At 49.5% G+C, this 55,417-nt stretch carries 62 protein-coding genes (2 of these 62 cut by a window edge); 36 read left to right on the top strand and 26 right to left on the bottom strand.

All coding sequences use genetic code 11. The features are described from left to right. On the top strand, window positions 1-290 hold the 3' portion of the coding sequence (locus tag CRO57_RS08585; RefSeq protein WP_141401207.1) for a hypothetical protein. Its footprint begins 106 nt before the window's first position; the window shows 290 of its 396 coding nt (coding positions 107-396); its start codon lies off the left edge, out of view; the stop codon is at window positions 288-290. Between the two features lie 95 nt (window positions 291-385). Here CRO57_RS08585 and CRO57_RS08580 read toward each other — a convergent pair whose 3' ends face one another. Then, window positions 386-670 (bottom strand): hypothetical protein, encoded by a 285-nt coding sequence (locus CRO57_RS08580; RefSeq protein ID WP_097152847.1) that lies wholly within the window; start codon window positions 668-670, stop codon window positions 386-388. A gap of 27 nt (window positions 671-697) precedes the next feature. After that, entirely contained in the window at window positions 698-1,174 is a 477-nt protein-coding gene (locus tag CRO57_RS08575; RefSeq protein ID WP_244580037.1) for a MarR family winged helix-turn-helix transcriptional regulator, read from the bottom strand. Window positions 1,175-1,420: 246 nt separating this feature from the next. Between CRO57_RS08575 and CRO57_RS08570 the strand changes: the two genes are divergently transcribed. From CRO57_RS08570 to CRO57_RS08560, 3 genes are all read left to right on the top strand, one after another. Then, the gene (locus CRO57_RS08570) at window positions 1,421-1,966 is read left to right on the top strand and encodes a VOC family protein (protein ID WP_097153297.1); all 546 of its coding nucleotides are present in this window, start codon (window positions 1,421-1,423) and stop codon (window positions 1,964-1,966) included. Window positions 1,967-2,077: 111 nt separating this feature from the next. Beyond that, window positions 2,078-3,688, top strand: coding sequence for an FAD-dependent oxidoreductase (locus CRO57_RS08565; RefSeq protein ID WP_097152846.1), 1,611 nt, complete (start codon window positions 2,078-2,080; stop codon window positions 3,686-3,688). A gap of 11 nt (window positions 3,689-3,699) precedes the next feature. After that, entirely contained in the window at window positions 3,700-3,891 is a 192-nt protein-coding gene (locus CRO57_RS08560; RefSeq protein WP_097152845.1) for a DUF2783 domain-containing protein, read from the top strand. 112 nt (window positions 3,892-4,003) lie between these two features. Here the strand turns inward: CRO57_RS08560 and CRO57_RS08555 are convergent, their stop codons facing one another. Beyond that, entirely contained in the window at window positions 4,004-4,429 is a 426-nt protein-coding gene (locus tag CRO57_RS08555) for a BA14K family protein (protein ID WP_097152844.1), read from the bottom strand. Between the two features lie 184 nt (window positions 4,430-4,613). Next, on the bottom strand, window positions 4,614-4,970 hold the full coding sequence (locus CRO57_RS25115; RefSeq protein ID WP_244580036.1) for a BA14K family protein: 357 nt from the start codon (window positions 4,968-4,970) through the stop codon (window positions 4,614-4,616). A gap of 501 nt (window positions 4,971-5,471) precedes the next feature. On the opposite strand from CRO57_RS25115, the gene CRO57_RS08545 reads away from it, so the two are divergent. The 5 genes from CRO57_RS08545 to CRO57_RS08525 all read left to right on the top strand — a co-directional run bounded on the left by CRO57_RS08545 (window position 5,472) and on the right by CRO57_RS08525 (window position 9,744). Then, window positions 5,472-6,041 carry a sigma-70 family RNA polymerase sigma factor gene (locus CRO57_RS08545; protein ID WP_097152843.1) on the top strand — a complete coding sequence of 190 codons (570 nt, stop codon included), beginning with the start codon at window positions 5,472-5,474 and terminating at the stop codon, window positions 6,039-6,041. Between the two features lies 1 nt (window position 6,042). After that, entirely contained in the window at window positions 6,043-6,819 is a 777-nt protein-coding gene (locus CRO57_RS08540) for a hypothetical protein (protein WP_141401206.1), read from the top strand. Between the two features lie 80 nt (window positions 6,820-6,899). Further along, complete coding sequence (locus CRO57_RS08535) at window positions 6,900-8,501, top strand: S8 family peptidase (RefSeq protein WP_170955997.1); 1,602 nt, start codon at window positions 6,900-6,902, stop codon at window positions 8,499-8,501. 146 nt (window positions 8,502-8,647) lie between these two features. Continuing rightward, entirely contained in the window at window positions 8,648-9,037 is a 390-nt protein-coding gene (locus CRO57_RS08530; RefSeq protein WP_170955996.1) for a VOC family protein, read from the top strand. A gap of 17 nt (window positions 9,038-9,054) precedes the next feature. Next, on the top strand, window positions 9,055-9,744 hold the full coding sequence (locus CRO57_RS08525; RefSeq protein ID WP_097152839.1) for a helix-turn-helix transcriptional regulator: 690 nt from the start codon (window positions 9,055-9,057) through the stop codon (window positions 9,742-9,744). Between the two features lie 13 nt (window positions 9,745-9,757). Here CRO57_RS08525 and CRO57_RS08520 read toward each other — a convergent pair whose 3' ends face one another. Further along, on the bottom strand, window positions 9,758-10,273 hold the full coding sequence (locus CRO57_RS08520; protein WP_097152838.1) for a MarR family winged helix-turn-helix transcriptional regulator: 516 nt from the start codon (window positions 10,271-10,273) through the stop codon (window positions 9,758-9,760). 171 nt (window positions 10,274-10,444) lie between these two features. Here CRO57_RS08520 and CRO57_RS08515 point away from each other — a divergent pair, with 171 nt between their 5' ends. Beyond that, window positions 10,445-10,888: a PACE efflux transporter gene (locus CRO57_RS08515; protein WP_097152837.1), complete on the top strand. Its 444-nt coding sequence runs from the start codon at window positions 10,445-10,447 to the stop codon at window positions 10,886-10,888. A gap of 354 nt (window positions 10,889-11,242) precedes the next feature. Here CRO57_RS08515 and CRO57_RS08510 read toward each other — a convergent pair whose 3' ends face one another. Beyond that, window positions 11,243-12,457: an FAD-dependent monooxygenase gene (locus tag CRO57_RS08510; RefSeq protein ID WP_097152836.1), complete on the bottom strand. Its 1,215-nt coding sequence runs from the start codon at window positions 12,455-12,457 to the stop codon at window positions 11,243-11,245. Between the two features lie 258 nt (window positions 12,458-12,715). Beyond that, window positions 12,716-12,949 carry a zinc-finger domain-containing protein gene (locus tag CRO57_RS08505; protein ID WP_097152835.1) on the bottom strand — a complete coding sequence of 78 codons (234 nt, stop codon included), beginning with the start codon at window positions 12,947-12,949 and terminating at the stop codon, window positions 12,716-12,718. 272 nt (window positions 12,950-13,221) lie between these two features. Between CRO57_RS08505 and CRO57_RS08500 the strand changes: the two genes are divergently transcribed. Both CRO57_RS08500 and CRO57_RS08495 read left to right on the top strand, forming a co-directional pair. After that, the gene (locus tag CRO57_RS08500) at window positions 13,222-13,974 is read left to right on the top strand and encodes an alpha/beta fold hydrolase (RefSeq protein WP_097152834.1); all 753 of its coding nucleotides are present in this window, start codon (window positions 13,222-13,224) and stop codon (window positions 13,972-13,974) included. A 42-nt stretch (window positions 13,975-14,016) separates the two neighbouring features. Next, window positions 14,017-14,883 carry an alpha/beta fold hydrolase gene (locus CRO57_RS08495; protein ID WP_342068274.1) on the top strand — a complete coding sequence of 289 codons (867 nt, stop codon included), beginning with the start codon at window positions 14,017-14,019 and terminating at the stop codon, window positions 14,881-14,883. 39 nt (window positions 14,884-14,922) lie between these two features. Here CRO57_RS08495 and CRO57_RS08490 read toward each other — a convergent pair whose 3' ends face one another. Further along, complete coding sequence (locus CRO57_RS08490; RefSeq protein WP_097152832.1) at window positions 14,923-15,735, bottom strand: enoyl-CoA hydratase; 813 nt, start codon at window positions 15,733-15,735, stop codon at window positions 14,923-14,925. 162 nt (window positions 15,736-15,897) lie between these two features. Here CRO57_RS08490 and cysE point away from each other — a divergent pair, with 162 nt between their 5' ends. Together cysE and CRO57_RS08480 are read left to right on the top strand one after the other, a co-directional pair. Beyond that, window positions 15,898-16,725 (top strand): serine O-acetyltransferase, encoded by an 828-nt coding sequence (gene cysE / locus CRO57_RS08485; protein WP_097152831.1) that lies wholly within the window; start codon window positions 15,898-15,900, stop codon window positions 16,723-16,725. Between the two features lie 205 nt (window positions 16,726-16,930). Then, window positions 16,931-17,146 (top strand): DUF3126 family protein, encoded by a 216-nt coding sequence (locus CRO57_RS08480; protein WP_097153296.1) that lies wholly within the window; start codon window positions 16,931-16,933, stop codon window positions 17,144-17,146. Between the two features lie 101 nt (window positions 17,147-17,247). Here the strand turns inward: CRO57_RS08480 and CRO57_RS08475 are convergent, their stop codons facing one another. After that, window positions 17,248-17,949, bottom strand: coding sequence for a hypothetical protein (locus CRO57_RS08475; protein WP_097152830.1), 702 nt, complete (start codon window positions 17,947-17,949; stop codon window positions 17,248-17,250). A gap of 171 nt (window positions 17,950-18,120) precedes the next feature. Here CRO57_RS08475 and CRO57_RS08470 point away from each other — a divergent pair, with 171 nt between their 5' ends. After that, window positions 18,121-18,450, top strand: coding sequence for a DUF6949 family protein (locus tag CRO57_RS08470; protein WP_097152829.1), 330 nt, complete (start codon window positions 18,121-18,123; stop codon window positions 18,448-18,450). A 38-nt stretch (window positions 18,451-18,488) separates the two neighbouring features. After that, the gene (locus CRO57_RS08465; protein ID WP_097152828.1) at window positions 18,489-19,028 is read left to right on the top strand and encodes a gamma carbonic anhydrase family protein; all 540 of its coding nucleotides are present in this window, start codon (window positions 18,489-18,491) and stop codon (window positions 19,026-19,028) included. A gap of 128 nt (window positions 19,029-19,156) precedes the next feature. On the opposite strand, the gene CRO57_RS08460 is transcribed toward CRO57_RS08465, so the two are convergent. The 3 genes from CRO57_RS08460 to CRO57_RS08450 form a co-directional block, all read right to left on the bottom strand. Further along, a complete protein-coding gene (locus CRO57_RS08460) occupies window positions 19,157-19,765 on the bottom strand; it encodes a transglutaminase-like cysteine peptidase (RefSeq protein ID WP_097152827.1) in 609 nt (202 codons plus the stop codon). A gap of 635 nt (window positions 19,766-20,400) precedes the next feature. Then, complete coding sequence (locus CRO57_RS08455; RefSeq protein ID WP_244580035.1) at window positions 20,401-20,982, bottom strand: PilZ domain-containing protein; 582 nt, start codon at window positions 20,980-20,982, stop codon at window positions 20,401-20,403. A gap of 163 nt (window positions 20,983-21,145) precedes the next feature. Next, the gene (locus CRO57_RS08450; protein ID WP_097152825.1) at window positions 21,146-21,784 is read right to left on the bottom strand and encodes a PAS domain-containing protein; all 639 of its coding nucleotides are present in this window, start codon (window positions 21,782-21,784) and stop codon (window positions 21,146-21,148) included. A 561-nt stretch (window positions 21,785-22,345) separates the two neighbouring features. Between CRO57_RS08450 and CRO57_RS08445 the strand changes: the two genes are divergently transcribed. From CRO57_RS08445 to CRO57_RS25110, 3 genes are all read left to right on the top strand, one after another. After that, complete coding sequence (locus CRO57_RS08445) at window positions 22,346-23,164, top strand: rhomboid family intramembrane serine protease (RefSeq protein WP_244580034.1); 819 nt, start codon at window positions 22,346-22,348, stop codon at window positions 23,162-23,164. A gap of 282 nt (window positions 23,165-23,446) precedes the next feature. Then, complete coding sequence (locus tag CRO57_RS08440) at window positions 23,447-23,875, top strand: CBS domain-containing protein (protein ID WP_097152824.1); 429 nt, start codon at window positions 23,447-23,449, stop codon at window positions 23,873-23,875. Between the two features lie 30 nt (window positions 23,876-23,905). Beyond that, window positions 23,906-24,271, top strand: a complete 366-nt coding sequence (locus CRO57_RS25110) for a hypothetical protein (RefSeq protein WP_244580033.1) — start codon at window positions 23,906-23,908, stop codon at window positions 24,269-24,271. Between the two features lie 114 nt (window positions 24,272-24,385). On the opposite strand, the gene CRO57_RS08430 is transcribed toward CRO57_RS25110, so the two are convergent. From CRO57_RS08430 to folE, 3 genes are all read right to left on the bottom strand, one after another. Then, entirely contained in the window at window positions 24,386-25,390 is a 1,005-nt protein-coding gene (locus CRO57_RS08430; RefSeq protein WP_097152822.1) for a patatin-like phospholipase family protein, read from the bottom strand. Window positions 25,391-25,514: 124 nt separating this feature from the next. Next, a complete protein-coding gene (hisI, locus tag CRO57_RS08425; protein ID WP_097152821.1) occupies window positions 25,515-25,967 on the bottom strand; it encodes a phosphoribosyl-AMP cyclohydrolase in 453 nt (150 codons plus the stop codon). Window positions 25,968-26,037: 70 nt separating this feature from the next. After that, window positions 26,038-26,673 (bottom strand): GTP cyclohydrolase I FolE, encoded by a 636-nt coding sequence (gene folE, locus CRO57_RS08420; protein WP_097152820.1) that lies wholly within the window; start codon window positions 26,671-26,673, stop codon window positions 26,038-26,040. Between the two features lie 336 nt (window positions 26,674-27,009). Here folE and CRO57_RS08415 point away from each other — a divergent pair, with 336 nt between their 5' ends. The 3 genes from CRO57_RS08415 (at window position 27,010) to thrS (ending at window position 29,837) form a co-directional block, all read left to right on the top strand. Then, on the top strand, window positions 27,010-27,447 hold the full coding sequence (locus CRO57_RS08415) for an iron-sulfur cluster assembly scaffold protein (RefSeq protein WP_097152819.1): 438 nt from the start codon (window positions 27,010-27,012) through the stop codon (window positions 27,445-27,447). Window positions 27,448-27,450: 3 nt separating this feature from the next. Further along, window positions 27,451-27,801, top strand: a complete 351-nt coding sequence (gene yidD / locus CRO57_RS08410; RefSeq protein WP_097152818.1) for a membrane protein insertion efficiency factor YidD — start codon at window positions 27,451-27,453, stop codon at window positions 27,799-27,801. 74 nt (window positions 27,802-27,875) lie between these two features. Further along, window positions 27,876-29,837 carry a threonine--tRNA ligase gene (gene thrS, locus CRO57_RS08405; RefSeq protein ID WP_097152817.1) on the top strand — a complete coding sequence of 654 codons (1,962 nt, stop codon included), beginning with the start codon at window positions 27,876-27,878 and terminating at the stop codon, window positions 29,835-29,837. Window positions 29,838-29,967: 130 nt separating this feature from the next. Here the strand turns inward: thrS and CRO57_RS08400 are convergent, their stop codons facing one another. Next, window positions 29,968-31,044, bottom strand: a complete 1,077-nt coding sequence (locus tag CRO57_RS08400; protein ID WP_141401204.1) for a hypothetical protein — start codon at window positions 31,042-31,044, stop codon at window positions 29,968-29,970. 431 nt (window positions 31,045-31,475) lie between these two features. On the opposite strand from CRO57_RS08400, the gene CRO57_RS08395 reads away from it, so the two are divergent. Together CRO57_RS08395 and CRO57_RS08390 are read left to right on the top strand one after the other, a co-directional pair. Further along, window positions 31,476-32,045, top strand: coding sequence for a nitroreductase family protein (locus CRO57_RS08395; RefSeq protein WP_097152815.1), 570 nt, complete (start codon window positions 31,476-31,478; stop codon window positions 32,043-32,045). Then, complete coding sequence (locus tag CRO57_RS08390) at window positions 32,045-32,641, top strand: flavin reductase family protein (protein WP_097152814.1); 597 nt, start codon at window positions 32,045-32,047, stop codon at window positions 32,639-32,641. Before CRO57_RS08395 ends, CRO57_RS08390 begins: the two co-directional genes overlap by 1 nt. Before the next feature lie 171 nt (window positions 32,642-32,812). Here the strand turns inward: CRO57_RS08390 and CRO57_RS08385 are convergent, their stop codons facing one another. After that, window positions 32,813-33,700, bottom strand: coding sequence for an HpcH/HpaI aldolase/citrate lyase family protein (locus CRO57_RS08385; RefSeq protein WP_097153294.1), 888 nt, complete (start codon window positions 33,698-33,700; stop codon window positions 32,813-32,815). A gap of 1 nt (window position 33,701) precedes the next feature. Continuing rightward, a complete protein-coding gene (locus tag CRO57_RS08380) occupies window positions 33,702-34,157 on the bottom strand; it encodes a MaoC family dehydratase (protein ID WP_097152813.1) in 456 nt (151 codons plus the stop codon). A 237-nt stretch (window positions 34,158-34,394) separates the two neighbouring features. Here CRO57_RS08380 and CRO57_RS08375 point away from each other — a divergent pair, with 237 nt between their 5' ends. Next, window positions 34,395-35,546: a lytic transglycosylase domain-containing protein gene (locus CRO57_RS08375; RefSeq protein WP_097152812.1), complete on the top strand. Its 1,152-nt coding sequence runs from the start codon at window positions 34,395-34,397 to the stop codon at window positions 35,544-35,546. Window positions 35,547-35,701: 155 nt separating this feature from the next. Beyond that, complete coding sequence (locus CRO57_RS08370) at window positions 35,702-36,856, top strand: DUF2336 domain-containing protein (RefSeq protein ID WP_097152811.1); 1,155 nt, start codon at window positions 35,702-35,704, stop codon at window positions 36,854-36,856. 84 nt (window positions 36,857-36,940) lie between these two features. Here CRO57_RS08370 and CRO57_RS08365 read toward each other — a convergent pair whose 3' ends face one another. The 3 genes from CRO57_RS08365 to CRO57_RS08355 form a co-directional block, all read right to left on the bottom strand. Beyond that, window positions 36,941-37,444: an Hpt domain-containing protein gene (locus CRO57_RS08365; RefSeq protein ID WP_097152810.1), complete on the bottom strand. Its 504-nt coding sequence runs from the start codon at window positions 37,442-37,444 to the stop codon at window positions 36,941-36,943. Between the two features lie 92 nt (window positions 37,445-37,536). Beyond that, window positions 37,537-38,064: a response regulator gene (locus tag CRO57_RS08360; RefSeq protein ID WP_097152809.1), complete on the bottom strand. Its 528-nt coding sequence runs from the start codon at window positions 38,062-38,064 to the stop codon at window positions 37,537-37,539. Window positions 38,065-38,196: 132 nt separating this feature from the next. Continuing rightward, entirely contained in the window at window positions 38,197-38,979 is a 783-nt protein-coding gene (locus CRO57_RS08355; RefSeq protein WP_097152808.1) for an NAD kinase, read from the bottom strand. Window positions 38,980-39,067: 88 nt separating this feature from the next. On the opposite strand from CRO57_RS08355, the gene cutA reads away from it, so the two are divergent. The 3 genes from cutA (at window position 39,068) to CRO57_RS08340 (ending at window position 41,761) form a co-directional block, all read left to right on the top strand. Then, window positions 39,068-39,394: a divalent-cation tolerance protein CutA gene (gene cutA, locus CRO57_RS08350; protein ID WP_097152807.1), complete on the top strand. Its 327-nt coding sequence runs from the start codon at window positions 39,068-39,070 to the stop codon at window positions 39,392-39,394. 69 nt (window positions 39,395-39,463) lie between these two features. Continuing rightward, window positions 39,464-40,033 (top strand): NUDIX domain-containing protein, encoded by a 570-nt coding sequence (locus CRO57_RS08345; RefSeq protein WP_097152806.1) that lies wholly within the window; start codon window positions 39,464-39,466, stop codon window positions 40,031-40,033. A gap of 150 nt (window positions 40,034-40,183) precedes the next feature. Next, on the top strand, window positions 40,184-41,761 hold the full coding sequence (locus tag CRO57_RS08340) for an HD-GYP domain-containing protein (RefSeq protein WP_097152805.1): 1,578 nt from the start codon (window positions 40,184-40,186) through the stop codon (window positions 41,759-41,761). Between the two features lie 99 nt (window positions 41,762-41,860). On the opposite strand, the gene CRO57_RS08335 is transcribed toward CRO57_RS08340, so the two are convergent. Continuing rightward, window positions 41,861-42,997 carry a Gfo/Idh/MocA family protein gene (locus tag CRO57_RS08335; RefSeq protein ID WP_097152804.1) on the bottom strand — a complete coding sequence of 379 codons (1,137 nt, stop codon included), beginning with the start codon at window positions 42,995-42,997 and terminating at the stop codon, window positions 41,861-41,863. 138 nt (window positions 42,998-43,135) lie between these two features. Here CRO57_RS08335 and CRO57_RS08330 point away from each other — a divergent pair, with 138 nt between their 5' ends. From CRO57_RS08330 to iolG, 5 genes are all read left to right on the top strand, one after another. Then, window positions 43,136-43,954, top strand: coding sequence for a MurR/RpiR family transcriptional regulator (locus CRO57_RS08330; protein ID WP_097152803.1), 819 nt, complete (start codon window positions 43,136-43,138; stop codon window positions 43,952-43,954). Window positions 43,955-44,145: 191 nt separating this feature from the next. After that, window positions 44,146-46,038 (top strand): bifunctional 5-dehydro-2-deoxygluconokinase/5-dehydro-2-deoxyphosphogluconate aldolase, encoded by a 1,893-nt coding sequence (locus CRO57_RS08325; RefSeq protein ID WP_097152802.1) that lies wholly within the window; start codon window positions 44,146-44,148, stop codon window positions 46,036-46,038. A gap of 92 nt (window positions 46,039-46,130) precedes the next feature. Further along, the gene (iolE, locus tag CRO57_RS08320) at window positions 46,131-47,030 is read left to right on the top strand and encodes a myo-inosose-2 dehydratase (protein ID WP_097152801.1); all 900 of its coding nucleotides are present in this window, start codon (window positions 46,131-46,133) and stop codon (window positions 47,028-47,030) included. A 14-nt stretch (window positions 47,031-47,044) separates the two neighbouring features. Then, window positions 47,045-47,857: a 5-deoxy-glucuronate isomerase gene (gene iolB / locus CRO57_RS08315; RefSeq protein WP_097152800.1), complete on the top strand. Its 813-nt coding sequence runs from the start codon at window positions 47,045-47,047 to the stop codon at window positions 47,855-47,857. A 57-nt stretch (window positions 47,858-47,914) separates the two neighbouring features. Further along, on the top strand, window positions 47,915-48,904 hold the full coding sequence (iolG, locus tag CRO57_RS08310) for an inositol 2-dehydrogenase (protein WP_097152799.1): 990 nt from the start codon (window positions 47,915-47,917) through the stop codon (window positions 48,902-48,904). A 121-nt stretch (window positions 48,905-49,025) separates the two neighbouring features. On the opposite strand, the gene CRO57_RS08305 is transcribed toward iolG, so the two are convergent. After that, window positions 49,026-49,613 carry a cupin domain-containing protein gene (locus tag CRO57_RS08305; protein WP_097152798.1) on the bottom strand — a complete coding sequence of 196 codons (588 nt, stop codon included), beginning with the start codon at window positions 49,611-49,613 and terminating at the stop codon, window positions 49,026-49,028. A gap of 183 nt (window positions 49,614-49,796) precedes the next feature. On the opposite strand from CRO57_RS08305, the gene gabT reads away from it, so the two are divergent. Both gabT and CRO57_RS08295 read left to right on the top strand, forming a co-directional pair. Further along, window positions 49,797-51,095, top strand: coding sequence for a 4-aminobutyrate--2-oxoglutarate transaminase (gene gabT, locus CRO57_RS08300; protein ID WP_097152797.1), 1,299 nt, complete (start codon window positions 49,797-49,799; stop codon window positions 51,093-51,095). A gap of 140 nt (window positions 51,096-51,235) precedes the next feature. After that, on the top strand, window positions 51,236-52,678 hold the full coding sequence (locus CRO57_RS08295) for an aldehyde dehydrogenase family protein (RefSeq protein ID WP_097152796.1): 1,443 nt from the start codon (window positions 51,236-51,238) through the stop codon (window positions 52,676-52,678). 169 nt (window positions 52,679-52,847) lie between these two features. On the opposite strand, the gene CRO57_RS08290 is transcribed toward CRO57_RS08295, so the two are convergent. The 3 genes in view from CRO57_RS08290 to CRO57_RS08280 are tightly spaced (at most 13 nt apart) and all read right to left on the bottom strand, a layout consistent with a single transcriptional unit that may run on beyond the window. Beyond that, window positions 52,848-53,939 carry an ABC transporter ATP-binding protein gene (locus tag CRO57_RS08290; RefSeq protein ID WP_210200787.1) on the bottom strand — a complete coding sequence of 364 codons (1,092 nt, stop codon included), beginning with the start codon at window positions 53,937-53,939 and terminating at the stop codon, window positions 52,848-52,850. A gap of 13 nt (window positions 53,940-53,952) precedes the next feature. Continuing rightward, window positions 53,953-54,780: an ABC transporter permease gene (locus CRO57_RS08285; protein ID WP_097152795.1), complete on the bottom strand. Its 828-nt coding sequence runs from the start codon at window positions 54,778-54,780 to the stop codon at window positions 53,953-53,955. Between the two features lie 3 nt (window positions 54,781-54,783). Next, on the bottom strand, window positions 54,784-55,417 hold the final stretch of the coding sequence (locus tag CRO57_RS08280; protein WP_097152794.1) for an ABC transporter permease. It continues 650 nt past the right edge of the window; the window shows 634 of its 1,284 coding nt (coding positions 651-1,284); the start codon falls outside the window, past its right edge; its stop codon occupies window positions 54,784-54,786.

The raw sequence follows: 55,417 nt of genomic DNA, 5'->3' as shown, positions 1-55,417 counted from the left end.
CGGGTATCAGTCTTTTTAACTCGATGAACTGCAATCATGGGCCAATTCCAAAAGTTAAGCTCAAATCGCCTCCCAAACATGGGAAAGTTACCTTTAAAAAAAAGGTGATCAAGATTTCTTCAGGACGTTGCAAAGGCAAGACGATGACAGGAACATTGGTCATCTATACGCCAAAGCGCGGTTATCGCGGTCAGGATGCTTTCAAATCAGAATTTTCCTATGACAAGTATGTCACCGGGTCCACCGCTCGTGCCTATAATAGTGATACCTTCAAGCTCACAGTGAAATAACGCTGATGCTCTAGAGTGCCTTCATACAATGCAAAAGCCGCAGAGTTTTATGCTCAGCGGTTTGTTTCGTTTGGGAGGGTCATCTGACGCAGAACTTAAGATCCATTCTTGGATTTCTTTTGAAAATGCTGCTTGATTGTGAAGCTCAAATGCGCAGCGATCATCATGCCGATCATGGTGCCGACGATGACGGTGGTAAAGCGACCAACGGGTAGGGAGGTTATGTCGGGTGTGGAGATGAAGGCGATGGTCGCAAAGATGGCTGCAGATAGTGTGGCATGCCAACGCACCTTGATCAGCATGCCAGAAATGAAGGCTGCGATACCGAGTGGGCTGAAGAGCGCTGCGAAAATGACGGCAGCGAGCAATGCGAAATCCATCGTGTAGCCTTTCCTTGAAACTTGAATTTATTCGCCCTGATCTGACGTCAGGAGCTTTTGAGCCTGATGATAAATCTTTTGGTTCATTTGGGAATAGGCCTTTTGTTCGTCTTCACTCAAAGCGCTTAACAGAAAAGCCTCTCTCTCTTTGGCAAGCGGGATAATTTGTGCCAACAGAGCCTCTCCGGCTTCAGAAAGCCGCAGGATCTTGTTACGCCGGTCCTTGCTGTTTTCCTTGCGACTGACATGACCGTTTGCCTCAAGACGGGCAACAGCACGGCTGACCTGCATCTTGTCGAGGGTGGTATAGGAACTGAGTTCTTTGCCAGTCATATCGGGCTTGTCGCCAAGACCGGCAAGAATTCGCCATTCTGCTCGAGTCAGATCGAAACGATCCCGGTATAGATCGGCGACTGATTGACTGACGGCATCGGTTACAACAGCCAGCCGATAGGGCAGGAAGGCTTGCAGTTCAAACATTTTATCGTCGTCAGAGTGATCCATATCTACCGATTTGCTCTATGGGATTCGCAGTTTGCTTATCCCGGTTTTAGCTCTCACTTGTGATGAGTTCAAGTTTCTCAATTATGCCATTTTGCATGCCTGACAAGAATTTTCCAGTTATTTCAGGTGCTTATCATCGTGCAAAAAAAGGCTTGCAGTAAATAGTAACAAATGATACCAATATAGTAACAGGTGAAACTAATTTGATCCGGCACTATTCTGGGAGGACAGATGATGAGCGCTGCATTGAAAATTGAACAGATCCATCACGTTGCCTATCGCTGTAAGGATGCGAAGGAAACCGTTGAGTGGTACACCAAGAACCTCAATATGGATTTTGTCTTGGCTATCGCAGAGGACTTCGTGCCTTCTACCCATGAGCCAGACCCTTATATGCATCTGTTTCTGGATGCAGGCAATGGCAACGTGCTGGCATTTTTCGAGTTGCCAACCAAGCCGGAAATGGGCCGTGATGAAAATACTCCGGTTTGGGTTCAACATATTGCTTTCAAAGTGAAAGATCGTGAAACATTGATAGCTTTCAAAGATCAGTTGGAAGCCAATGGTATTGATGTGCTGGGTGTGACTGATCACTCCATTTTCCATTCCATCTATTTCTTTGATCCAAATGGTCACCGCATTGAGCTGGCTTGCCCGGATCCTGCGGAAGAAGCCAAGCTGAAGCGCCTGGATGACGTGAAATGGGAAATGCTGGAAGAATGGTCCAAGACCAAACGTGCTCCAAAACATGCAGAATGGTTGCATGCCAAAGAGCTTGAAGGCGTCGAATAAGCCTTAATTTCCATATTTAATTCTGGATGAGAGCTGGCTGATGTAAACTTAGGCTCTCATCTCTTCCCGTCTGCTTTGCTCTGGCGGCGAGATTGAGTGGAAGAAGGACCAATGCTCAATACTTATACTTTTCCTGAATATGAATATGTTTGTTCGGATGAACAGAAAAACGGCACGATCAAGCGGCATCCTGTCGTGGTGGTTGGTGCTGGACCAATCGGCTTGACCGCCGCACTGGATTTTGCCCAGCAGGGCATTGAAGTTGTTGTGCTGGATGACAATAACACGGTGAGTTTTGGCTCCCGCGCTGTATGTTATGCAAAACGTCCGCTGGAGATCTGGGATCGTCTTGGCTGTGGCGAACGTATGGTTGAAAAAGGCGTCAACTGGAAGCTTGGCAAGGTCTATTTCAAGGACAAGCTGGCTTACCAGTTTGATCTGCTGGCCGAAGATGACCACAAAATGCCAGCAATGATCAATCTGCAGCAATATTATCTCGAAGAATATATGGTTGATGAGTGTCTGAAAGATGACAAGATCAATCTGTGCTGGAAACATAAGCTGATTTCGATCAAGCAGATGGATGATCATGCGGTGCTGACAATTGAAACTCCGGATGGGGTCTTCAAGATGGAAGCAGACTGGGTGATTGGTTGTGATGGTGCCAATTCCGATCTGCGCAAAATGGTCGGTGCTGATTTTACCGGTCAGTTCTTCATGGACCGCTTCCTGATTGCTGATATCGAGATGAAAGCGGACTTTCCGCCAGAGCGTTGGTTCTGGTTTGATCCTCCATTCCATCGCAATCAGTCAGCATTGTTGCATATGCAGCCGGATAATGTCTGGCGTCTGGACTTCCAGCTCGGTTGGGAAACCGATCCGGAAGAAGAGAAAAAACCGGAAAATATCATCCCGCGCGTAAAAGCCATGTTGGGCGATGATGTTGATTTTGAATTGGAATGGGCCTCTGTTTATCAGTTTGCTTGCCGTCGGATCGATCAGTTCCGTCATGGACGCGTGATCTTTGCTGGTGATGCCGCCCATCAGGTTTCTCCATTTGGTGCGCGTGGTGCCAATACCGGTGTGCAGGATATCGATAATCTGGGCTGGAAAATGAAGCTGGTTCTGGAGGGAAAGGCACCGATCGGTCTGATTGACACCTATCATGAAGAGCGGGCTTTTGCTGCAGATGATAATCTGCTCAATTCTACCCGTGCGACAGATTTCATCACACCAAAATCCAAAGGTAGTCGCTTCTACCGCGATGCGGTGCTCGAGCTAGCGGAGTTGACAGATTTTGCCAAGCCTTTGGTGAATTCCGGTCGTCTTTCCGTCCCTACGCCTTATGTTAATTCGTCTCTTAACACTGCTGATGAAGATGAGTTTGCTGGTTTGATGGTGCCGGGTACCAATTGTGCTGATGCTCCGATCAAGAAAGATGGCGCTGATAGCTGGTTGCTGAATCAGATCGGTGGCGAGTTCATGATTCTGGTTGTTGGTGACAAGCCTCAGGATAGTGTGGATGCTGGTGTTGCCTCTGCCAAGGTTGTTTCCATCGGCTCTGACCTGAACGATGTCAAAGGCGTTTTCGCTGATCGTTATGATGCCAGGGAAGGAACCACTTATCTTGTTCGTCCTGATCAACATGTTGCTGCACGTTGGCGTGGGTTTGATGAAGCCAAGATTATTGCGGCAATCGCGCGTGCGACCTGTACGAATTAAGGAGATCCATCATGGCTTTGAAAAATGAAATGAATATCCCGGATCATGATGACTTCTATAAGGAGTTGATCGATTCTCAGCGGGATATGAGCGATGACGAGCAACAGCTGATGAACGCCAAGTTGGTGCTTATACTGGCCAATGAGGTTGGTGATCGCGAAAAGCTCAGTGCTGCGATCAAGCTGGCCGCAACACGTCCCTGATAGACAATCTGGTGCAAGATAAAAAGAAGCCGCCTTTCCTGAACAGGAAGGCGGCTTTTTGCTTGTGGGATGCCCAATCAATGGATGGGTGGAATTTCTTGTGAGCCCTGCTTTAACGGCAGAAACGTTTCCGGCCACTATAAGTCGTGAAATAACCTGTGCGTGGATTGAAGGAACGGTAGCGTTCATGGCAATAGCGATACCAGGCACCGGTCCATGGCTTTGGACGACCATAATATTTCTTCACGCGTACCGGGCGGTAGTATCTCGGTGAAATATGCCGATGTCGTACACCGTTGTGACGATGCCAACCACGTTTGAAATTGCGATGGTAATGGTTGCGCGGCGTGTTCCAATATCCTCTATGATACTGATTGCTATGGACAAATGCAGCTCCACCGAGCGCACCAATTGCCAAGCCGGCAACAAAGGCAGCATTTCGTCCGTTTTTGGCTTGTGCCTCGTTAGATGGCAAGGCAATGCTCAAAGCCGGAATTAGGGCAACGAGCAGGGCCAATGAAGTCAGTTTCTTGATCATCCTGGCGGTCTCCTGTTGTTCGCTTTTTCTTACGTATGTTGCACCCATGCAGCGTGGTTGCTAATATATCATAGCATAGTGGCGGAAATTTGATGATGTTATCCATGATAAGAGAATCAAAAATGCGTCAGCAAGAAAGCCGGTGTTAGACCGGCTTCTTTTTGACTAAGTTCTCTGTGTGGGCTTAACGGCAGAAACGACGGTGGCCACTATAGGTTACAAAATACCCAGTGCGTGGGTTGAAAGAACGATAGCGTGCTGAACAATAGTCATACCATGCGCCTGTCCAAGGTGCAGGGCGGGCATAACCATGAGAGTGACCGTGGCTATGTCCATCATAGCGGCTGTGATAATGACCATTGTGACGGTGAGCAGATGCATGTGTTGCCATCGCGCCGACTGCCAGACCTGTGATCGCGCCTACTGCAAAGGCTGCGTTACGGCCACTTGCGGCCTGTGCTTCCTGTTGTGGAATGGCAAAAGTGGTGACGGTTGCCAGGGCTGCGATAAGAGAAAGGGTTTTCAAAGACTTGCTAAACATGATCGGCTCCTGCTTGTTTTGTTGAGTGCGGTTGATTGCTTGCTCTTGTCCTTGAGACGCAGTGCCGGGAGAAATGGTTCAGAAAAAAGACAGGAAATTTTTATTTTTATTATAAGATATTGATTTATATGAATTTTTATTTTCTTTTTTTCTTTGAGATCGTCTGAGGCCTAACTTCCATATAGATAGGTTCCGCGCTTTTTTTGAGGATGACTGGTTTGTGTAGGGTAGGCTTGTTCCTAAGCCTGTTAGGGATCTATCAGCAGAATTCGGGTGGCATTCATTTCCCTTAGGTTGGACTTGGTGAGATCCTGTGCCAATAATATAGCAATAAATTGGCGATAAAGATGAGATGCCGATGGCACGCTATTGCTTGTGTGTCCTGTATGGGCTGGATGGGTTATAGATGGTGCGATTGAGCACAAAGAAAAAATAATAAAAAAGATTGAACCGCAAAACTGTATGCCGCGTCCTACAGGTGACAGTAGAGATGGAACGTGAATGTCTGGATCTGAGAGTGCTCGGGATCTTGAGCTACTAAGAAAAGTTGCCGACAATGATCGCAATGCCATTGCGCTCTTATATCAAAGGCATCACCTTCGACTTTATCGTTATCTGTTGCGCTTCGTGAAAAGTGATGCCGTGGCAGAGGAGTTGGTCAATGAGACTTTCCTGGAAGTCTGGCGTGCAGCTGGACGGTTTGAAGGGCGATCGAAGGTTTCCTCCTGGATTATATCCATCGGGCGAAACAAGGCGATCAGCATCTTGCGGAAACGATCAGATGCCGAACTGGATGAAGATTATGCCTCCGGTTTGGAAGATGAGAGCGATACGCCTGAAGTTGCAACCCTAAAACAGGACAAAGCTGCTGCCTTGCGCGATTGTATCAATCGGTTGGGACAGCAACACAGGGAAGTGATCGACCTGGTCTATTATCAGGAGAAGCCAATCAAGGAGATTGCGGCGATCCTGGAAGTGCCAGAAAATACGGTAAAGACACGCGTTTTTCATGCTCGCAAAAAGCTGTCGGAACTAATGAGCAAAGCCGGTATTGACCGGGGATGGCCATGATGTGGGACATGATCCTGCTGATGTCGAGGACGAGACCATGAAATATGATCAGGATATTGAGCAAATGCTTCCTTGGTATGCGAAGGATTTGCTGAGTGACGAAGAAAAGTCTCAGGTCGATCGCTATCTGGACGATTATCCCGATATGCGTGCTCAGCTTCAGCTGATTGAAGAGGAAAATATAGCCTCCCAGCAAGTGCATGATGCCTTGGGTGGTCCGCTCCCCGGCGGATTGGATCGTCTGATGGCTCGCATTGATGTTGAGGAAAGCGCAAAGGATCCAGTAGGTCAGATCAGTCAAGCTGGTAATGGCTTGCTTGCCAAAGTTGCTGGCCTCTTTGATGGTTTCTCTCGTCCCGCTCTGCAAATAGCTGGGATGGCTGCGGCAGTTGTTATTGTTGTACAAGCACTGGTTATTGGTGGAATGCTGCGACAGGATACTTCAGGACCGGTTGAAGGTGGTCAGGTGGCATCTGTTCCGACCATCGAGCCTAGCGGAGCATTCAAAACGGCATCGGGCAAAAAAAATGCTATGATGGCTGCATCTGCGCAGGTTGGGGCCAAGCTGCTCATTGCTTTTAAAAGTGATGCGAAAGTTTCTGATATCAGCGCACTGCTGAAAATCAGCTCAGCCACCATTGTTGCAGGTCCAAAGGCTGGCGGTATCTATGAGATTTTTGTCGCTGAAGATAAATTGCCAGAAGGTGGGGCCAAGATGTTGTCAAAGGATTTGGCACAACAAAAAACTCTGGTGAAGTTCGTGTCTGTTACCAAATAGACCTGCATATGAACAGAACCTGCTGGATGTGCTTTCGAATAATAATGGTGCAAGTGTAAGATGTGAGGATGGAGAGCGAAATGGTTCAAGATCGAAACTATGGAAAGCTCCTTGCAAAGGTCGCTTTGCGATCTTCCCTTTGCCTCGCTTTGGCAGGTTCGTTGGTTATGGGTAGCCTTGGCGAAACCTGGGCACAATATCCCGGTGCCACGCCCCCGCCTCCGTCCAACGATATTCATCGACCCAAAGGCAACCGGGGTAGCAATGCCGCTGGAGCAGCGATTGGCCTTGGTGTCGGGATCATTCTTGGCATCGCTGCTGAAAAAGCCCGTCAAAGAGCACGTGCGCGCAAAGATCCTCCCGTTTATGGCTCCCCGCCACCATCTGCAGGTAGAAATGGTCCCAAATATAAAAAGCCGAAAAAGCCTAGACGTGTTCGCAAGACCAAGCGGCCTCGGAAGGCCAGGATTGTCCGTGTAGCCCTGCCAGAAATGATACGGTTGGGACGTCCAAAGCCTGGTACTTATCGTATCGGTTTCAAACCGTTGATGAGCAAAAAGCACTTTGTAGTGGCTCTGAAACCTGGCATCAGTCAGAAAGAAGTTTCGGAATTTCTCCAACAGTATGACCTGAGGCGGCTGGCACAGATACGCCTTGGTTTGCTGGATCAGATTTATTTGAAGCTGGCTTACCCAAAGGGGATGAAGCCTGCTGAGTTAGCAAAATTAGGATCTGATCCACGTTTGCAAAAAGCCCAACCTTCTTATCTCTACTATCCTGCTCAAACCTCAGCCGCGAGCAAGGGGGTGGCTGAGGAAGAATTGCCAGATGGACTGCAATATGCCTTTGATAAGCTGAACCTTACGGCGCAGACCATTGCACAGCGAGGTAAGGGGGTGACACTGGCGGTGATCGATAGCGGTATTTCGAGTTCGCATCCTGCTTTGGTAGACAAGGTCTCTGGCCGCTTCACGGCTTTTGCCAAAAAAAGTGCCAAGCTTGATACGCATCACGGTACTGCGGTTGCCTCAATCATTGCTGCTCGTCAGGGTATGCGAGGCGTTGCCAGTGAAGTAAAGTTGCTATCCGCACAAGTCTTTGCGACGAGTGAAGAAGGATATGTCACTGCCGATAGTTATGATATTGCTCGTGGTATTGACTGGGCTATTGCCAATGGGGCGAATATTCTCAATCTGTCATTTGCTGGTGACCAGGACCCGCTGATCAAAGCGGTTCTTGAGAAAGCGTCGGAGCGTGGTGTGATTGCTATTGCTGCGGCCGGCAATGAAGGGGTAGGGGCACCGGCTGCTTATCCTGCTGCTTATGACAATGTGATCGCTGTGACCGCGACAGACGCAGATGATGGCCTTTATGACTTTGCCAATCGTGGCGGACATGTCGAGATTGCAGCGCCTGGTGTGGATGTTCTGGTTGCAAGCGGCGAAGAAGGCTATGCGTTGGAAAGCGGTACTTCCATGGCTGCTGCTTATATTTCCGGTTCCGTGGCATTGATGCTGGAACGTGTGCAGGGATTGTCCCCTGACAAGATCAAGGAATATCTGGCGATTGCTGCCCGTGATCTTGGTGACGCCGGACGTGACCCGGACTTTGGGCATGGCTTGCTGGATGCAGGCAAGGCGGTTTCAGATCTTGCATCCTCATCTAACGGGGATAGTAGCTGAGCAGGCATATAGGAGCCTGAATTTCTAACTGTGAGAAATCACACAGATCGCGAAGACTGCTGACACTATGCTGTCAGCAGGGCATTGTTATGGTCCATTTCATGTTGGATTTGTGGCTTGGCCACGTAACTGAAATGGAGCTAAAGATGACCCAAGATCCAAAGAATGCAGTAACATGGTTTTCTATTCCGGCGACTGACTTTGAAAAGAGCATTGCCTTCTATCAAGGCTTGCTTGGTATCAAGCTGAGCCGGGAAACAATGGGGGAGGGTGACATGCAGATGCCATTTGCCATGTTCCCCAAGCAGAATGAAGATGGGGTAACGGGTGCAGTGACGCCTGCCAATAACGTTCAACCAGCGAGCGGCGGTGTGGTGATTTATCTCGCATGTAGTGATCTTGATGGTGCGCTTGGTCGGGTCGAAGGACTGGGCGGCAGTGTTGTCATGCCCAAGATGGCTCTTCCTAATGAAGTTGGTGACATTGCCATCATTTCTGATATCGATGGCACACCGGTTGGTTTGCATCAGGGGTAAGTTGAAGGGAACAGGCCATGCGGCGCGCTGATCGTTTGTTCGAGATTGTGCAGCATCTGCGCGGTGGGCGTTTGCTGACCGCGCAAGGCCTTGCCGAGCGTCTTGAGGTCTCAAAGCGCACGATCTATCGTGACTTGGCTGATCTTCAGGCCAATGGTGTTCCCATTGAAGGTGAGGCAGGCGTTGGATATGTGCTGTCCAGTGATTATCATTTGCCTCCTCTTTCCTTCAAAGCTGATGAAATTGCCGCATTGGTGATAGGAGCTCGAATGGCAGAGGCCTGGGCCGGGCAGGAAATAGCGCAAGCGGCTCGAGAGGCCTTGGTCAAGATCGAGACGGTATTGCCAGAGGGCATGCGTTCTCAGCTTCAAGACGCCAACATGTTCGCTCCTGATTTCATGATGCCGCTAGAGATCAAACTCAAATTGGATGAATTACGGCAGGCGACCGATTTGCGATCCTATATTCGGATCGATTATGAAAGTCTGGAAGGTAAGCTGACAGTACGCAAAGTTCGGCCATTGGGGTTGTTTTTCTGGGGCAAGGTCTGGACTGTGTTGGGTTGGTGCGAGACTCGTGAGGATTTTCGCTCCTTTCGTGTCGATAAAATTCGCCATTTGCAAGTCTTGCAGGAGGCCTTTCTGAAAGAGACCGGGCGAGAATTGCATGATTTTTTGCGAACAGTTCAACGATGTGGTCGTGACTGAGCTTATTGTTCCTTCACGGTAATATCGGACTGGGGGAATTTTTCTCAATCTTGTCGACTATGTCCTTCAGTGTATTGGCAAGAGCCGTCAGTTCTTTCTGGTTAAGGGCTCGACTGGTAAGCTCGTCGTCACTTTTCATAACATCCCTCATGGCAATTTCTGCCAGATCCATACCTTTCCTGGTCAGTTGGACAAGGGAAGAGCGACCGTCTTTTTCATTGGCCATCCGTTCAATATAGCCCCTGGATTCCAGGGTTTTCAGGATCTTGGTCATGCCGCCTGATGTCACCATGATATTCTGGCGGATCTCGGTCGGGGATAAAGGACCAGCCTCAGAACTTACTCTCAATCGCACCAATGTATCGAAAGAGGCATTGGTAAGACCGTGGCGGGCAAGAGCCAAACCTGCGTGATAATCCATCAGATGCTTCAGACGATCCAGGCTCAAGTAAAGATCGGAATTTACATCGGTTGCTTGGGGCCAGTTTTGCTTCATTTCATGTAGAAGTGATGAGAGAGATTGTATCATGGTGAGCTCTTTCCGTCCTGCTACCAGTTGGCTCAGATTATGGGAAGTATGTCTTTGACATTATCACTTGGCAAGAAAATATCTTGCCAGAAAGGTAAACGGTCCTATATGTTATGTTGTCTTTATACCTTTCTGGAAAGGTATCCGGCATACTGGCTATGGGGTAATATCATGAGAAGTTTACCTGATCGTATTCGGCATATGGTCTTGTTCGAGTTCATAGCCATTGGAATTGCCGCAGTGGTAGGCAGTTTTCTGCTTGGTTACTCCTTGAAGGATTTTGGTATTCTTAGCGTTATGCTGAGTGCGTTGGCAATGAGCTGGAATCTGGTTTTCAATTGGGTCTTTGACCATTGGTATCATCGAAAATTTGGCTATGCCAAACGAACGGTCAAACTACGGATTGCGCATTCCCTCTTGTTTGAAGCCGGTATGCTGTTTCTGGGTGTCTGGATTGTTATGTGGTGGTTGGGGATTGGATTCTGGACAGCAATGCTGCTGGATATCGGGTTTGCGGTCTTTTTTCTGGTTTACGCGTTCGTATTCAACTGGGTATATGACGTGGTTTTTCCGGTTCAGAAGAAAGCTGTAGAACCCGCCATATCGGAAGTCTGATCAGTTTGCGGATTTAGGCCGTATACTCATAAATGAGCTGTATTTGGCGTCAAAATGGTCTGATATGGCTAGAAAAAGAGTGAAGGATGGGCTGGTTGCCCATTCAAGCTCTTTGCCGACGTCAGAACTTGACCATTTTGACGTCCAAAGGATAGGGCGATTCTTTCTGCTCACAACGTCGTAAGAGTTTGAAAATGAGCCACATTGTCTTCACTCTTTCTCCTTGGAAGCAGAAAGACTTGCCTCTACCAAATTCACCGCATTTATGAGTCTACGGCCTAGAACAAAGAAAAAGCGCCTTGTAGAGACTATGTCTGCAAGGCGCTTTTGTAATATTGGGCTTGGTGAATGGTGCTAGAAGCTCACATCTTCTGGTTTCCAGCGGTAAATCCAATCAAATTGGCCGAGAAGCTTGCTCTTGGGCATCATGCGCATGGTCATATTGCGCGCAAATGCCATCGCACCGCTCATGTGGTAGATTTCACCATTCTTCTGAGCACGGGCTACGACCTTACAGGCTCTTGGCTTGCGGGCTTTCTCGTAGGCTGCCAGCGCGTTTTCTGGCGGACCGGAGACTTCTGTCAGGGCACGGGCAAGAATCTCTGCGTCCTCAATGGCCATGACAGCACCTTGTGCCATGAAAGGCAGCATGGCATGAGCTGCATCGCCTAGCAGTGCGACCTTACCTTTGGTCCATGCTTCAGAAGGATCGACACCGCAAAGAGCCCATTTCAGCCAATTGTCACGCTCAACGAGCAGGTGCCGGATTTCCTTTGGCCAGCGGGCGAAGCGTTGATTCAACCAAACTGGGTCGCCCTGAGCATTCCAGCCTTCTTCTTCCCAGTCCTCTTGAACGATGGCAACAATATTCATCATATGACCGCCAATGAGGGGGTAGTGAACCAGATGGGCGTTTGGAGCGATCCAGAGATTGACGTTATGACGGCTGATATGTTCAGGCACCATTTGCATGGGCATGGTCGTACGCCAAGCTGTTTTGCCGCTATAGGCAGCAGAGTTGTTACCCATATAGTTGGTACGGATTTTGGACCAAACGCCATCAGCTGCGATTAGGGCGTCAGCTTTGAAAACCAATTCTTGGGGATTCGAACCATCAGGATTGGTTTTACGGCAAATGATTGAGACGCCGTCATCAGACTGGTCAACGGTCTGGACCTGATGATAGTCCAAAATGGTGATTTTCTTCATTTCCCGCGCACGATCATATAGTGCGCGCTGAATGTCAGCGCGATGTATGACCATGTAGGGAGAACCATATCGTTTGGTAATGTCCTGAACATTCAATTCGGAGAGGAGGGCGGCAGATGTGCCGCTCCTGATCTGGATTTTGGGAGGGATGACCGCTTGATCATCCATTTTCTCCCAGACATTCCAGCTTTTGAGAATGCCGGTTGCATTGGGGGAGATCTGAATTCCAGCTCCAACCTCGCAAAGGGCCTTTCCGCGTTCAAGCAATGTTACATCAATATTTCTATGGGCAAGCGCAATGGCGGTAGACAGGCCGCCTACACCACCACCTGCAATGATTATGGAATGTGCTTTGCTCATTTTGTAAGTTCCGCTTGCTGCCCGTCACCTGTTGGGCATTTGTAAGAGGATAACAGGTTGCAAATCAACTGGTACTGATCGGGGATGTCACAGCCAACTTGAATATCTGCCTCTGGAATCTGGCGGAGCTTATCGTGCGGGTAGACTATTCGTCTTGATGAAACACAAGATTGTGCGAGTTTTCGAGATTGCCGATAGCCGAAATGCCGCAGGAATGTGTTTCTGCGGCATCAAAAATCTTGATGCTTGAAGCTCATTTTACTCGTGAAAGCAGCCATCTGGCTTGCTCTGAGTTTCTTCCAGATCGGCATTGTATTTGTAGAGTGTAGAGCAATATGGGCAGAGCACTTCAGTCTCGGCGCCCATGTCCAGGAAGATATGAGGGTGATCTTGTGGTGGAGTGGCCCCCATGCACTGAAATTCCTTCACACCGATTTCAATGATGGAAACGCCTTCATCATTCTTGAAGTGCGGAATCGCATGTCCGGCCATCTGATCACACTTTCTTTTTGTGTCTCGAAAGGCTGTAACCTCAGGGGTTTGCTCCGCCTTTGGACAATTTGGTCCGTGGATGGTTAGCCCATCCGAATTTGCAGCGACAATATAGTTTGTCGATTAGGAATCCTAGTCTCAATGGTGTAATTCCTACAAATTGATGGCGTTTTCCCCTTGATGGGGACGAGGGTGGGTCGGGTCTTTTCCTTATTCGTGCAACCCTCTATGCTGAATAGACTTCCAACTGACACTTACGTTAGCGTAATAGTATGGCATATTTTACTTCAGACGGTCATGAGATCTCTTATATTGACCGAGGACAGGGCAAACCTGTTCTGTTGATTCACGGCTTTGCATCCAGCAAGGATGTGAACTGGGTGCATCCAGGCTGGGTTAAAACCCTGACCGAAGCTGGATATCGCGTGATTGCGATAGATAACCGTGGCCACGGGCGCAGTGCAAAGCTGTATGATCCAGCCCTCTATTCTTCGCCAATCATGGCTGAAGATGCCAAGCATCTGCTTGATCATCTTGAAATTGATCAAGCCTATGTCATGGGCTATTCCATGGGTGCCCGGATTTCTGCTTTTTTGAGTCTGAAATATCCTGAGCGGGTCAAGCGTGTTGTCTTTGGTGGCCTGGGTAGTGGCATGATTCATGGTACTGGTGATCCTGCTCCAATCATTTCTGCATTGGAAGCGGAAGATCCTGCCAGTATCAATCATGTGACTGGTAAGGCGTTCCGTACCTTTGCTGATCAAACGGGAAGCGACCGTCTGGCTTTGGCCGCCTGCATGAAATCGGCTCGACAAAAAATTACGGTTGAGGAGCTTGCAGAGCTATCCGTTCCGGCTTTGGTTGCCGTTGGTACACGAGATGTGATTTCAGGCAAAGCTTCGGAATTGGCGGATATTCTTCCCTCTGGTGAAGCTGTTGATATTCCAGATCGTGATCACATGCTTGCGGTGGGTGACAAGGTCTATAAAGAAGCTGTTTTGGAGTTTTTTGGTCGGGATCAATAACCCTTGATGTTGGCCAGAAAAGATGAATGAGGGGAGGCTATCTTGGCTGAAGCACTTGAATTTGAGGGCACTGAAGGCAATCGATTGGCTGCAGATCTACGAGGATCAGAGGGGCAACCCGTCATTCTTTTGCATGGTGGTGGTCAGACCCGCCATTCCTGGAAAGGGTCTGCCCAGCAATTGTCGGAGCGTGGGATGCGGGCCATTACCATTGATCTGCGCGGACATGGGCAAAGTGACTGGCTAAACAGCGGTTATTATCGCTTTAGAGATTATGCCGCTGATGCAAAGGTTGTGTTTGAACAGATTGAAGTGCAATTTGGTGTGAAACCGATAGCGGTCGGGGCTTCTCTTGGCGGAATTTCTTCGCTTCTTGCAGAAGGGGAAGCTGCAGATGCTCTTTTGAATGGTTTGGTGTTGGTCGATATCACCCCGCGTATGGATCCTGGTGGTGTCAGTAAAATTCTATCTTTCATGGGCGATCGGATCCATGATGGTTTTGCGACAATTGAAGAAGCTGGTGAAGCGATTGCACGCTACCTACCTCACCGGGTCAAGCCAACATCTCTGGATGGATTACGCAAAAATCTTCGCCTGGGTGAGGATGGTCGCTATCGCTGGCACTGGGATCCAAGGTTCCTGAACGGACCAAATTCTGTTCATTCTGATCATGAAGAGAGTGAACGACGGCTTGTTGCTGCGGCCAGGAATTTACGTATTCCTGTCCAACTGGTGCGTGGGGGCAAGTCTGAACTGGTCAGCAAGGAGCATGCCGATGAGTTTATGCAGATGGTGCCTCATGCGCTCTATTATGACGTCAGTGAAGCCGGGCATATGGTGGCAGGGGACAAGAATGATGTCTTCTGCCAGGCCGTCCTGTCCTTTGTTGAGCATATCAAGGCGGCCTGATCATCTTTGCTATCTCTCATTTCCTTGGAAATAACTTCATCATGTGCCAGAAAAGATTGGTTTTCGTTTTTCCATGAATGCTTTGCGGCCTTCTGCATAGTCGTGACTATCGAAACAAGTGGCTGCCATGGTGCGAAGCTGATGGATATCGATGCTGTCGCGTTGTCCGACTGCTCGATTGATACCTGCCTTGTGGTATTGGGCGCTCAATGGGGCAAGTTTGGCGATGGTTTGGCAATATTTGTTTGCTTCATGCTCAAATGCTTCATCTGTAAAGATTTCATTGAGAAATCCGATATGTCTGGCTTGTTCAGCATCATACACCTTGGCAGTTAGATAGATCTCCTTGGCATTGGCAGGGCCAACAAGATGAACGATATCCTCAATGGCATCAGTCGGGTAACCAACACCGAGCTTGCCAGCCGGGATGCCAAATTTGCCAGATATATTTGATAGACGAAGATCACAAGCTGCGGCCAAACCAAATCCTCCTCCCATGCAGAAACCCTGTATGAGAGCAAGTGTCGGCTTTTTGACATTGCGTATGGCACGATATGCTTCGGCATTCATATCGTCATAAAAGGTTGCACTTTTGGTATCGCCGCGGACTTCTTCAAATTCGGAAATGTCAGCACCCGAGACAAAAGCGATATTGCCAGAGCCGGTCACCACGATCAGATGGATTTGTGGATCTTTATCCAGTTCCTCTATTGCATCTGGGATGGCACGCCACATATCAAGTGACATGGCATTTCGCTTTGAAGGATTGTTGATGACAAGACGACCGATCGGTCCGTCGCGCTCAATCAAGATTTTGTCATTGATGCTGTTGGTATTTTGGGTGTCTGGCATGGTTATGATATCGTGTTAGGCTGAAAGAGAGAATTGCACGTCTGTGCTTTGACTTTTGCGCTATTGTTGGGCAAAAGATCGATAATGAGAAGTCGGGATATAGGCTAACAGGTTCTCTTGAATATGTGCATGGCTTATCCATGATGAAAAGGTGAGGCAAATATGAGTAACAGATCATTACAGCACGCTCGTGAGGACGAGATCCAGGTTGTGGACCCTGTCTGGCACCGTATTCGTCAGGAAGCGGAAGATGTCGTGAAAGCGGAACCCGCCCTCAGCTCATTCATTTTCTCTACCATTCTGAGCCATCGCCGTCTGGAAAATGCCGTCATTCACCGGATTGTGGATCGTCTGCATAATCCGGCACTGGATTCGGAAGTTATTCGTCAGGCTTATCGTGAAGCATTGGAGAGCGATCCATTTATTGCGACCGCGTTGCGCGCCGATATCATCGCCGTGGCTGATCGAGATCCGGCATGTGATCGCTATATTGATCCGATCTTGTATTTCAAAGGCTTTCAGGCCATTCAGACGCATCGGTTGGCCCATTGGCTCTGGATGAATGGTCGAGAGGACTTTGCGCTTTATCTCCAGTCTGTCATATCGGAAGTCTTTCAGGTTGATATCCACCCGAAGGTGCGGGTCGGAAAGGGCATCTTCCTTGATCATGCCACAGGCGTGGTCATTGGCGGAACTGCGGTTCTGGAAGATGATGTCTCCATCCTGCAAGGTGTGACCTTGGGTGGTACCGGCAAGGAAGGTGGGGACCGCCATCCAAAGATTCGTCGCGGTGTCCTGATCGGGGCTGGAGCGAAAGTGCTTGGCAATATCGAGATTGGTCATTGCTCTCGAGTGGCGTCTGGTTCTGTCGTTCTGAAAGATGTTCCAGCCAACAGTACAGTTGCCGGTGTGCCTGCCAAGATCGTCGGTCAGGCTGGGTGTGCAGAGCCTTCGCGCAGCATGAACCAGATGCTCGGAGATGGTATTTAAGGAGTGTAAATGCCTTTCAACAGGCCAGAGCTGTTGCCAGAATTGCAATCCATACTTGTCAAACAGGGACGAGTATGGTGCTGTGATGAGGAAATGGTGGGTCAGCAAAAAAGGTGCTTTACTCTCATCTATCGCTGTGCCAATCAGCACTCCACTGATGAGCTGACTAATCGGTCGGACTGTTGTGATTTTGCAGGAGGCAAATTTGGATAAGAACGAGCTGGATAAATTGCAGACCTATATGCGTCGTGCTTTGCAGTCCCCAAATCTTGAAGTACGCGCTCGTCCGCGTAAAACCGATAGTGCCGAGGTTTATGTTGCCGATGAGTTTGTGGGCGTCCTGTTCAAGGATGATGAAGATGATGATCTGTCCTACAACTTCTCCATGGCTATTCTGGACTATGATCTGGAAGAAACTTGAGGAACATCACGAGATTTCGTTGAAGAATCAGCCCCTGATGCCTTTGGTGTCGGGGGCTTTTGTATATCTTCTCTCTCTATTGCAGATCAAAGCTCCGGCTATTATTGAACAACAAAGGAATTGAGCAATTGACCGGTTGCCAGATCCAGCTCTCGCCAGTTTTTCAACATGCCAAGGCGAAAGCGGTAGCTGGCTTGGAGACCGTTCTTGAGCAGGATTTCACGCAAGCAAATGGTTGGAACCTTGGGTTGGGGTTGAAAACAACGCACCACATATGGCGGGTTTTCATCGGGCTTGAAATAGACGGTTTCGCCCGCATAGCTCGATTTTTCATTCATCTTGAAGCCAATCAATTTGCCCGGCCCCTTGCTTGGGGTGCCGATGAAATGCTGGCTATAGACTGAATAGAGGCGTTCGGATGATGAGATATGTTTCTTTGGGCTGGAAAGATGGATGAAAACCAGTTTGGACTCTTCTGATATTTCGGTGAATGCCAGTTGATTGTCCAGATTATACCCTTCCAAGTCGGGCCAGCGAAAGAACAGGTCCAGACTGGCTTGGGGTTCACTTGTTCGTTGCGCTTCCTGACGTATCATATTTTGGGGAAGCTGCAGACTGCTATTCGCGATGTTGATGATGATGGGCGTAGGATCGCTTGTATATGAGCTGTGGCTGAACAGGCCTTCCGAGTGACGAAAAAAGCGACTGGTGATGAACAGAACCGTTATTCCAATGAGTCCGAAAACCAGAATGAAGAAAATCCATCGGTGAGGTGGGGTAGGTTCTTGCAACCCGTTGCTCATCTGGTTCCGGTCCTTTCCATTGTTTGGTCGATGGTCAATTGCATATGATCTTTCCCAGTCTTAACAGAAAATGAATGAAACGGCATAGCCCTTGCAATGAAGAAAGGCACAGAAATGCTTGTGCCAATCTGGCACAGACGTCTGGCTTGTATTGCGTAAAGGACAGGCAAAATGGGACAGGAAATGTTTGCTTTGGTGTATGCCAGCTGTATCGGCTTTGTATGTGCTGGTATTTTGGGAAGTTTGTATCAGTTGATTTCAGCCCGACCGGTGCGCTTTGTTGTATCTGTCGAGAGTTGGTTCAGTGCATTTGCATCTATTTTGCTCTGTGTCTTTGCTGGACCGTTTATCATCATGCGGAATGCTCTACGCGGGCGTCGCATTGAGCATCGTCCGATTGGTTGGCTATTTGGATCATCTGCAATTGCTGGCGTTTGGAGCGCCTGTTCCGGTATCTTGGTTTTGAATATGATTCTGGCTGCTCAAACTGTTGTCGGATGAACCTTAAGATCTTGTGATACAAAAGAGGGGGGCGCACGGTGCCTTTGTTTCAACTTGATGATGAAAAGCCAAAACTGGCGGGAGATGGACGATGCTGGGTGGCTCCTAATGCGAGCCTGATTGGCAAGGTGGTGTTGGAAGAAGATGCCAGTGTCTGGTTTGGAGCTGTGTTACGCGGTGACAATGAAGTTCTACATGTAGGAAAACGCAGCAATATTCAGGAAGGTAGTACCCTGCATACCGATATGGGGTTTCCGCTCACAATCGGGCAAGATTGCACGATAGGGCACAATGTCATCCTGCATGGTTGCGAGATTGGTGATAACAGCCTTATCGGTATGGGTGCGGTTATTTTGAATGGTGCGAAAATCGGCAAAAATTGCTTGATTGGAGCGAAAGCCTTGATACCGGAAGGAAAGGTTATTCCTGATAACTCGCTGGTTATGGGAATGCCTGGCAAAGTGGTGCGGGAATTGGACAATGATGCCATCAAAGGGTTGACGGCATCCGCTGTACACTATGTCGAAAATTGGCAACGTTATGCCAAAGGTCTTGTTGAAATTTCAAGTGGGGACTGATTCTCCCTAAAGGGAAAGGGAGCGGGCCAGTCGTGGGGACGACTGGCCCTATGACCTGACAATAACGGACGGGTTGTGGGACATGTCAGGCCAATTCCTTAAAGCGAGCTGTGCTTTAGGAGAGAGGTTTAACGTAGGGCTATGGTGGTGCGGTTATCCTTGATGCTTGTCCAACTGGAAGGATTGAGAGATGCCTGACGTTTGATGTAGCGATACGGGGTTTTGTTCCACGGCAAGATTCGAGGATCCTGGTTATCCAGGATCAGATCACCACGATCTGTGCGAACAGTCAGGACAGCGTGACCTCCGCCATTGGTTTGTTTTACCACGGTCAACAATAGTGCGGTTTCAGGCCAGCCAGCATTGATCAAAATGCGGCGCTTCAGAAGTGCGTAATCTTCACAATCACCTGCAGATCCTGGATAGGTCCAATATTCTTCCGTGCGATATTGTTCCTGATCTGTGACAGGACGAATGGTCTGATTCACATGGCCATTGATGTTGATCAGCTGAGACCAATTGTCTTTGGTTAGCTTGATGGCACGGTCCTGACTATAAGTGGTGCCGCATTCAGCTGGATTATTCCGGCAAAAATTTACATGACCAATTGGTGCTGATGTTTTCTGTCCGATCTGCATGAATTCGGCGTAACCCCGTGCCGTCGCAGTTCCGGAAAAGCTCGTTGCACTTATGATAATGCTTAAAGCCAGTGTAATCTTTTTTATTGTGGTTTTCATGTCCGTCTCCCGTGTTGTAGGGAGATTTATAGAAGTATTCGATTGAGTTTATTCAAATATCGGCAGGTTGTTTTTAGTTGAATTGAATGATAAATATCAGAAATATTTGATATTATTTATCTTTTATTTTATTTATATTTAAATAAAAACATATTATACTTATATTCAAATTTTCTTTTCATTGGATATTGATTTGAATCGAATGAGAGTCAAATTTCGTTAAAGTTTGAGCAAATGTGAGAGAGTGGCTGATTTCTGCCAGAGTTTGGCTGCTCGGATGATATGAAATAGAATGAGAGGCCTGCTCCTATTGCTCAAGTAACGACGCAAAAGGCCTGGTGAAGTGAGTAAAAAACTTGCAGAAACTTCGGCGAGCAGACGCTTGAAATTGGCTTGCTGGTGGCATCTTCCAGAAAATTATGAAGAATGATGGCTGAAAATGCTGCGGAAAAAAGATGAAAAAAATTGATTTTTTCTTGTTTTAGTTTGGGGATTTGCTCGTCAAGCTATGGGGGAAAACAGTTTTTCTGATCTCATCGTAATGTTTCAGGTTGTGAGATGACCACGAGCAGGCCTATTGAGGGCAGTGGGGTGCCCTCATGTTAGAAAGTCAATTGGGTAGATTCGATTGGAAATCAGATCAGATTGTTGTCGAGGTTTTCGTCTTCCTGAAGAGCAGCAAATTCAATTGCCAAACCATCTTCAAGATGTCGAACGACCTGCGCTTGGATTTTCCCGATTGTGATACGCTTTCCAATGGCAGGACGAACCTTGGTTTTCAAGGCTGCACCAGACAGAGACAGATCCAGAACACGGCACATATGCTCAGACCCATCATCCATAACGAGTTTGGTGATTGGGTTCTTTGGCGTACGACGCTCGTGGCGGCGGTCTTCGGGAAGATTGAGGATATGTCGGTTTGCCAGCCAAGTGAGCTGGGACGCAAGTTTATCTCGTTTGCGCAAGGTCGCATCGAGCGCAACAGCAAAGCCGCCCTCAATTTTGCGTACGATTTTTCCTTCAATACGACCAATGTGATCTATATATGCAATGATGCGCTCGCCAATTTCGCCACGAACCGGAGCGATCATGGCCAGGCCACCTGGAGACATATTGATGACTTGGCAGGGATATTCTTTTTTATTTTCCAGCATGAAACGACCGAGTAAATTGACCTGAACGCGCGAGTGGCGCCGACGTTCGGTTACTCGGGGCATGACTGAGTTTTGCAATACCGCTGACATGTCTGAACTGTATTCCCGGAAAAACTGTTGGCAAGACGGGCAATAATGGCTTCATCCTAGCCCCCCTATGGTTAACAAAGCCTTTTGCCAACAGATACTTCTCGCTTCAGTTCAAGTCTTTCTTGGTTGTCAATGATCAGTTTGCCTTGCCGCCGTCAAAAACCATAAGATGACCAACTCTTTTTTGCGGCCTCGCAGCCACTGAGGGCAGGGTTCCGGTCGGCATGATATTTTGTTTGGCAGGTTCTGCTTGGTTGGGATTGCGCATGAAAGAAGGGCGCTCGTCCGGCCAGATCAGGCGGAGTGATTTGACGCTCAGTTCTTGTAATGGCCAAATACCAATCCAGTAAGGCATGTCCAGAGGGCTGGCTGCTCCCAGGATTCGGGTCTTTGGTTGGCCATAGTGGCGCAATGGAAGCAGGATTGTTTCAAACTCCAACGTTTGATCACGCTCTGTTTTGCCTTCAAACCCGATTACCGCTGCAGCTTCATCATCAGCCACTGCAGTGAGCAGGATCTTGATGCTGGCAAGATCTTCTTTTTTCCATAGACCAAGGAAGTTACGGCCCTTTAGTTCCCGACAAAAAGAACCACATAGACGTGTTCCGGCCAAACGGAAGGTTTGGCTGTCTTCGTCATTATATTCCAGTATGAAGGTATCACCCAGGATCGCGTGAATTTCTGCCGGGTCAATATCGCTGCGCTCAGGAGCGGTGCGTCCGCCACGCAAACCATCCCAGTAGGTATAGAGTTCTCGGGTCACCTGATGTTTCATTGTCGGTCTCTTTTCGCAATTTGTCTCGGCTGATGTTTCAGATTGAGACAATGAAGGCCTGTATCTCCGTTTTGGCTTTAGAGATTGCATGCTTCATGCCAAGTGAGATTTGCGACGAAATTGGCAATTGTCTTTTGTTGTTAACCTTCTGCTTTCTGTGGATTTTGAATAAGCGTTTGAAATAATGAGGTGAATTTGTTCCATGATAAGATCGCAAGCGCAGGGGTTAACCTTAATATTGCTTTAGACTTGTCTGGATGATATTGGGCGTGTAAACAAAGCCTTAACAGTTTCCTCGACGTTTGCATCGGACTCCAAATTGATCAAGCGTCGCGGCTCTTCAAAACTTTCCCGACGGAATTCGGGAGGCGTCAGCCACTTGATTTGATCCGTAAGAGATTGAACAGGTGGCTTTTTTTTGCCCTTTTCTCACCATCATGTGATTGATGAAGAAGAATGCATTGCGTCACATGCTCTTGATGGAAGTTTCTTTACTTCCAATATGTGATGATGGGCAGAATTAATCGGATCAGGGGTGAAAACCCAATAAGGAGAGAGAGTATGGCGCGCTTTGGTGGCAATGGCGGCGGATCCTGGAATATGCCGGACGGAAAACCCTATCGTGAACCCATGTTCAATCTCCCTACCCCAATTCTGTTTTTGGGTGGGCTGATGGTTGCTATTCATGTTGTTCGGGAATTTCTGCTCTCTCAGAAGCAAGATTTTGATATATTGCTGACTTTTGCCTTCATTCCCGTACGTTTCAATGATGCTGTAGCAACCGGATTTTCCTTTCCCGGCGGAGTATTTGGCGATATTTGGACTTTTGTCAGTTATGCCTTTCTGCACGGCAGCTGGATGCATCTTATTCTCAATCTGGTTTGGATGGCTGCCTTTGCTACCGTTGTGTTGCGAAGGATCGGTACCAGCCGGTTTGCTGCATTTTTTGTGGTGACTGCAGCTGCGGGCGCCTTGGTGCATTTCTTCTTCCACTCCGACAGCATGTCGCCACTGGTTGGTGTCTCTGCTGTCCTGTCTGGTGCCATGTCAGCTTCTGCCCGTTTTGCCTTTAGCGGCTATGGGTCTTGGGCCACAGCATTGCAATCTACCCATAGGCAGCCATGTCTGACCTTGGAGCAACTTCGCCATAATCGGCAAGCAGTCAGTTTTCTGGCTGTGTGGTTGGCTCTTAATCTAATATTCGGGCTGTTGTCTATTGGTGGTGGTGGTGCCTCCATTGCCTGGGAAGCGCATCTTGGTGGATTTGCAGCTGGTCTGTTTCTATTTCCATATTTTGATTCTTTTTCACAAGGGCCGAGAAAACCCAAAGAACCGAAAAAGAAGAAAGCGGATCATTCTCATATTCGTGTGATTAAGTAGAAACCTTGAGACAGAGTGGCTGTTTTCTGCTCTTTTTTCTTGGCAACTAGCCTGTCTGGGGATTGTTTTAGGTTCCTTATTCATCTTGATTGCATCTTTTGGCCAGCATCCGCATAAGTTTGGCTTTGCGCTATTGTCTTCTGTGCCAAATCGTCGCAGACTTTCAATCAGGGAGTGATCGCTCCTGCAATTGGTTGCGATTGCGCCTTGGTTAAGAGGAAGCGATTGAGCTCGACCATAGGTTCCGCTCAGGGCTTCCTGAAGTAGCAAAGGAGGACGCCGATGACTGTCGCAACAATTCTTGATCGCAAGGGCCGGGATGTATTTACACTTGCGCCACAAACTCCAATATCCCAGATCGTGGATTTGCTGTGCGAGAAGAAAATTGGTGTTGTCATGCTGGCCGAAGAAGGCAAGTTGTGCGGTATCCTTTCTGAACGCGATATCGTTCGTGCCTTGGCCAAAGAAGGTCGAGATGTTCTGAGCCAGCCTGCTTCTGCTCATATGACTGCAGATGTGATTTGCTGTGCTGAAAATGAGACGGTTGTCTCTGTGATGGAACGTATGACAGCGGGCCGTTTCCGTCATATGCCTGTTCTTGAAGGGGACGAGCTGATTGGCCTCATATCGATTGGTGATGTGGTCAAACACCGTATCGAGCAGACCGAGAAAGAGGCCGCTGATATGCGCGCCTATATCGCAGCAGGATAAAAAAGTTTCCGCTGATTTTCCGGACCAGTCATGAAGACTAAAAGCAGGGCTGAAACCCTGCTTTTTTACTATATTGAGTTGTATGGATCAGTAATATCGGGAATTGTAGTAGGAGACATTTGTCCTGATACGGCATCCACGCCGTTTTTCCTGAGCCTTGATTCTTGCCACACGTCGATGTTCGGCTTTACTCAAGCGGGCATTATTTGTGTAACAATCCGCATTATCGAAATAAGTTCGGCCCAGCCGACTTTTGAAACAATAGCCGTTGTTATCATAGATTGTGTTGCGGCCAACCCACAAATCGAAACAGGATTGAGCCATGGCCGGGGCGGGAAGAATAAGCAGAACGGCCAGACAAAGTGTGCGCATGTTCATGATGGTCCTCCTTCATAAGCCTGCTAGTGATGTGATGTGTCAGGCATTCCATTACCAAGTGTGTGATGATGAGGAGGTGTTGTCCATGTGGTATTTGGACATGCTACATTTGTGCTATGGTGGTATAGGTAATCAAGCCTTCATATCCTGGGAAATTTCCCGGAAATCCTCGATGACCTTTTGTGTTGCCAGATAGCCTGCTTCTATCGCTTCCCGGGCACGATGGAATTCGAACATACCTATCTGATCCACTCTTGGGCTGATCATGATATCCGCTGGATCGCCTGCAAGGCGAGAGCGGGTGATCCTGTCCTGAATGATGGTATATGCATCAAACATGACAGAGGAAATTCCGGGGGTCGTATCATTGCCAAAAAAGATGGACTTGAAGCTCGGCAGGTTTGCTGATTGTGCTTTTACTGTGTCATCTTCTTCACATGGTTGAATAACCTCGTGAGGGTCGTCGACATTAGGAATGATGGAGCCACGACCAAAGGATGCATCGCTCAAATTGACTGCCAATACTATGCGAGCTCCCATGGCGCGGGCCAGCGATACCGGCACCGGATTGACCAACGCGCCGTCCACCAGATAGCGTCCATTGACAGTAACCGGATTGAAAATTCCGGGTAGGGCATAGGATGCCTGCATGGCTGTGACCAGATGTCCACGCCGTAACCAGATTTCGTGGCCGGTTGCCAATTCAGTTGCAACAGCCATGAAGGGTATCGGCAAACCCTCGATCGATGTGTTATCCAGATAGCGTTCAAGCAGCTTGATCAATCGCGAACCATTGATGAGGCTTTTGCCTGAGAAGTTGACATCCAAAAGACCCAATAACCGTCTTCGTGTCAGGCTTTTGGCGAATTCTTCGAGTTTGTCGAGGTGACCAGCTGCATAGCAGCCGCCGACGACAGCGCCAATGGATGTTCCTGTGATGATGTCAGGTTTGATACCAGCTTCTTTCAGAGCATGAAGAACTCCGATATGAGACCATCCCTTGGCTGCTCCGCCACCCAGTGCGAGGCCGATGGTTACCTTGGGTAAGCAAGGAACTGTCTGGTCCTGATCTGGAATAGCCTGATCATTCTCCGGCTTGGAGCCATTGGAGAAATAATCAAAGACTTGGGTAAGCATGATGATCTCCTTTCTTACTATTAAGATAAGAGATCGGGTTTCTTAAACCATTAACAATTGCTGATTTCTTCTCACTTTGATGTGAGACACAATTGTATGCCAAGAGAGGATCCTGGGTAAGTCTCTATTTTTTATAGACTTCCTTAGGATCAAAGAGCGGGCTTTCTTCTTTGAAGCTCAAATTGGTTTGACCGTCCTGTAGCTCCGCGGCGCGGTAAAAACAGGATTTGAAGCCCTGATGGCAATTGGCAGTTGCCCCACGTGTACGAACTTTCAACCAGACAGCATCCTGATCACAATCAGTGCGCAACTCGATCACATCTTGTACATTGCCACTTGTTGCGCCTTTGTGCCAAAGCTCCTGACGGGAGCGGCTCCAATAGTGGGCTTCCTTGGTCTCCAATGTGAGACGAAGACTTTTCTCATTCATGAAAGCGAACATCACCACATCACCACTATCGATATCGGTGACGATAGCGGGGATCAACCCATCAGAATCAAACTTTGGCAGGAAATGAGTACCCAGTTCGATTTCATCTTTGCTTTTGTCAGCTTGAGGATCGAAAGGTGCGCACATGATTCTGCCTTTGGGCTCTTGATGAGGGCCAATGAATATGAGGGAGTAGAGGTAGGTGAGGGTGGGGTGCTTAGCGCACACCCACCAAGGTCATGAACCGGTCTTGTTTGGCCATATCATCTTCAAACACGCCGGTAAAAGTCGTGGTGACGGTAGAGACGCCCTTTTTCTGAACGCCACGCATGGACATGCACATATGTTCTGCCTCGATCATCAATGCGATGCCGCGAGGATTCAGGGTCTTTTCGATCACTTCGATGATCTGAGCAGTCATGGTTTCCTGTGTCTGCAGACGACGGGCATAGGTATCGATAACCCGTGCGAGCTTGGACAGGCCAACAACCCCGTCAGACGGGTAATAGGCAATATGGGCCTTACCGACGAATGGCACCATATGATGCTCACAAGCAGAGAAGAATTCCACATCGCGCAACAGGACCATGTCCTTGTAACCATTGACTTCCTTGAAGGTACGCTTGAGTGGTTCAACCGGATCTTCCCGATAGCCACGGTAAACTTCTTCGTAAGCTTTGACAAAGCGGGCAGGTGTGTCGAGCAGACCTTCTCGATCGGGATTGTCTCCAATCCATTCAATCAGAGTACGGACGGCAGCTTCAGCTTCCTGCCGGGAAGGGCGTTTTCGTTCTGTCACTGTCTGTCCCTGAGCTGGCCGGCTAGACGTATCCGTTTTGATAATAGTATCCATGACCGAGCAATGCTCCTTTCATTCTCCCGCTGGCTGCGGTTGTTACGCTTCCTGGCGCACAAAATTTCCACCAAATGGGTCTCTCGACCATAGTTTAAGCATTCCTGCTTCGTCGAATGGTCGGGATGCGACATCATGCACTTTTTTAACCGTTTGTCAGTAGCAAAAACGCGTTATTCTAAAGTAATGTTATAACGTTTCATTTTTATCAAGTTTGACCAAAACCAATTTTGATCGAAAAGGCTATGATATCCTTGTCTGTCTCCCCATATAGGGTTTATAGGGAAGATTGATAGTCCCGGATCAACGAGACACAGCAAAACAGGCGTAATTTCTATGTTGGATGCCATCTATAACAAGAAAATTCTGGAATTTGCGGGCAATATAGAAAGACTTGAAAGGTTGGAAACGCCGCAAGCTTCGGCGCGCGCGCATAGCAAGCTGTGTGGATCGACGATTGATGTGGATCTGATCATGATTGACGGCAAGGTTGTGGATTTTGGTCACAAGGTCAATGCTTGTGCATTAGGGCAGGCCGCTGCCAGTGTCATGGCTCGCAAGGTTATTGGTCAAAGTGGAGACGAGTTGCGGGACATTCGCACGATCATGCATTGCATGTTGAAAGAAGGTGGTCCGGCACCGCAAGGATATTGGGAAGATTTGAAATATCTTGAGCCAGTCAAGGACTATCCAGCTCGTCATACTTCCAGTCTTTTGATCTTTGATGCTGTGGTTGATGCGGTTGAGCAGATAGAGCGCGGTGAGGCGCAGTAAGTTATGAACGGGCGCCTCATGCAGTTGTTGTGCTATTTGCGCCCACGCTATTGGGCCATTGGCTTTATCAAGCTTTATCAGATTTTTCTCTCGCCCTTCATGGGGAGAACCTGTCGTTATGGACCGACCTGCTCTCACTATACGGTTGAAGCGATAGAGCGCTTTGGGTTCTGGGCTGGAGGCTGGATGGGGCTTTCTCGTGTTTTGCGGTGTCATCCTTGGGGACAGAGCGGATTTGACCCGGTTCCGGAGCTGTTGCCTCCCGGCTCATGCTGGTATAAACCATGGTCTTACGGTTTCTGGAATGGGGACCATATTGATCCGGCAACCCGGCTGGATATCCCAAAAGACTGAATCAGAACGCTTTGTTCTGGACTGAAACATTAGCTTACCTGTGTTGTATGCAGGAGTTGAGCAGGAGGACCTTGATGGTCAATCTTACTTTTCCCGATGGATCTGTGCGCGAATATGAAGCTGGCATCTCCGGTGCCGAGGTCGCTGCAGGTATTTCCAAATCTCTCGCCAAAAAAGCCGTTGCTGTTAAACTGGATGGTGAGCTGACCGATCTGGCAGAAGCGATTTCTGCCGATGCTGCCATCGAGATTGTAACCCGAACTGATGACGATGCGCTGGAACTGATCCGCCATGATGCGGCTCATGTGTTGGCTGAAGCTGTGCAGGAATTGTTCCCTGGCACGCAAGTTACCATTGGCCCGGTTATTAATAACGGCTTCTATTATGATTTTGCTCGTGAAGAGCCTTTCACCATGGAAGATCTGCCTGTCATTGAGAAGAAAATGGCAGAGATCATTCAGCGTAATGCACCTTTCACCAAAGAGGTGTGGAGTCGCAATGAAGCCAAGGAGTATTTTGCCGCCAAAGGCGAGCATTATAAAGTTGAGCTGATCGACGCTATTCCTGAAGATGAAGATGTAAAAATCTACAAGCAAGGCGAATGGCTGGACCTTTGCCGTGGTCCACATATGGCTTCCACCGGACAGGTCGGGTCTTCCTTCAAGCTGATGAAGGTCGCCGGTGCCTACTGGCGTGGTGATTCCGACAATGCAATGTTGAGCCGTATCTATGGTACTGCCTGGGCGTCTGATAAGGATCTGAAGGCCCACCTGCATCGTCTGGAAGAAGCTGAGAAGCGTGATCACCGTAAGCTCGGTCGCGAGATGGATCTGTTCCATTTCCAGGAAGAAGCGCCTGGTTCCGTTTTCTGGCATGAAAAAGGCTGGACCCTGTTCCAGACTTTGATTGCCTACATGCGCCGTCGCCAAAAGGAATGGGGCTATAAGGAAGTCAACAGCCCGGACATGATGGAAAAGACACTTTGGGAACAGTCCGGTCACTGGGAGAAGTTTGGTGAGAACATGTTCACCACTCAGACCCCGGATGAGCGTGTTTATTGTTGTAAGCCAATGAACTGTCCGGGCCATGTTCAGATCTTCAAGAATGGTTTGAAATCCTATCGTGACCTGCCGCTGAAGATTGCCGAGTTCGGAAAGGTGCATCGCTACGAGCCGTCTGGTGCTCTGCATGGCATGATGCGTGTGCGTCACTTCACTCAGGATGATGCGCATATCTTTTCTGCTGAAGATCAGATCACCGAAGTCTGCGTGGATATGAACGAGCAGATCATGTCCATCTATAAAGACTTTGGCTTTGAAGACATCCGCATCAAATTCTCTGACCGCCCTGAAAAGCGTGTTGGATCTGATGACGTGTGGGATGCCTCAGAAGCGGCCTTGAAAACTGCTGTGGAAGCTGCTGGTCAGGATTATACTTTCAATCCGGGTGAGGGGGCTTTCTATGGTCCGAAACTGGAGTATGTATTGCGTGATGCAATCGGTCGTGATTGGCAATGTGGTACCGTGCAGGTCGATTTGAATCTGCCTGGTCGCCTTGGTGCCTTCTATATCAACACCGCTGGCGACAAGGTATCGCCTGTGATGATCCACCGTGCCTTGTTTGGTTCTCTGGAACGATTCTGCGGTATCTTGATCGAGCATTATGCTGGTCACTTCCCACTATGGCTCGCACCCTTGCAGGTAGTTGTTGCTACCATTACTTCCGGTGCTGATGACTATGCGCGTGAAGTGAAAGAGAAGCTGACGGCAGCTGGGCTGAATGTGGAACTGGATCTTCGTAATGAGAAGATCAATTACAAGGTTCGTGAGCATTCACTGGCCAAGGTTCCGGCCCTGTTTGTGTGTGGAATGAAAGAAGCGGAAGAGGGGACGATTTCTATCCGTCGCCTTGGTTCCAAGCATCAGACCTCCATGTCATTGGACGAGGCAATCGCCGCGTTGCAGGAAGAGGCTATTGCCCCAGATCTTCGTCGAGCGCGTGATGCCTGTCTGGCTGATGCAGAGGCTGCAGAGTAAGTTCTTGCTCGAAATCAGCAACAAGAAAGGGCGTGATCAAAGATTGCGCCCTTTTTCTGTTGTATTAGAATTGCTTGTATCCATTTGATCGGAAAATGATTCAGGGTGACGCTGCCATGTTTTGCGGAGTTTACTGCGCTTTGATAGCCAGCACTTCGATGTCACGGTTAAGGCCCGCATCCACTGCAAAATCGCGGTTATAGATTTCCTCTCCCTGCTTGGCTATGGCGGTATAGTCGCCTGCGGCAAGAGCAAGGGTCGGAAAGGCACCAATGGCACGTTTGACCAGATCTCCACCAGGGGTGAGAACGGTCCATACCGTGTTGGCCAAAGCTTCGCCGCCGGGCTCGGATACCAGGCGTAGTGTAACCTTTGCTGCATTGTGAATCATGGTCACTGTCACCAGATCACCTGCCTGCACTTCCACATCACCACGCACCTTGGCATTGGCATCGCCATAAGATGAGACAATGTGATACGTGCCTTCGGTCAGTTTGACCACCTGATTACTCTGAATATTGGGAGCAATCAGTTGTTGGCTGCCATCAGCATTTGGTTTGGTATAGATATTGAAACGAAGCAAGCTGCCATCGAGGCGAATGTCACCTGCAGCTACAGCAGCAAGTCGTAGGCCACCAGCTTGCAGGATGAAGCTTTCGCTATAGTCACCAGCTTTGGGCAGAATGATGCGTTTGGTCAAATTGGCGTAACCATATCCTGCATAGACGATATAGCGGCCGGGTTTGAGGTCCAGCTCCAATGCGCCACCATCACTGTTGTGAATCATCGGCATGCGGCCTTTGTCGTCTTTCTTCTCTTCAAAGATACGCCAATTCATGCCGCGTTGAAGTGGTTGGCCAGTCTGGGTCAAAAAAGCCGCCAATTGAATGCGTGCTATACCACCTGGCTGAATTTGTGGAGTCTTTGTTGCGACGGTTTGTGTTGGTGCAGCTTGCTGGGTGCTGGGTGGTGTTTGTTCGGATGCTGTCTCGGACAAATTTGAGTTCTGGTCTATGGAAGCTGTTGCACTATCAGCAAGGGTATCTGTTTCTGTACCAATGGCCTGTTGGTTGTCAGATGACTGGTTCGGAGCATCTGGTGATGCTGAATCTGTTGTCCTTGCTGCTTTGGGTTTTGGTGGTGCCAGTTCTTTGGGCAACTTCAGATAAGAACGCGGAGGCGGTGCTCCTCTGGTCTTCTTTTGCAAGATATTGCCCAGATTCATGGGGGCATTGTTTGACTGGGCCGTACTTGAGACAGCTGAGCCGAGGATGATGCACAGACAGATTATTGGGATAATCAATTTTTGATAGGCTGATTGTATTTGTAATCCGACCATTGCCGCCATTGGTCCCCTGATATTCACGAATGTTACTGGTTTGACTCGCACCTTCTTGGTTAATGCATATTGAACAGAAAGACCATGGTATTTTGGGGGCAAGGGCGGATTGAGATCAGGAATATTGTCTGTGGACTGTGGATTTTGGGATCCTGGCGACCAAGACAGTCATGGATCGTACTTGAATGGTTTTATGAAATGGAATTGCCATAATTATATCGGCGATCCGTCTTTTCACGTAAGCATGGCTCCCCTATGGTGCAGTTGAGGACCGGATAATACTTGAGGAAACAATCTCAATGTCTGAAGTAATGGATTATCTGCTGGCGAGACGAACCTTGCCAGCAGCATTTTTGGGTGCTCCTGCTCCGTCGGATGAGCAGTTGGAGCGTATTTTGACGGCGGCCGTTCGTGCGCCGGATCATAAAAAGCTGGAACCTTGGCGCTTGATCAAGTTCAGTGAGGCTGGATGCAAGCGACTTGGTGATTTGCTGGAAGCGCGCTGGAAAGAAATTGAGCCTATTGCTGACGAAGCTCGTTTGAAGTTGGAGCGGGAGCGTTTTGTTCGTGCGCCGATGGTGATTGGTGTGGTCTCTATCATCAAGGATACCAACAAGGCACCAGAATGGGAGCAAGTGCTGTCTGCTGGCGCTGTTTGCATGAACCTGGTCCATGCAGCGCATGCGGAAGGCTATTCGGCTCAATGGCTCACCGAATGGTATGCATTTGATGAGAAGATACTGGCTGATCTTGGTTTGGAAGATGGAGAGCGTATTGCGGGCTTCATTCATATCGGTACACCGGAAGCACCAAAGAGTGAGCGTCCTCGCCCGGATCTTTCTCAGATCGTCCAGACTTGGGGTGATTGATGTTCTATCGCACAAATGAAGCGCATGGTTTGCCGCATGATCCTTTCAAGGCCTTGGTGGCACCGCGTCCCATTGGCTGGATCAGTACGCAGGGGGCTGATGGTGTGGCCAATCTGGCTCCCTATAGCTTTTTTAATGCCATCTCATCTCAACCGAATATCGTGATGTTTTCGTCGCAAGGACGCAAAGACAGTCTGGCCAATATCGAGGATAGTGGTGAGTTTGCTTGTAATCTTGCCAGCTATGATCTGCGCAATGCGATGAATGCGTCAGCTGCTATGGTTGAAGCGGATGTCGACGAGTTTGAGCTTGCCGGTCTGACCAAGCGGGACTGTCGGTTGATTGCTGCACCCTGTGTTGCAGAGAGCCCGGTCGTGATGGAATGTCGTCTGCTCGAAGTCATCAGGCTGGATCGGTATGAGAATATTGAAACGCCTTATCAGATGGTTCTGGGTGAGGTGATGGGGATTTTCATCAAGGATGAAATGATTGTCGAGGGGATCGTCGATATCACCAAACTCAAACCTCTGGCTCGATTGGGGTATAAGGACTATTCGGTGGTTGATGCGGTCTTCTCAATCGAGCGACCGAAATAAACTGTACCAATCTTGTTGCCATTGGTGTTGAAAAGGCCCGAAGAGAAATCTTCGGGCCTTATCTGTTTGGAGCGGAAATGATTTTGGTCGATTCTGAATAAATTGATTCAGTTAGTTCAGATTTTGATTCAAGATCTGTTTAGTGTGCAGATTTTGATTCAAAAAATAGTTTTAATCGACTGAAATTCCTGCTGATTTTGCTCGTTGAAGCACAGTTTCTGCGCGACGCAGATGTGGTCGATCCAGCATCTCGCCATCCAGTCCAATCACCCCGATATCTCCTGCGTCGCCAAAAGCCGCGATGATGCGTTTTGCTTGACTGATGGCGAGGTCTGATGGGGTGAAGACGTCATTGATGATAGAAACCTGTGCCGGATGAATTGCCATTTTGCCGGTGTAGCCATCTCGTCGGGCGGTTGTGGCCTCAGCACGCAAGCCGTCCATATCACGGAAATTTGCATAGATGGAATCGACTGGTTGAACCCCGGCTGCGACAGACCCAAAGAGGCAAAGTTCGCGCACCAGCTTATAGGGACTGGTGAGATTGCCATCATCGTCCTTATTGGTTTCTGCGCCCAGGTCAGCCGAGAGATCTTCCGCGCCCCAAGTGAGAGCGGACAGACGTGAACTTGAGCCGCCATAGGTTCCAAGTGTGAATATAGAACTGGCGGTTTCAGTTGCCACTGCCATCAATTTAATGGAACCTTCCGGAATGCCCGCCAGGGCTTCCTGTGCTGTCACCTTGGCATCAATCCGGGTGATGCATTGACCTGAGAGAGTCTTGGGTACCATGATGCCATCTGGTGCTGCCGGGATAATTTCGGTCAAATCTTCATCGGTCAGTCCGGTGTCCAAAGCGTTGACGCGCACGAAGAGAAGAGGGCGGTCTTTCTGATCACGATTGGTTTTGACGAAGGCGGCGGCAATCTTGCGTGCTTCAGCCTTATTGGATAATGCGACGGAATCTTCCAGATCAATCAGTAGAACATCGGCTTCGGATCCCAATCCCTTTGCAAGCTTTTTCTCGCTGTCTCCGGGAACGAAAAGATATGAGCGCATATCAGGCATCCTTCGTTTTCATGAAAGCCTGACGTGTGCATTTGGCGACCAGAACATCGTCCTGATTATAGGCACGATGTTCAAAGGTTACGATGCCAGCCGTTGGACGGGATTTGGACAGGCGCTTGTCCTTGATTGTTGTTTCAACCCGTATTGAGTCGCCCTGATAAAGCGGATGAGGGAAGAAGACATCGGTCATGCCCAGATTGCCAATGGTCGTGCCGATGGTTGTGTCATTCACAGAAATTCCGATCATCAGGCCTAGCGTGAAGAGGCTGTTCATCAATGGTTGCCCCCACTCGGTTTGGGTCTTGCAGAAATTGGCATCAATATGCAGAGGCTGGGGGTTCAGCGTCATGTTGGAAAAAAGCATATTGTCCATTTCAGTCACGGTACGGGTCAGTTCGTGATTGATGGTGGCGCCAACTTCAAATTCTTCAAAATACAGGCCAGGCATATAGATCTCCCTTTCGTTTGGCGCAGTTTACGTAAAAGTAGAAGTGTAAGGCAATGAGCTTTTGGTGTTATTGAGGAATTCTGCGAATTTTCTGGTAGTGATTGGTCTTGCAAAAGCGATGGATCGTAATTGTTAATGGAAGATTAACCATATTTCTTCACATTTGTTAATGAATAGTAACCGTAGAGAATCGTGGCTGTCTTGTTGGGCTGTCGCTGATCTTATTGGAGATCTGATTTGGTATCTTCCGTATCCTCCCCGATAGCAACGACCAATCGTTTTGATGCGGTTTTTGCCGAAGCGAGCAGAGCGACGGGTGCCAATTTTGACTTTCTTCTGGCAACTGCGAAGCGCGAGAGCGGATTGCGTTCAGATGCCAAAGCTCCCACTTCTTCTGCGACCGGTCTTTTCCAATTTATTGAGAGCACATGGTTGGAGACAATGAAGGAGGCGGGGCCGTCTCTCGGGTTTCAGCATGTTGCCAATAAAATTCGCAAAGTTGGTGAGAATTACGTTGTTCCCGATCGTTCCGAGCGGCGGGAAATTCTCAACATGCGTAAGGATCCGAAGGTATCAGCGCTGATGGCTGGGGCCTATGCTCAGAAGAATGAAGAGCAATTGACCGGTGCTTTGGGGCGTAAACCAAAGAATGGTGAGCTTTACGCAGCGCACTTTTTGGGGGCAAAGGGTAGCGCCAAATTGATCGGATTGTCGGAGAGTCGACCGGAAGTTGCTGCTTATCGAGCCTTTCCCAGTCAGGCTCAGGCCAATAAAGGTGTTTTCTATCATAAGAATGGACAGGCCAAGAGTGTACGTGAGGTTTATGATAATCTGGTAGCAACCGTGCCCAATGGTGCCGAATTTGCAAGATCTGATAGTCGCTTGGTGCAAGCCAATGTTCAACCCTTGCAATATGTTGACAATCTTGGTGATCGGTTTCGCAAGAAAAACTCCGAATTGGTGTCTTTTATGTCTCAATTGGACACATCTCCGGTTCGACGGAGCCGTTATGGAGGTGAGCTGGAGGCATCGGATGTTGCGGCGGCAGGCGGCAGGCGTTCACGCTATTCCCAACCGGAGAGCATTACAAAGTCTTCCGTGAATGCAAGCGATGAGATCACTAATCACGGATCCTCAATCTCTCCTGCACCGGTGAATTTGTTGCCAGATGAATTGACAATATCCCGTGAAGGCGAGATTCCTGTTGTGCCGAAGCCAAAACCTGCGGGATTGGCTCATGCTGGTCAGCGTTTTGCTGAACTGATGGAAGGGGCCAAGGATGCGGTTCTGCGTGAAACACGCGTACCTGGAGCAGAAGGGGGTGTCGGTGCAATCGATCTGACACAATTTCTGAGTGGTACACAGATTTCTGATAAACCCAAGGGGTGAACGTATCCCCATTCTTTTCAAAAGCAGAGCACTTTGTTTTCTGCGCTTTATTGGGGTGAAAATTCAGCCAGCGGAAATTAACAAACATGGTGAACTGATCGTTAAGGGTTGCTGATCCACAATGGTGTTAGTACAGCAGCTCAAGGACTTTCGGGATGATCGTAGCCAAGTTTCTCTCCTGGATAGAAACCGCACCAGTGACACGCCGTGCAGAGGCAACCTCTGCGCTTGCTCGTGCCTATCTATATTCTGAAATGGAAAGAGCCGAGCAAGAAGCTGCTGAAACAGCTCTCACACTTCTGCTTGATGACTCGTCTCCATTGGTGCGTGGTGCATTGTCTGATGCTTTGGCCTCCAGCCCTCATGCTCCCCATCATGTGGTGCTGTCACTTGCTCAAGATCTTGATTCTGTTGCAGAGCCAGTTTTGCAGCGCTCACCTATCTTGCTGGATGGCGATCTGGTGGATATTGCTGCCCATGGGTCAGATCGTGCCCAATGCGCTATTGCAGTGCGCCCATCAGTGAGTGCGTCACTGGCAGCGGCACTGGCCGAAGTTGGCGGGAAGGCTGCTTGTCTGGCCATTCTTGCCAATGTTGGGGCACAAGTGACGACTTTTAGTTTGCGGCGGATGGCCGAACGCTTCGGTACCGAAGCTGACATGCGCACCACATTATTGTCATTGGATGGTTTGCCAGTGGATATTCGTCAGTCCCTGATCGTTCAGCTTGGTGATGCATTGGAGCAACTTGCTTTGGTGAAAACCTTCATCAGCTCCGAGAAGCGCACCACCTTGGTGAAGGATGCCTGCGATAAAGCGACAGTCGATCTTGCTTTTTCAGCCAGCGGAGAGGATCTATATGCATTGGTTGAGCATTTGCGACTGTCAGGCCAGTTGACCGCAGATATTCTGGTGCGTGGTCTTTGTATGGGCAATGTCGATCTGTTCGTTGTGGCATTGAAAAGCCTGACTAATCTTTCAGAAAAGCGCATTCGTGATTGTGTTTATGATGCCAGTCCGAGTGTGGTTTCTGCAATCTGTCAGAAAGCTGGTATTGGTGATGCGGTTGCCCCTGCCATTGTTGCGGCTTTGCAGGCTTATCACGATTTGCTGGAAGAACTGGACCCGGCTGTGTCTCGCTCTCGTTTTGCCCGTCAAATGGTTGATCGTATTCTTACATCTTACTCTCACATGGTACATGACGATGAGATGGATGAATTGCACGCGTTATTGCGACGCTTTGCGATGCAGATTGCGCGGGATGAAGCAAGAGATATGCGGCTTGCCCTGCAGAATAGTCAAGCCGCTTGATAGAATTGAATTGCACACTTGCTGTCTGCATAGAAAACTGGACTGTATCCGGTTTTTTGATTCTCATGACAATGTCAGGTGTAGTTATTTTTCTGCCTGGTTTTTCTCAAAGCGGCTGATGACTTCGCCGGATACTGCCAGAAGCTCTTGTGTCAGGGCTTTTCCGATTGCATTGTCTTCTTCTCGAGCATCTTCCTTGACCACAGCAGCCACTGCTTGCACATGTTTGTGGAGCAGTTCTTTTGGCAGGAAGCTACGGTCGGTAACATTCTCGATCAGATCACAGAGGGAACCTGCAATATTGCCAGCGATGGGAAACCCCATGGTCTGGGCCTGTCCCTTGATATCATGGGAAGCGCAAAACAGACTTTTCAGAGTTTCCTCACTCATTCCGTCTTTCTGGATTGCTTTCCAGGCGTCCTGTAACTCATCAACTTCTTCATTCATCCAGATGTTGAAATTGACCGAGAGCTTTTTCATGGCCTGTTCAGCGCGCTCAATGGGATCGAACCCAGCCTGAGAGCTTGGAAGGACACGGATTTTTTTTCTCAGATCGACTTTGGGTTCTATAATTTCATAGTCGGCCATGGTCTGGTCTCATCTGGTTGGCCAAAAGTTGTTGGCCGGGTTGGGTTTTCGAGTGGATCAGCTGCTGAGCCAATCTCCTAATCTCGAATGATCTAGCTGACGTTGGCTTCTGCATCATCAGTTTGTGCCGGTGCATTGGCTCTGCGCTCTGCTCCCTTATACAAAGGGTTGGAGAAGCGACGCCGGTCAGGACCGTAAAAGGCCGCCGCCTTAATGAAGGGGCGAGGATTGACCAGGCAATTGGCAACACGAGCATAGAGTGCTTTGGCTGAAATCGGTTTGCAAAGAAATTCCGTCACTCCCGCATCGCGAGCCTCTGTCACGCATTTCTTCTCTGAATGACCGGTAAGCATGATAATCGGAACGGTCGGATTAGCCGAAGATGTTTCGCTGCGCATCATACGGGTAAGCTCGATGCCGGAGAAGATAGGCATGACCCAATCTGTGACCACTACATCGGGTAGGGTCGATTGGAAAATTTCCAGTCCGGTTGCGCCATCTTCTGCTTCTGTTACTTCGCGTGCTCCAAAGCCGTGAATCAATGTTCTGACCACGCGTCGCATGTGGGCGTTATCATCCACTATCAGGAAACGCAGCTGAGAAAAATCCACGTTTAACATCTTGATCCTGTCTGAGCTTCTTTCCAGTCAATTCTTGTCTCGTTCTATCAGCATAGAATAGCCTAGTTAAAGAAGGCTTTAGGACTGAATGGTCACAAGGAATGAACCGTTTCTCGCTTCAGGGTTTTTACTCTAATACCGGAATTGCTCGGTCAGGATGCGTTCGGCCCACCCATGATCGGGGTCAAACATGATCTGGCAATTGGTTTGGCTGTCTTCACAAATTTCCACCTCATGAACCGAACGGATTTCCGTATGGTCAGCGACGGCATTGATCGGGCGTTTGAGAGCTTCTCGGATCGATATTTTGACTTTGGCGCTGTTGGGCAGCAAAGCTCCGCGCCAATGACGTGGGCGAAACGGACTAATAGGGGTCAAGGCCAGAAGAGGGCTGTCGATTGGCAGGATCGGACCGTGTGCGGAGAGATTGTAGGCGGTACTTCCAGCCGGTGTTGCGACCAACACACCATCGCAGATCAGTTCCTGCATGCGGGATTTTCCATCAATGGAAATTTCAAGCTTTGCGGCCTGTGCGGTTTGGCGATAGATGGAAATCTCATTGATGGCTTTTGCTTCATGCACTTCGCCATTGGCCGTTGTTGCTTTCATATGCAGAGGGTGAAGGACAGTTGTTTCCGCTGCCAAAAGCCTTTCATAGAGATCCTCTTCACGAAATTCGTTCATCAAAAAGCCGACAGAACCACAATTCATGCCGTAAATTGGAATGCCGCTATTCATGTAACGGTGCAGAACTTGCAACATCAGACCATCGCCACCCAAGGCTACGATGACGTCGGCGTGGTCGGGTGGGGCAGAACCAAAACGATGGGCGAATTTGCGCCGCGCATTTTCGCTTTCTTCTGTGGAACTGGCGATAAAGGCAATATTTTCAAACTGCCGGGATGACATTAACATGACCTCATTCCCTCTTCTTACTATATTGCAGTAGCATGTTGTACTACCCTTGCCAATTGCGAGAATCGAATAGGAGCTTAGGAATAAGTTGGCGTCCTCATCTGATGTTATTCTTTTATACGGAACCTGTCCGGATGAAACCTGTGCCAAACAGATCGGAGCCTCATTGGTTCGGCTGAAACTGGTGGCTTGTGTGAATATTCTGCCTGGAATGACCTCACTTTATCATTGGAAAGGGAAGGTGGAAGAATCTAGTGAAGTGGTATTTATCGCCAAGGCCAAGCGTGCGCATTATGATGAGATCGCCCAACGGTTTTCAAAACTTCATCCTTATGACGAGCCGGCTCTTGTTGTTCTGGATGTAGATAATGGGTTACCCGGCTATCTTTCGTGGGTCATGCGATCCGATTCATGATAGATATCAGGTCATCTGATTTGATTTTCGATCATATTTTCTTTTCCTTCCTTCAATGAGATCTTTCCCATGACAGTCCGGTATGAATTGCGTGAGCGTCGTCAGTTGGCCGAGCATGATGGCAAGTTGGACTTAATTACCGTTCAATCCCATTACGCAGATGGTCGCGTCCATGAGACAACGGAGCCCGTTTGGTGTGATGGTGACTCTGTTGCTGTTTTGCCTTTTGATCGTAAAGCAGGGACTGTATTGCTCGTCAAACAGTTGAGGCCTGCAGTATTTGTGCGTGGTGATGATCTGATACTGGAAGCGTGTGCCGGGGGGATGGAAGAAACGGATCTTTCGGTTGAAAGCGCCTGTCGTCGGGAAGCAATGGAAGAGCTGGGCGTCAGCCTGCCGGATCTGAGACAGATTGCGACGGTCTATATCAATCCTTCTTCAGCAGATGAAAAGGCCCATTTGTTTCTGGCAAGCTATGTTTCTGGTCAGCAACGTCCGGAAATGCGTCAGATGGATGAGGATGAAGATATCGAAGTGGTCGAACTTTCCATTACGGATGCCATGGCCATGCGCGATGAGGGAACTATTCGCTGTCCACGTTTGTTGATGTTGTTGCAAGCTTTGATGCTGGATTTGTAGGAAGCTATGAGGGGAGAATAAACCGAATTTTCCCTGTTTTTGTAGATCTGATTTTATTGAACTATCTATCTGGTTTTGCAGTAATTTTTCGTTTTAGCTGAATCTTAAAAATTCTTGCCCATTCTATTGTCCGACTATGAGGAGAGTGGGATGAGCAACTCCAGCGCAAGAATTGATGGCAATTTGCCGACATGGGACCAAGACGGCAAGAGAGCAGCGCTCCATTATAGCCTTCTATTGATGGTCTATGCTCTTTATGGCTATCAGGTTTGTCCTTTCCTTGAGCAATTGAGCATGTTCGAGCTGCTGGCACCGGTCGCAGCGATGTTGAGTCTGCAATGGGGGATGCGACAGCTTGGGAAGCGTCATCTGGAACGTGAGGAAATAGCGACCCGGATTCGCAAATCATCCTGGATGGATTTGGGATTATTCGTTTTTGGTGGCTGTGCGCTGGCCTTTTATAATTTGTTTGTCCATGGCTTTCCGCTGGAAAGTGGTGGCAAAATTCTGGTGCTCTTCGTCTTCGGTGGTTTTTATATTTCTCTGGATCTGGCCTTGGAGCGGGAATATCGCTTGGGGCAGTATTTGGGAAAGATGGGATCACCCTTTCCTCTGTCTGTTCGTTATTGGTCTGTCCAGCGAAAGTTTGCTCTCTTCTCTAGTGCCAATCTGGTAGTTCTTGCTACTGTGTCTCTGTTGCTGGTTTACAAGGATCTGCACTGGATTGCAGAAGAAAAACCGGATCTACAAATGGCCGGATTGGCAATTATGGCTGAACTGGGTTTTGTAGTTGGTGTGATAGGAGCATATATTATTCGCGTCATTCGCCAATATTCACGCAATCTGGACGCGATGCTTCAGGCCGAGACACAAGGGTTGCGCGCCGTTGCTGATGGTAATCTGGAAGCGCTTATCCCTGTTACCACCAATGATGAATTTGGCCATATGGCGGATCTGTCCAATCAGATGATTGGTCAATTGCGCAGCTCTCGTGATGAACTTGTACGCACGCAGGATGTGACCATGATGGGGCTGATCTCATTGGCTGCCAAGCGGGATAATGAGACTGGTTTGCATCTGAAACGTACCCAGACTTATGTTGCCATGTTGGCAAAGGCTTTGCGCAGAATGAAGCCGGAATTGAGCGACAAGCTGAGCGATGAGATTATTGATCTGCTTTATAAATCCGCTCCCCTTCACGACATTGGTAAGGTCGGGGTGCCTGATCATATCCTCAAAAAACCGGGTAAGCTGGATGATGATGAGTTCGCCATCATGAAAACTCATGCGCAGATTGGTGCCGAGGCGTTGGATGAAGCTGAGCAAGCCTTGGGTGGTTGTTCTTTCCTATCCATGGCTAAAGAAATCGCGGCGACTCATCACGAAAAATGGGACGGTTCTGGCTATCCGGCTGGTCTGAAAGGTGAGGATATTCCGCTGTCTGGCCGTCTGATGGCCGTGGCTGATGTTTATGATGCTCTGCGCTCACCGCGTGTCTACAAACCGGGCTTTACCCATTCCAAAGCGATGGCGATTATTTTGGACGGCAAGGGCAAGCATTTTGATCCGGAGCTGGTGGAAGTGCTGATTTCGATTGAAAAAGAGATCAATGTTCTCTCTGAGGAAATGTCGGACAAGGTAGAGCAGAAATCTGAAGAGCGTTTGGAAAAAGTAGAGAAAGCCAAGCCAGGAATTCTAGTGGGGTCGGTTGCGAGAGGTGCAGCCTAGACCCTCTTTACTGATTTAGAAATGACAGCGGCCCCGATTCTTATCTGGATCGGGTCCGTTGTTTCTTGCTCACCATTTTAACGAGATAGCATCCTGAATTCAGGGATTGATCACTTCGCGGTTGCCATTGTCGGATGCGCGGGCAATTGCATGGATGACCTTTTCAAACTCCAGTGCCGCCTTGAAATCTGGCTGCGCGGCCTCATCGCCCGCAATGGCTTGCAAGAAGCCAGCAAGTTCGATCACTTTTAGCTCATTGAAGCCGAGACCATGGCCTGCTGCCGGGCAGAAATTCTGGTATGGCGCATGAGTGGGGCCTGCCAGAATGGTCTTGAAGCCCTGGCCGCATGCAGGGCCTTCATTCTGATAGAGTTTCAATTCATTGAAGCGCTCCTGGGTGAAGGACAGCATGCCTTTGTCACCATGAATTTCCCAGATCAGATGATTCTTTCGACCCCACGCAGAGCGGGAGCTGGAGAAGGTTCCGGTGATGCCGTTTTCAAAGCGGAGCAGGGCGCTGGCAATATCCTCATTCTCTACATTGCCCACACCATTGCCATCAGGCATTGGGCGGGTCGGATAGACGGTCTGCATGTCTGCAATCAGGCTTTCGATCGGACCGACCAGCTCATAAGCGACACTGATCAGGTGGCAGCCGAGATCTCCAAGGGTACCAAGGCCTGCATCTGCCTTGGTGGCGCGCCAGGTCCATGGAAGGTTTGGATCTGCTTGATAATCCTCATCTACGACACCGCGAAAATGCAACAAGCGGCCGATAGCGCCTTCTTCAATCAGGCGCTTGGCTTCCTGAATGATCGGGTTCTTAAGATAATTGTAGCCGACTTGCGTTTTGACGCCAGATTTTTCAGCTGTTTCAGTCATCTCGATGGCATCTTCAAGTGTCAGCGCAAGAGGCTTCTCGCACCATACATGCTTGCCTGCCTTGATCGCGTCCAGTGCCATTTCCTTATGGAATTTGTTTGGCGTGGTGATCGAGACGATATCGATTGCAGGATCGTTGACCAATGCTTTCCAGTCATCGGTGTGACGGGAAAAACCGAACTGATCTGCAAAGCTTGCGGCCTTGTCCAGAGGCAGCTCACAGAGCATTTCCAATCCCAGATCAGGCACATCGCCAAATATTGCTTTGACATTTCGATAAGCCAGCGCGTGGCATTTGCCCATATAGCCGGTGCCGATCAGGCCTACTTTGAGAGCGGTCTTTGGAACAGTCATGTGGACTAGACTCCTGCATTTCTTCGTAATAGAATATATATTCTAAAATCTTCTATGCACTTGGAACATGCTGCTGTCAAGTGGCATGATGGCGTGGCTGATTTGAGATTCGTTTGAATATTTTAGATGTGGTGATTTATGTCGACGCTTTCTGCCCCGCAAACCATGGAAGAATTTCGCGAGCGCCTTGTGCAATTGCAGGAAACCATGCCAAAGCGGGTGCGCCAATGTGCAGATTATGTAGCTGAGAATACAGATAGAATTGCTGTTTCAACCGTTTCGCAACTGGCAGAAGAGGCAGGAGTTCAGCCATCTGCCTTTATGCGCTTTTGTCAGGTTCTTGGTTTTTCGGGCTTTTCCGAGATGCAGCGGTTGTTTCGCGACAGCTTCAAGCAGGCTTGGCCAGATTATTCAACGCGTCTGCAGAATTTACAGGATGGTCATGCGGATGATCCTTCGGTTCTATTGGCAGATTTCGTCGAGGCTGGTCGGGTATCGCTGGAAAAGCTTCTGGTCAGTGTAGATGAAGAGAATCTCAATGCCAGCATTGGGTTGCTTGCCAAGGCGCCAGTTATTCATCTGATTGGATATCGCAGAGCTTTCCCCGTTGTGTCCTATCTGGCCTATGCGTTCGAAAAAATGGAAATTCCTGCCATTTTGCATGATGGAGTAGGGCAATTGAATGCAGCTCATTCCATTCGTGAAGGGGATGCTGTGGTGGCTGTAACATTCGCGCCATATTCGGCTGAGACGATTGAGTTGGTCGCTACGTCCAAGGATCTTGGGGCAAATGTCGTGGCGATTACCGACGCCATGGCGGGGCCATTGCAAAAGCTGGGTGCGATTCCCTTGCTGGTGTCAGAGGTGGATGTTGGGGCGTTCCGTGCGTTGTCAGCAAGTTTGTCTCTGGCCATCTGTCTGGCGGTCGCTGTGGGAACCCATAGGGGTGACAAATAAGCTCAATTTCAGTGGGCAGCACAAATTGGAGCGCCTGAATAAATTTTGGAAAATTCTGATTGCCATTTTTCAAAATAGAAAATATATTCCATTTCGAAATTTGAGCCGTTCCTTTATCGGGCTTGTTTGGTGTGGTGATTGAACAAGCTGAATGGTGAAGTGAGAAAAAGGGGACGCAGGAGGATGAATTCATGCTTGATGTGATCACGATTGGTCGGTCTTCGGTAGATCTTTATGGTGCCCAAGTGGGTGGGCGTCTGGAAGATATGGCGTCCTTTAACAAATATATTGGTGGCTCCCCAACCAATATGGCAGCGGGGACCGCGCGCCTTGGCTTGAAATCCGCTTTGCTCACTCGTGTGGGTGACGAGCATATGGGGCGTTTCATTCGCGAGCAGTTGGCATCTGAAGGCGTTGATGTGCGTGGTGTCATCACTGATCCGGAGCGCCTGACAGCTCTGGTGCTGCTTGGTATTCGCGATCAGGAACAGTTCCCGCTGATCTTCTATCGCGAAAACTGCGCCGACATGGCTCTTTGTGAGGATGATATCGATCCGGATTTCATCGCAGAAGCGCGCTGTGTGACTGTTACCGGTACGCATCTTTCCAATCCGAAGACTGAAGCTGCTGTTTTGAAGGCTCTGAATTTGGCGCGGGCCAACGGCTCTCGTACAGCGCTGGACATCGATTTTCGTCCAAATCTTTGGGGTCTTTCTGGCCACGATGATGGTGAGAACCGCTTCATTGCGTCCGATGAAGTGACTGCCAAACTGCAATCTACCTTGCATCTGTTTGATCTGATTGTGGGTACCGAAGAAGAGTTCCATATTGCTGGCGGAACGACCGATACCATTGCTGCTTTGCGGACTGTGCGTGAGAAGAGTGATGCCATTCTGGTCTGTAAGCGCGGTCCAATGGGAGCTTCTGCCTTTGACGGTCCGATTCCAGATAGCTTGGATGACGGCATGTCTGGGCCAGGCTTCCCAATTGAAGTGTTCAATGTTCTGGGTGCCGGTGATGGCTTCATGTCTGGTCTATTGACCGGTTGGCTGCGCGACGAAGATTGGCCGACCTCACTGAAATATGCCAATGCCTGTGGCGCTTTTGCTGTGTCTCGTCATGGCTGCGCGCCTGCTTACCCTAGTTGGGAGGAGCTGCAATTCTTCCTTGAAAATGGCTCGGAAACCAAAGCATTGCGCAAGAATGAAGCTCTGGAACAGGTGCACTGGTCCACCAATCGCAAGGGCGAATGGCCAAATATGCGTGTGTTTGCTTTCGATCATCGCATGCAGTTGGAAGATATGGCGCGTGATGCCGGGGCACCATTTGACCGTATTGATCCGTTCAAACAGCTTTGTTTGAAAGCAACGGAGCAGGTGGCTGATGGCCGCGATGGCTATGGCATTCTGTGTGATCCACGCCTTGGTCAGCAGGCATTGTTTGATGCCGTTGGAAAAGGTCTTTGGATTGGGCGCCCGGTGGAAGATCCAGGCACTCGTCCGCTGAAGCTTGAGATTGGTCCGGATCTTGGGTCTGATCTGAATGAGTGGCCACTGGAGCATGTGGTCAAGGTGCTTTGCTTCTATCATCCAGATGACAGCGAAGAGATGAAAGCAGAGCAAGAAGAGACTGTTATTCGTCTTGCCGATGCTGCGCGTAGCAATGGTTTGGAATTCCTGTTGGAAGTCATTCCATCCAAAGCGGACTCTGTGAATGATGAGACCACTGCCAAGATCATCCACCGCTTCTATGATCTGGGTGTTTATCCGGATTGGTGGAAACTGGAGCCAATGATATCTGATCGGGCTTGGACCAAGACTTGTGAAGCCATTGAGGCACACGATCCTTATTGCCGTGGCATCGTGGTATTGGGGCTTGACGCGCCGATGGACGAGCTGAAAGCAAGTTTCGCTGCAGCAGCAAGACATGAGTTGGTCAAAGGCTTTGCAATTGGTCGCACCATCTTTGGTCAGGTTGCCCGTGATTGGTTGGCTGACAAGATTGATGATGATCAGGCTGTTGAGCAAATGCGTGACCGCTTTGCAAGCCTGTGTGCTGCCTGGGATGAGGCCAGAGGCCTTTAGAAAACACCCTGTAGCAAGTGGCTTTCGTCAAAGCCCTGCAATGAATTTAGTTGAAGATGCTCGAATGTGAGCAAAGTTTGGGGGAGGCGCAGATGCTTCTTTATGGTACCAACCCGATTGCGTGGTCCAATGATGATGATCAGACCCTTGGTGCTGATATCCCTTTGGAACAGTGTTTGTTTGAAGCTGGCAAAATTGGTTTTGATGGCATTGAAAAAGGCCACAAGATGCCAACAGAGCCAGATGCGTTGGCGGCAGCCCTGGATCCGCATGGCCTGAAATTTGTTTCCGGCTGGCATTCCCTGAACCTTCTGGCGCACAGTGTGGAAGAAGAGAAAAAGGCAATACAGCCGCATCTTGATTTGCTGAAAGCCATGGGCTGCAAGGTTTGTATCACATGCGAAACCTCCAATGCTATTCATGGCAATGATGATGCACCTCTTTCCAAGAGTCCGAAGCTTGCTGCGGACAAATGGGAGAAGTTCGGTTCTGACGTGGAAGAGATTGCTGCCTATTGTGCAGAGCAGGGCATTGAACTGGTCTACCATCATCATATGGGTACGATCGTTGAGTCTGAGGCCGAGATTGATGCTTTCATGGCCAATACCGGTCCCAAGACACGTCTGTTGCTTGATACCGGTCATGCTCTGTTTGGTGGTTCCAATCCTGCAAAACTGGCTGAGAAGTATATGGACCGGGTGTCTCACCTGCATGCCAAGAATATTCGTTCCGATATCAAGGCGCAGGTCGAGATTGAAGGTTTGAGCTTCCTGGAAGGTGTGCGCCGTGGTGTCTTCACCGTTCCTGGTGATGAAGATGGTTGCGTGGATTTCGAGCCGGTTCTGAAGGTTGCTGCTGATCATGGCTATGAAGGCTGGCTGGTGATTGAAGCCGAGCAGGATCCAGATGTGCGTAACCCATATCAATATCAGTCTCTTGGTTTGGCATCTCTGAAAGAGATGGCAAAATCAGCTGGCTTGGATAAATCCTGATCGGGAGAAGAATGATGGCGGATCTACTTCGCAAACCAAAGGGAACGTCTGGCAAGGTGCATGACATCACGCCAGAGGATGCAAATTGGGGCTATGTCGGTTTTGGGCTTTATCATCTCGAAACTGGTGAAGACGCTGCCGAGGCTACCGGTGATCGTGAGGTCATCCTCGTGCTTGTCGAGGGCAAGGCCGAGATTACAGTTGATGGGGTTAGCTTTGGTGAACAGGGCGACCGCATGGACGTGTTCGAGCGCAAGAAACCTCATTGTGTCTATATTCCGAATGGGGCTGAGTGGTCCGCCAAAGCCACCACCAAATGTGTGTTGGCCATCTGCACGGCTCCGGGCAATGGTGGGCACAAAGCACAAGTGCTGGATCCGAACGAGATTGAGCAGGAAGAGCGTGGCAAGGGTGCCAATACCCGGTATATCCATGCCATCGCCATGGAAGAGCGGGATGTTGCTGACAGTCTGCTGGTAACCGAGGTCTTTACCCCTCAAGGCAACTGGTCCAGCTATCCGCCGCACCGGCATGATGAAGACAATTATCCGGATATGACTTATCTGGAAGAGACGTATTATCATCGTCTCAACCCCAAGCAAGGATATGGCATTCAGCGCGTTTTCACTGAAGATGGCGAGCTGGATGAAACCATGGCCGTGGATGATGGAGATGTGGTTCTGGTTCCAAAAGGCCATCATCCATGTGGGTCGCCTTATGGTTATGAGATGTATTATCTCAACGTCATGGCGGGCCCAATGCGCAAATGGCGCTTCAAAAATCATCCAGATCACGATTGGATCGCGCAACGCGATGCCAAGCAATAAGGTATGCAAAATTTCAGGCTTGGCGGATTTCCTCCAGGCCTGAACAGGAGTGATAGAATGATCAGAATTGGTCTTTTGGGTGCCGGCCGTATTGGCCAGACACATGCGCGCGCTGTTGCTGCGCTGGATAATGTAGAAATTACTGCTGTTTTCGATCCGGTTGACGAAGCGGCTGCTTTTGTAACTGCTCTGACCGGAGCGCGTCAGGCAACAGTTTCGCAGATCATGCATGATGACAAAATTGATGCCGTTATCATTGCAACACCAACCGATCTGCATGCAGATCAGATCGAGCAAGCTGCGCAGGCTGGCAAGGCGATCTTCTGTGAGAAGCCGGTTGACCTCAGCGCTGAGCGTGTTCGCGCTTGTTTGAAAACTGCTGACAAAGCAGGCGTAAAGCTGATGATCGGCTTCAACCGCCGTTTTGACCAGAATTTCTCAAAGGTTCGCGAAGCACTTGATGCTGGCAAGGTTGGTAATGTCGAGTTGGTACAGATCACCTCTCGTGATCCATCCGCCCCACCGATCGATTATGTGAAGCGTTCTGGCGGCTTGTTCCGTGACATGATGATCCATGATTTTGACATGGCGCGTTTCTTGCTCGGCGAAGAAGTCGTTGAAGTGTCCGCTACCGGTTCCGTTTTGACCGATCCTGCAATCGGCGAGGCTGGTGACGTTGATACCGCTACTGCAACCCTTCGTACCGCTTCTGGTAAAATCGCTGTCATCACCAATAGTCGTCGTGCGAGTTATGGTTATGACCAGCGCGTTGAAGTCCATGGTTCCAAAGGCATGGCAAGTGCCGAGAATATGCGCCCGACCACTGTCGTGATCGCCAATGAAGAAGGCTATAGCCAGGATCCGCTTCTGGACTTCTTCATGGAGCGTTATGCCGAAGCTTACAAATCCGAGCTTCAGACTTTCTGCGCCATTCTGGCCGGTGAGGAGAGATCCTATCCGAGCGGAATCGATGGCCTGAAAGCTCTGGAACTGGCCGATGCTGCTGTTCAATCCCTTGAGACCGGCAAATCTGTAAAACTCTCATAACCCCTGAGAGTTTTTTGGCCAACCTGGTTGGGCAGCGTTGAGACCTGCTGTCCGGCCTGATACTCAACTTACCCCGATCTTTTGATCGGGGTTTTTTTGTACCTGCAATTGTAAGGGTTGCTCAAAGATAGGGTGGGGTACAGGCTGAGACGACTTCAGCCGGACGGTCAGAGACATTACGAAAGCGGTGGGGCTGGTTGCTGTCAAACAGGAAGCTGTCACCGGCTTTGAGTATGCGTGTCTGATCGCCTACCGTCAGCTCAATCTCTCCGGAAATGACGATACCGCCTTCGTTGGCGTCATGCTCCAGATGGGTTTTACCAGTGTCCGCGCCTGGCTCATAGCGCTCCTGCAGGATTTGCAGGTTATGGGCCTTGGCATTGCCGACCTGTTTGAGGGAGATGCGCGCTTGCTCTGGATTATCGTCCTTGTAGAGCTGACTTGTCAGGTCAATCAGATCATTGGGCGTGAAGAAGATTTCCTGATTGAGGGGTTTATCCGGTGCGAAGAAATCTGACATGGTAATGGACATGCCGCCCAATATCTTGCGCAAGGAAGCAACGGATGGGCTGGATCTGCCGGTCTCGATCATGGAGATCTGTCCGTGGGGAACGGAGGCAAGATCGGCGAGTTGTCTTTGGGAGAGGCCCGCAGACTGACGCAGCTCCTTCAACCGACTTCCTACCTCAAATTGCTCAGAATCCGTCATATTTCTCGTCCTGATTGCCGTTGTGCCCTGCTTGGATCGACCTGATTGCGTGCAAGGACTGACTCACCTGTCTCAAAATAGCAATCTGCTGGCAAATGTCAAAAGAGTGAGAAATGAATTGCGCAATATATTGAGCATTGATATGGTTCTGTATGTCGAATTATTGAGCATTGGAGAAAATGCATGACTCAGACAGCCGCTTTGAAGGATCGGCGCACTGCAGCCATCGCGCAAGGTGTGGCCACACGTGGCATTTATGCAGAACGAGCTGAAAATGCTGAATTGTGGGACGTGGACGGCCGTCGCTTCATCGATTTTGCGGCTGGCATTGCCGTGAACAATACCGGTCATCGTCACCCAAAGGTTATGGCGGCTGTTGCCAAACAGGCCGAGAGCTTCACGCATACCTGCTTCCATGTGGCGCCTTATGAAGGCTATGTGACACTGGCCGAGCGCCTGAATGCAGTGACGCCGGGCGATTTCGAAAAGAAAACCATGCTGGTCACCACTGGTGCAGAAGCCGTCGAGAATGCGGTGAAAATGGCGCGTGCTTACACCGGACGTTCTGGTGTGATTGCTTTCTCCGGTGCTTTCCATGGTCGCACGCTGATGGGTATGGCTTTGTGTGGCAAGGTTAATCCGTATAAGAAGAATTTCGGTGCGATGCCGCCTGAAGTGATGCATGCGCCATTCCCGAACAACTATCATGGCATCACCACCGAGCATGCCATGGGCGAGCTGAACCGTATGCTGGCAACATCGGTTGATCCTGAGCGTGTGGCTGCTTTCATTATTGAGCCTGTTCAGGGCGAGGGTGGTTTCAATATTGCGCAGACCGAATTCCTGCAAGAATTGCGTAAACTTGCTGACCAATATGGCATTTTGCTGATTGCTGATGAGGTTCAGGCAGGTATGGCCCGCACCGGTAAGCTCTTTGCGTTTGAACATTCCGGTGTCATTCCGGACTTGACTGTGATGGCTAAGGGGCTGGCCGGTGGCTTCCCGCTCTCCGCTGTGACTGGCCGTGCAGAGATCGTGGATTCTGCTCCTGTTGGCGGTATTGGTGGTACCTATGCCGGTAATCCGTTGGCCGTTGCTGCGGCGAATGCAGTGCTGGATGTGATCGAAGAAGAGAAGCTTTGCGACAAAGCCAATGAGATTGGGGATCGCATTCAAGCTCGTTTGAAAGCTCTGTCCCAGCGTCAGGGTATGGAAGTGATTGGCGATGTCCGTGGCCTTGGTGCCATGGTGGCCTTTGAGTTGGTCAAGGATGGTGATGTCAATCAACCAGATGCAGCACTGACCGGTGCGATTGTTGCGGAAGCAGAAGAGCGCGGTCTGATCATTCTGCCTTGCGGTACCCGTGGAAATGCCATTCGTCTACTGCCACCACTGACCACTCCAACCGAGATGGTTGATGAGGCGCTGGACATGATTGAAGCCTCTGTCGAGGCTGCTATTGCCAAGACGGCAAATGCGTAAAAGGCATTTTTGCGTGGATGAAGCATGTGCATGAGGGTATGTTTTTCCTCTCATGCGCATTTTTTTGTGGCCCATATTGGGGGCCGGGAAGTGGCGAAAAGCTGCGAAAATTGAATGCATACAAATGATCTGGAGTGGTTATGGCTGATAGCGTTTTTCAAAATCTGATCGCCGGTAATTGGGTTGATGGTGCTGATGTATCTGAGAATCGAAATCCATCCAATGTTGCTGACCTGATTGGTCTCTATGCCAAAGCAGAAGCCGCTGATGTCGATGCTGCAGTGGCTGCCGCCAATGAGGCCTTGCCGGGTTGGGCTCTGGCATCTCCACAAGTACGTGCTGATCTGCTGGATAAAGTCTCTGATGCGATCATGGCTCGTAAGGATGAGCTGGGCTTTCTGCTATCTCGTGAAGAAGGCAAGACACTGGCTGAGGGCATTGGCGAGACTATTCGTGCTGCTCAGGTTTTCAAATTCTTCGCTGGTGAAGCCCTGCGCAATGCGGGTGATGTATTGGCATCTGTTCGTCCTGACATTGATGTCGATGTAACTCGTGAGCCTGTGGGCGTGGTTGGTATGATCACCCCATGGAACTTTCCGATTGCCATTCCGGCATGGAAGATTGCGCCAGCCCTTTGCTATGGCAACACCATCGTCTTCAAACCCGCCGAAATTACACCAGCTTCTGCTCATGCTTTGGCGGAGATCATTCAAGAAGCTGGATGTCCTGCTGGTGTGTTCAACCTTGTCATGGGCTCCGGTTCCGTGGTTGGCAATGCCATGCTGGCGCATAAGGAAATCAATGCCATCTCCTTTACCGGTTCTGTTCCTGTCGGGCGTGGAATTGCTGTGAAAGCGGCGGAAGGCTTGAAAAAAGTACAGCTGGAAATGGGCGGCAAAAACCCGATGGTTGTGTTGAATGATACCGATCTGGATGTTGCCGTAGGAGCTTGTCTCAATGGGGCCTTCTTCTCAACCGGTCAGCGTTGTACGGCTTCTTCCAGGCTAATTGTTCAGGAAGGCATTCACGACGCGTTCGTTGAAAAGATGAATGAAGCCATGGGTAAGCTGGTGATTGGTGATGCCTGTGATCCGGCAACTCAGATTGGTCCTGTGGTGTCGCAATCTCAGCTCGCCAACAATTTGGATTATGTTGCCGTTGCAGGGCAGGAAGGCGCGGAAGTTGTCGGTGGTGAGCAGATCAACGGCAAGACCGAAGGCTATTATCAGCGTCCGGCCATGTTCCTGAATGCAACCAACCAAATGCGCGTATCTCGCGAAGAGATCTTTGGCCCTTGTGCCAGTGTGATCAAAGTTGCTGATTTTGATGAAGCGCTTAGCGTTGCCAATGATACTGACTTCGGTCTGTCCTCAGGTATATGCACCAGTAATCTGAAATCTGCACGTGAATTCAAGCGTCGTTCCGAGGCTGGGATGATCATGGTCAATCTGCCAACGGCTGGCGTTGACTATCATGTGCCATTTGGCGGCCGTAAAGGGTCTTCTTATGGCTCTCGTGAGCAGGGGCGTTATGCAGCGGAATTCTACACCACTGTGAAAACCGCTTATACCTTTGCTGGCTAAATCAGCTATTTGATAAAACAGACAAGGCCGTGAGCAGGGATGCTTCCGGCTTTTTTTGATAACAGAATGTTTGCACAAAAAAGAAGCCCATCACGCAAAAGCGGATGGGCTTAAGTTTACCTTCCTTTCCGGGGACAGAGACCGCCGCCCCCGGAGCCGGGAGAAGAATTTATGCGAGGGCTCTAGCGTCCTCGCTGGCAAAGGTTGCCAGAATTTTGTGACCTGGAGTCAGGTCGGCGTTGATATTGCCTGCGCGAACCAGCGCTTTGAGCTGTTCTCCGCTGTTCAGCGCCAGAACGACCTTGGCAAAGGCTCCGTGATAGATGGTTTCTACAACAGTGGTATGCAGGCCATTATCCTCATCGCCATGATCTTCTTTCAGCTGAATGCGCTCAGGGCGAATGCAAAGGGTGGTCGGGTCACCGTTGTCGTGCGGATCGACCGCAGTTGACAGAATTGTAGATCCGCAAGCCAGCTTCACTTCTGCCTTGCCTTCAGCCTGCTTGTTGATGGAACCTTTGAGCATGTTGGTTTCGCCCAGGAAGCTGGCTACGAAGGTGTTGGATGGCTTTTCATACAGCGTAGCTGGTGTGTCATATTGCTGGATGATGCCATCGTTGAAGACCGCAACTTTGTCGGACATGGTCAAAGCTTCGTCCTGATCGTGGGTTACGAAGACAATGGTCACACCGAGATTTTCATGGATATGCTTGATCTCGATCTGCATTTCTTCGCGTAGCTTGCGGTCCAGGGCTCCTAATGGCTCATCCATCAGAACGAGGGCTGGATCAAAGACCAGAGAGCGGGCTACGGCGATGCGTTGCTGTTGGCCACCGGAAAGCTGGGTGGGGCGTCTATCCCCGAACGCCCCCAACCGCACCATATCCAGTGCCTTTTGAGCCCGCTCCATGGCTTCCGCTTTCCCCATCTTTCGGACAGTTAGCGGAAACGCGATATTTTCCAGCACTGTCATGTGCGGGAAAAGGGCATAGTTTTGGAAGACAATTCCGATATTACGCTCATATGGCGGAACGGAATTCAGCGGATTGCCATCCAGATAGACGGTGCCAGCTGTTGGCTGTTCAAAGCCTGCGAGCAGCATCAGAGATGTGGATTTGCCTGAGCCGGAGGGGCCAAGCAAGGTGACGAACTCACCCTTGGCGATATCCAGATTGAGGTTCTTGATGACCAGAGTCTCGCCATCATAGGTTTTCTGGATATTTTCGAAACGGACGAAGCTTTTGTTATCTTGCATGAGCATTGGTCACTCTCTCTTATTTCTTGTTCCTAAGCTTCTCGCTACGGGCGGTTACCCATTGAACGCCCAATAGCAGGACAAGCGAGATCAGGATCATAACGGTGGCGACGGCGGCGATGGTCGGGTCGATATTCTCACGAATGCCGGCAAACATCTGACGTGGCAGGGTGAACTGCTCGGTGCCAGCCATGAAAAGGGCGACGATGACTTCATCGAAACTTGTGACGAAGGCAAACAGGCCGCCGGAAATGATGCCGGGCTGAATTTGCGGAACCACGATCTTGAAGAAAGTCGGGATAGGTTTGCAACCCAAGCTATAAGCCGCACGGACCTGATTGGTGTCAAAGCCCAGCAGAGTTGCTGTCACGGTGATCACCACAAAGGGTGTTCCGAGCAGCGCGTGTGCCAGGATCATGCCGAGATAGGTATTGGTCAGTCCGAGCTTGGCATAGAAGAAATAGGATGCAACAGCCGTGATGATGATAGGAACAATCATCGGGGTCAGGAGCAGACCCATCACAGCCCCTTTGAAAGGGAAGTTGGGACTGGTCAGGCCGACGGACGCCACTGTGCCAAGGATCATGGCCAGGATGGTGGCGAAGAAGGCGATATAGAGCGAGTTCCAAAGTGCTCGCATCCACATTTCAGATCCGAACAACACTTCATACCAGCGCAGACTCCAATCGGGAATAGGATAGGAGAGCAAACTGTCAGATGTGAAGGATAGCGGCACGATTGTGATGATCGGCGCCATCAGGAACAGGATAACCAGCAGGGCGGCAATCCATGTTGCTATCACGCTGATGCGTTCGCTTTTTGACAGGGAAGGATCGAGTTTGATCATGTCTTATACTCCCATGCCTGCTTTGCCGCCTGTCACGCGCTGATAAAGCGAGTAGAAGACGAGGGTGACCACCAGAAGGATGAAAGCAAGTGCGGAAGCCAGACCCCAGTTGATGGTGTTATTGGTATAGAAGGCGATGAAATAGGAAATCATCTGATCTTTTGGTCCGCCAACCAATGCTGGCGTGATGTAGTAACCAATGGAGAGAATGAAGACCAGAATGGCGCCAGCGGACAGACCAGGCAGGCTTTGTGGGAAATAGACCCGCAAGAAAGCAACCCATGGCTTGGCGCCAAGACTTTTGGCCGCGCGCATATAGTCATTCGGGATCGCTTTCATCACCGAATAAAGCGGCAGTACCAAAAATGGCAGCAGGATGTGGGTCAGGGCCACATAGACGCCAAAGCGGTTGAAGACCAGTTGCAGAGGTTCATCGATGATATGCAGGGTCTGCAGGAAGGAATTGATGGGGCCTTCTTTCTGCAAAACGATGATCCATGCGGCAGTTCGTACCAAGAGTGATGTCCAGAAAGGAAATAGAACGCCGATCAGCAGGACATTGCGCACATTGTCAGAGGCATGGGCCAATACCCAAGCCACAGGATAACCCAGTATGACGCAGATGATGGTGACGCCG

This window comes from Cohaesibacter gelatinilyticus (genome assembly GCF_900215605.1).
Lineage (GTDB): Bacteria > Pseudomonadota > Alphaproteobacteria > Rhizobiales > Cohaesibacteraceae > Cohaesibacter > Cohaesibacter gelatinilyticus.
The sequence above is the reverse complement of the archived record's forward strand: the minus strand, read 5'-3'. Positions and strand labels throughout refer to the sequence as shown.

Bases quoted from the DNA above. Each gene is read 5' to 3' on its own strand.
- CRO57_RS08580 (WP_097152847.1), bottom strand. From the start codon at position 670: ATGGATTTCGCATTGCTCGCTGCCGTCATTTTCGCAGCGCTCTTCAGC.
- CRO57_RS08430 (WP_097152822.1), bottom strand. From the start codon at position 25,390: ATGCTTACCCAAGTCTTTGATTATTTCTCCAATGGCTCCAAGCCGGAG.
- CRO57_RS08365 (WP_097152810.1), bottom strand. From the start codon at position 37,444: ATGGCCGACTATGAAATTATAGAACCCAAAGTCGATCTGAGAAAAAAA.
- iolB (WP_097152800.1), top strand. From the start codon at position 47,045: ATGGCGGATCTACTTCGCAAACCAAAGGGAACGTCTGGCAAGGTGCAT.
- CRO57_RS08385 (WP_097153294.1), bottom strand. From the start codon at position 33,700: ATGCGCTCATATCTTTTCGTTCCCGGAGACAGCGAGAAAAAGCTTGCA.
- CRO57_RS08545 (WP_097152843.1), top strand. From the start codon at position 5,472: ATGTCTGGATCTGAGAGTGCTCGGGATCTTGAGCTACTAAGAAAAGTT.
- CRO57_RS08390 (WP_097152814.1), top strand. From the start codon at position 32,045: ATGTTCTATCGCACAAATGAAGCGCATGGTTTGCCGCATGATCCTTTC.
- CRO57_RS08470 (WP_097152829.1), top strand. From the start codon at position 18,121: ATGGGACAGGAAATGTTTGCTTTGGTGTATGCCAGCTGTATCGGCTTT.
- yidD (WP_097152818.1), top strand. From the start codon at position 27,451: ATGAACGGGCGCCTCATGCAGTTGTTGTGCTATTTGCGCCCACGCTAT.
- CRO57_RS08340 (WP_097152805.1), top strand. From the start codon at position 40,184: ATGAGCAACTCCAGCGCAAGAATTGATGGCAATTTGCCGACATGGGAC.
- CRO57_RS08520 (WP_097152838.1), bottom strand. From the start codon at position 10,273: ATGATACAATCTCTCTCATCACTTCTACATGAAATGAAGCAAAACTGG.
- CRO57_RS25110 (WP_244580033.1), top strand. From the start codon at position 23,906: ATGAAGACTAAAAGCAGGGCTGAAACCCTGCTTTTTTACTATATTGAG.
- CRO57_RS08305 (WP_097152798.1), bottom strand. From the start codon at position 49,613: ATGACGGATTCTGAGCAATTTGAGGTAGGAAGTCGGTTGAAGGAGCTG.
- CRO57_RS08440 (WP_097152824.1), top strand. From the start codon at position 23,447: ATGACTGTCGCAACAATTCTTGATCGCAAGGGCCGGGATGTATTTACA.
- CRO57_RS08500 (WP_097152834.1), top strand. From the start codon at position 13,222: ATGGCATATTTTACTTCAGACGGTCATGAGATCTCTTATATTGACCGA.
- CRO57_RS08380 (WP_097152813.1), bottom strand. From the start codon at position 34,157: ATGCCTGGCCTGTATTTTGAAGAATTTGAAGTTGGCGCCACCATCAAT.
- CRO57_RS08415 (WP_097152819.1), top strand. From the start codon at position 27,010: ATGTTGGATGCCATCTATAACAAGAAAATTCTGGAATTTGCGGGCAAT.
- CRO57_RS08290 (WP_210200787.1), bottom strand. From the start codon at position 53,939: ATGCTCATGCAAGATAACAAAAGCTTCGTCCGTTTCGAAAATATCCAG.
- CRO57_RS08450 (WP_097152825.1), bottom strand. From the start codon at position 21,784: ATGAAACATCAGGTGACCCGAGAACTCTATACCTACTGGGATGGTTTG.
- CRO57_RS08295 (WP_097152796.1), top strand. From the start codon at position 51,236: ATGGCTGATAGCGTTTTTCAAAATCTGATCGCCGGTAATTGGGTTGAT.
- CRO57_RS08530 (WP_170955996.1), top strand. From the start codon at position 8,648: ATGACCCAAGATCCAAAGAATGCAGTAACATGGTTTTCTATTCCGGCG.
- CRO57_RS08355 (WP_097152808.1), bottom strand. From the start codon at position 38,979: ATGTTAATGTCATCCCGGCAGTTTGAAAATATTGCCTTTATCGCCAGT.
- thrS (WP_097152817.1), top strand. From the start codon at position 27,876: ATGGTCAATCTTACTTTTCCCGATGGATCTGTGCGCGAATATGAAGCT.
- CRO57_RS08510 (WP_097152836.1), bottom strand. From the start codon at position 12,457: ATGAGCAAAGCACATTCCATAATCATTGCAGGTGGTGGTGTAGGCGGC.
- CRO57_RS08325 (WP_097152802.1), top strand. From the start codon at position 44,146: ATGCTTGATGTGATCACGATTGGTCGGTCTTCGGTAGATCTTTATGGT.
- CRO57_RS08285 (WP_097152795.1), bottom strand. From the start codon at position 54,780: ATGATCAAACTCGATCCTTCCCTGTCAAAAAGCGAACGCATCAGCGTG.
- CRO57_RS08460 (WP_097152827.1), bottom strand. From the start codon at position 19,765: ATGAAAACCACAATAAAAAAGATTACACTGGCTTTAAGCATTATCATA.
- CRO57_RS08330 (WP_097152803.1), top strand. From the start codon at position 43,136: ATGTCGACGCTTTCTGCCCCGCAAACCATGGAAGAATTTCGCGAGCGC.
- CRO57_RS08555 (WP_097152844.1), bottom strand. From the start codon at position 4,429: ATGATCAAGAAACTGACTTCATTGGCCCTGCTCGTTGCCCTAATTCCG.
- CRO57_RS08575 (WP_244580037.1), bottom strand. From the start codon at position 1,174: ATGGATCACTCTGACGACGATAAAATGTTTGAACTGCAAGCCTTCCTG.
- CRO57_RS08565 (WP_097152846.1), top strand. From the start codon at position 2,078: ATGCTCAATACTTATACTTTTCCTGAATATGAATATGTTTGTTCGGAT.
- CRO57_RS08505 (WP_097152835.1), bottom strand. From the start codon at position 12,949: ATGGCCGGACATGCGATTCCGCACTTCAAGAATGATGAAGGCGTTTCC.
- CRO57_RS08490 (WP_097152832.1), bottom strand. From the start codon at position 15,735: ATGCCAGACACCCAAAATACCAACAGCATCAATGACAAAATCTTGATT.
- CRO57_RS08535 (WP_170955997.1), top strand. From the start codon at position 6,900: ATGGTTCAAGATCGAAACTATGGAAAGCTCCTTGCAAAGGTCGCTTTG.
- CRO57_RS08445 (WP_244580034.1), top strand. From the start codon at position 22,346: ATGGCGCGCTTTGGTGGCAATGGCGGCGGATCCTGGAATATGCCGGAC.
- CRO57_RS08475 (WP_097152830.1), bottom strand. From the start codon at position 17,949: ATGAGCAACGGGTTGCAAGAACCTACCCCACCTCACCGATGGATTTTC.
- CRO57_RS08345 (WP_097152806.1), top strand. From the start codon at position 39,464: ATGACAGTCCGGTATGAATTGCGTGAGCGTCGTCAGTTGGCCGAGCAT.
- CRO57_RS08360 (WP_097152809.1), bottom strand. From the start codon at position 38,064: ATGTTAAACGTGGATTTTTCTCAGCTGCGTTTCCTGATAGTGGATGAT.
- cysE (WP_097152831.1), top strand. From the start codon at position 15,898: ATGAGTAACAGATCATTACAGCACGCTCGTGAGGACGAGATCCAGGTT.
- iolE (WP_097152801.1), top strand. From the start codon at position 46,131: ATGCTTCTTTATGGTACCAACCCGATTGCGTGGTCCAATGATGATGAT.
- CRO57_RS08515 (WP_097152837.1), top strand. From the start codon at position 10,445: ATGAGAAGTTTACCTGATCGTATTCGGCATATGGTCTTGTTCGAGTTC.
- folE (WP_097152820.1), bottom strand. From the start codon at position 26,673: ATGGATACTATTATCAAAACGGATACGTCTAGCCGGCCAGCTCAGGGA.
- CRO57_RS08370 (WP_097152811.1), top strand. From the start codon at position 35,702: ATGATCGTAGCCAAGTTTCTCTCCTGGATAGAAACCGCACCAGTGACA.
- CRO57_RS08395 (WP_097152815.1), top strand. From the start codon at position 31,476: ATGTCTGAAGTAATGGATTATCTGCTGGCGAGACGAACCTTGCCAGCA.
- CRO57_RS25115 (WP_244580036.1), bottom strand. From the start codon at position 4,970: ATGTTTAGCAAGTCTTTGAAAACCCTTTCTCTTATCGCAGCCCTGGCA.
- CRO57_RS08525 (WP_097152839.1), top strand. From the start codon at position 9,055: ATGCGGCGCGCTGATCGTTTGTTCGAGATTGTGCAGCATCTGCGCGGT.
- iolG (WP_097152799.1), top strand. From the start codon at position 47,915: ATGATCAGAATTGGTCTTTTGGGTGCCGGCCGTATTGGCCAGACACAT.
- gabT (WP_097152797.1), top strand. From the start codon at position 49,797: ATGACTCAGACAGCCGCTTTGAAGGATCGGCGCACTGCAGCCATCGCG.
- hisI (WP_097152821.1), bottom strand. From the start codon at position 25,967: ATGTGCGCACCTTTCGATCCTCAAGCTGACAAAAGCAAAGATGAAATC.
- CRO57_RS08560 (WP_097152845.1), top strand. From the start codon at position 3,700: ATGGCTTTGAAAAATGAAATGAATATCCCGGATCATGATGACTTCTAT.
- CRO57_RS08455 (WP_244580035.1), bottom strand. From the start codon at position 20,982: ATGCCCCGAGTAACCGAACGTCGGCGCCACTCGCGCGTTCAGGTCAAT.
- CRO57_RS08335 (WP_097152804.1), bottom strand. From the start codon at position 42,997: ATGACTGTTCCAAAGACCGCTCTCAAAGTAGGCCTGATCGGCACCGGC.